Below are 55473 nucleotides of genomic sequence, written 5' to 3' on the forward strand. Positions count from 1 at the left end.
GCCGGGGACCGCCGGGGACCGCGCCCCGGCGCCGCGTCGCCGGCGTGGCCGCGGCGGACGGGGCGCCCAGGCCGACGCCGCGACCTCCACCGAGACCGACGACACCGCAGGGACGACGGAGCAGGACGACCAGGGCGATGCGTCCCAGGACCGCGATGACGAGTCCGACGGTGGCAGCGAGGGGGGTCGCCGTCGTCGCCGTCGTGGTGGCAAGGGCCGCGGCCGTGGTCGCGGTCAGGCCGACACCGACGCCGGCTCCGCAGCCTCCGAGGAGGACGACGACTCCGGCTCCGAGGGGCAGGAGGCCGAGGGCAGTGACGACCAGGGTGGCGAGGCTGACGGCCTGTCGAGCCGCCGTCGACGCCGCCGTCGCCGCAGCGGTTCCTCCGCCGAGGGGGACGACCCGCCCGGCACCGTGACCCGCGTGCGCGAGTCGCGCCGCGACGAGCCCCAGAGCGTCAAGGGGTCGACTCGCCTCGAGGCCAAGAAGCAGCGGCGCCGCGAGGGCCGCGAGGCCGGTCGTCGCCGCACCATCATCACCGAGGCCGAGTTCCTGGCCCGCCGCGAGAGCGTCGAGCGGGTGATGGTCGTTCGCGAGCGTGAGGGCCGCACCCAGATCGGGGTGCTCGAGGACAACGTGCTGGTCGAGCACTACGTGTCCCGCGAGACCAACGCCTCCATGGCCGGCAACGTCTACCTCGGGCGCGTCCAGAACGTGCTCCCGTCGATGGAGGCCGCCTTCGTCGACATCGGCAAGGGCCGCAATGCCGTCCTCTACGCCGGTGAGGTGAACTGGGACGCCGCGGGTCTGGAGAACAACCAGCCGAAGCGGATCGAGAACGCCCTGAAGTCCGGCGACACCGTCCTCGTGCAGGTCACCAAGGACCCGATCGGCCACAAGGGCGCTCGCCTGACCAGCCAGATCTCGCTCCCGGGTCGCTACCTGGTCTACGTGCCCGAGGGCTCGATGACTGGCATCTCGCGCAAGCTGCCCGACACCGAGCGGAGCCGCCTCAAGGGCATCCTCAAGGAGGTCGTGCCCGACAGCGCCGGCGTCATCGTGCGCACCGCCGCCGAGGGAGCCAGCGAGGAGGAGCTGCGCGCCGACGTCGAGCGGCTCACCAAGACCTGGGAGAAGATCAAGGCCAAGGCCGACTCCAAGAGCAAGGGCAAGGGCGGCGCCCCGTCGCTGGTCCACGGTGAGCCCGACCTGACCGTCCGGGTCATCCGCGACGTGTTCAACGAGGACTTCACCTCGCTCGTGGTGGCGGGCGACCAGGCGTGGGGCGAGGTCAGCGAGTACCTCGGTGACGTCGCTCCCGACCTCGCCGAGCGCCTGTCGAAGTGGACCTCGGAGGAGGACCTCTTCACCCACTACCGCGTGGACGAGCAGATCGCCAAGGCGATGGACCGCAAGGTGTGGCTGCCCTCGGGTGGCTCCCTCGTCATCGACCGCACCGAGGCCATGACGGTCGTCGACGTCAACACCGGCAAGTTCGTCGGCTCCGGGGGCAACCTCGAGGAGACCGTCACCAAGAACAACATCGAGGCCGCGGAGGAGATCGTCCGCCAGCTCCGGCTGCGCGACATCGGCGGGATCATCGTCATCGACTTCATCGACATGGTCCTGGAGAGCAACCGCGACCTGGTCGTGCGCCGTCTGCTCGAGTGCCTCGGTCGCGACCGCACCAAGCACCAGGTCGCCGAGGTGACCTCGCTCGGCCTGGTCCAGATGACCCGCAAGCGCGTCGGGTCGGGCCTCATCGAGGTCTTCTCCGAGAACTGTGAGCACTGTGGTGGACGCGGCATCATCGTGCACGCCGACCCGGTCGAGAAGCCGTCCGGCGGTGGCGACGGTGGGCGTGACAACGGCCGCGACGGTGGCGGCAACGGCAGTGCCTCCGGCGCCGGCGGCCAGTCCGCGCGCAGCGGTCGTGGCCGTCGCGGCCGGTCCGGCGCTTCCGGTGCCACCACCCCCGAACCGGCTCCCCAGCCCGTGCACACGGGGCCGACCCCGGCCCAGATCGCCGCAGCGGCCCATGCCGCTGCGCTGAAGTCGGCCGAGCACCACCACGACGCCCTGCACGACCACGACCTGCATGACCACGACCTGCACGACCACCTGCACGACGGGTTCGACGCGGGTCAGGACGCCCCCGTGGTCGAGGTGCACGAGGACGTGGACCAGCAGCAGCCCGAGCAGCTCGAGCAGTCCGAGCCACTCGACGGCCGTGTCGCAGCCGAGGCGCACGATGTGCCGGAGCAGGAGCGGGCCGCCGACTCCACCCCGGAGCCTGAGCCCACCCCGGAGCCCGAGCGCACTCCTGAGCCCGTGGCGGCGGCCCCCAAGCGGCGCAAGCGTGGACGGGTCGTCGCCCCCGCCGGACCGCCGCGCGCGGTCGCCGGAGACGACGACACGTCAGGCGCCGCGGAGGCGGGGTCCGACCAGTCCTGAGCCGTGCGGCATACCGGTGGGTTTGGCCCCCGGTGTGCCGCACGACCGCCGGTTTGGTCGGCAAGCCCTCCACCCGGTAATCTTGGTCCTTGGTGCGCCCACCGTCCGGCGTCCGCACAGAACCACCCCCTGGCGGGGTGGTCACGCGGGTAGCTGCCGGCCGGTCCAGACAGAGAGCGCGTGCCGCCCGAAGTAGGAAAGAGAGTTCCACGTGTACGCGATTGTTCGCGCTGGTGGTCGCCAGGAGAAGGTTTCCGTCGGCGATGTCCTCATCATCGACAAGGTCAGCGGCAAGGCTGGCGACAGCATCGACCTGGTCCCGCTCCTCGTCGTCGACGGCTCGACCGTGACCAGCGATGCCGACAAGCTCGCCAAGGTCTCCGTCAAGGCCGAGGTCGTCAAGGCCGCCAAGGGCCCCAAGATCACGATCATGAAGTACAAGAACAAGACCGGCTACCGCAAGCGTCAGGGCCACCGTCAGCACCTGACCCAGGTCAAGATCACCTCGATCGACGCCTGAGTTTCGGACCAGAGACCCAGAGAAGGCAGGTACTGACATGGCACACAAGAAGGGTGCGTCCTCGACCCGCAACGGTCGCGACTCGAACGCACAGTTCCTCGGCGTGAAGCGCTTCGGCGGCCAGCTCGTCAACGCGGGCGAGATCCTCGTCCGCCAGCGTGGCACGCACTTCCACCCCGGCGACGGCGTCGGCCGTGGCGGCGACGACACGCTGTTCGCGCTGGTCGCGGGCAACGTCCAGTTCGGCACGAAGCGTCGGCGCAAGGTCGTCAACATCGTCCCGCTGGAGACCTCGGACGCCAGCTGAACCTCCGGGCGCAGCAGGAGATCAGCAACATTCGGTATGCCGCGTGGCCCGGCCACGCGACGCACCGCACCGGAGGGGGCGGGCCCGATACGGGCCCGCCCCCTCCGCACGTCTTTACCTAGACTTCACCCTGACACCAGAGGAGCCCCCATGACCACGTTCGTCGACCGCGTCGTGCTRCACGTCGCCGCCGGCGACGGCGGACACGGAGTGGCCTCGGTCAAGCGCGAGAAGTTCAAGCCGCTCGGCGGTCCCGACGGCGGCAACGGCGGCCGGGGTGGCAACGTCATCCTCCGCGTCGACCCGAACGTCACCACGCTGCTCGACTACCACCACCACCCCCACCGCAAGGCGACCAACGGCAAGCCTGGGGCCGGTGACGAGCGCAACGGCGCCGACGGCGCCGACCTCGTGCTCACCGTGCCCGAGGGCACCGTGGTCAAGGACGGCTCCGGGGAGGTCCTGATGGACCTCGTCGGGCTCGACGGTGAGTACGTCGTCGCCAAGGGCGGCCGCGGGGGACTGGGCAACAAGGCGCTCGCCTCGGCCCGACGCAAGGCGCCCGGCTTCGCCCTGCTCGGAGAGCCGGGCGATGCGCTCGACATCGTGCTCGAGCTCAAGTCGCTCGCCGACGTCGCGCTGATCGGCTTCCCGTCCGCAGGCAAGTCCTCGCTCGTGTCGGTGCTGTCGGCCGCGCGGCCGAAGATCGCCGACTACCCGTTCACCACGCTCGTCCCGAACCTCGGCGTCGTGCAGGCCGGTGAGGGTCGGTTCACCATCGCCGACGTCCCCGGCCTGATCCCCGGAGCGAGCGAAGGCAAGGGCCTCGGCCTGGAGTTCCTGCGCCATGTCGAGCGCTGCTCGGTGCTCGTGCACGTCATCGACTGCGCGACGCTCGAGCCCGGGCGCGACCCCATGACCGACCTCGACGTGATCGAGCGGGAGCTGGCCCAGTACGTCCCCGACGCCACCCTGGGTGGCCGCCCGCTCGCCGAGCGCACCCGCATCGTCGTCCTCAACAAGGCCGACGTGCCCGACGCGCTCGAGCTCGCCCAGATGGTCAAGCCCGACCTCGAGGCGCGCGGCATCGAGGTGTTCGTCGTCTCCGCGGTGGCCCACACCGGCCTCCGGGAGCTGACCTTCGCCATGGCCCGGCACGTCGCCGAGGCCCGCGCCGAGATCGAGGCGGTCGCCGCAGCCACCCCGCAGCGGATCGTGATCCGGCCCAAGGCGGTCGACGACTCGGGCTTCAAGGTCATCCGCGAGAACACGCCCGACGGAGAGGTGTTCCGCATCGATGGCGAACGCCCGACCCGCTGGGTGCGCCAGACCGACTTCTCCAACGACGAGGCCGTGGGCTACCTCGCGGACCGGCTCGGCCGAGCCGGTGTCGAGGAGGCGCTGTTCAAGGCCGGTGCCGTGGCGGGCGCGACCGTGCTCATCGGGCCGAAGGACAACGCGGTCGTCTTCGACTGGGAGCCGACCCTCGTGGCCGGGGCCGAGCTGCTCGGCGCCCGCGGCACCGACCTGCGCCTCGAGGAGGCCGCCCGTCCGACCCGCGACGACAAGCGCGCCGACTACGCGGAGCGTCGGGTCGCCAGGACCGTCGCCCGCGACGAGCTGGCCGCAGAGCGACGAGCCGGGCACTGGGCCACGGCAAAGGACGAGGACACCGAGGAATGAGCGCCGAGGAATGAGCGCCGAGGAATGAGCGCGGCGGTATGAGTGCGGCTGACCGCCGGGGAGACGTGGCGCGCGCCCGGCGCCTCGTGGTCAAGGTCGGCTCCTCCAGCCTGACCGACGTCGGGGGAGGGGCGCTCGACGAGCAGCGGCTCATCTCCCTCGTCGACGTGCTCGCGAAGCGCCGGAACTCCGGTCACCAGGTGGTGCTGGTCTCCTCGGGGGCGATCGCCGCGGGGATCGCCCCGCTCGGCCTCACCAAGCGCCCGTGGGACCTCGCGACCCAGCAGGCAGCGGCCAGCGTGGGGCAGGGGGCCCTCGTCGCGGCCTACCAGCGCGCCTTCGGTGCCCATGGGCTCACGGTGGGCCAGGTCCTCCTCACGGCCGACGACGTCACCCGCCGCTCCCACTACACGAACGCCCGCCGCACCCTCGACCGGCTGCTCGAGCTCGGGATCGTGCCGATCGTCAACGAGAACGACACCGTGGCCACCCACGAGATCAGGTTCGGCGACAACGACCGGCTCGCCTCGCTCGTGGCGCACCTCGTGCACGCCGACGGCCTCGTCCTGCTCACCGACGTCGACGCCCTGTATGACGGGCCGCCCACCCATGCGGGCAGCAAGCGCGTCCCGACCGTGGTCGGCGGCGCCGGGCTCGAGCAGCTCGTCATCGGTGGCACCGGGTCGAGCGTCGGCAGCGGTGGCATGGTGACCAAGGTCGAAGCGGCCTCGATCGCCAACGCCGCGGGCATCACCACGGTGCTGACCAGCGCCGACCAGGTGGAGCAGGCTCTCGCGGGAGAGGACGTCGGCACGGTCTTCGTCCCGACCGGCTCCCGGCGCACCTCCCGCAAGCTCTGGCTGGCGCACGCCACCACCCCCCTGGGGCGGCTGCTGCTCGACCCCGGGGCGGTGCGGGCCGTGACCGAGCGTCGGACCTCCCTGCTCCCGGCCGGGATCACCGGCGTCGAGGGCACGTTCGTCGACGGCGACCCCGTCGACCTGTGCGCGCCCGAGGGCCGGGTGATCGGCCGGGGGCTGGTCAACTACACGTCGGCCGAGCTCCCGGCCATGCTGGGGCGCTCCACGCGTGAGCTCGCCAAGGAGCTCGGTCCCGAGTACGAACGCGAGGTCGTCCACCGCGACGACCTCGTCATCCTCTAGCGGAGGTCAGCGGGCGGGTGGCCCGATCGTGCGGGCCGAGCCCCGCACGACCTGCTGCCCGTCGGCCAGGCTCAGGACGGTGCGGTCCCCGAGCTCGCGGTGGAGGGTCACGTCGACGGTGCGCACCGCGCCGATGGCGGGGCAGGCGACGTCCTGGCGGCTGGACTCACGCGGGACCGGCACGACCGCGACGACGACTGCCCGGTCGGACTCGAAGGCCTGGCCGCGGTAGTCGGCTCCGCACGGACCCGGCTCGTCCGGGGCGCCGGTGAAGGTCAGCCTCAGGGTGCGCCCGCCCGGGACGAGGTCGAACGACTCAGGGCGCAGGCCGTCTCCGGGTGTGGGGGTCCAGTTCACCGGGGCGCGGACCAGACCCGACGCGGGGACAGCCACCCTGAGCAGCCGCACCGCGGTGCCTTCCATGGTGAACCGCCAGGCCGGCACGGTGACGCTCCCCGCCGAGGTCCGCACGTCCATCGTGGTCAGAGCTGCCCCCGTGACCCGCAGGTCCGTGCACCCGTCGCAAGGACTGCGACGAGCCGTCATCGCGGCAAGGGCGTCATCGGCCGAGATGACGGTGGTCGAGACGCCGCCCAGCGAGCCGTCGATGACCCTGCCCGGCCCGGGTGCGGCGGGCAGCGGGGCGACCGCCACGAGGTGACCGGTGAGCCACGCCAGCTTGTTGTTCTCCGCGACGCCGGGCTCCCAGTCGCCCTCCTGCTGCTCCAAGTGGTCGCCGAGGTCGACGGAGGGGGAGCCGCTGGCCTTCTGCGCGTCGGCATACCGGGCCAGCAGCTGCGCTGCTCGTTGGGCCCTGGCCTGGTCGCCGGAGCCGGCCGGTGGTGAGGCACCCGCACCGGGGTCGGCTGAACCGCAGGCAGCCAGCACCACCGCGACGAGTCCGGCGGCGACGGCGGGGGAGAGCCTCATGCCCGGTGTGACGGCAGGCCGAGGGGAATGGTTGCGTGCGGGCTCACTGGAGCCGGGTGACCTCGAACTGCAACCGCGGCTCGGCGATGGTCGCCTGCGACTGGACGAGCTGGAGCTCGCGCTCGCCCGAGCGCAGCGTGGTGTCCAACAGGTCGAAGACGCTGCTCGCCGTGCGGGCCAGCGCGACCGCGGGGTCGCCGGTCGCGAGCAGGTGGGCGGTGAACAGCGCCGCCGTGACGTCACCCGAGCCGTTGGCCTTCATCGGGAGCCGCGGCGTCTGCACGATCCACGCCCCGTCGTCGGTGACGGCCATCATCTCGATCGTGTCCGCGGGTGCGTCGGGTCGCTCGACACTGGTCACCAGGACGATCGACGGACCCATCGCCCGGGCCAGCTCGACGGACGCAAGGGTCTCCTCGATGGTGCGTGGCTCGGTGTCGGTGAGGAACCCGAGCTCGAACTGGTTGGGGGTGATGAGGTCCGCCGCCGGCACCACGCGCTCGCGGAGCAGGACCGGGATCGCCGGGTGCACGAAGCAGCCGCTCTTGGCGTTCCCCATCACCGGGTCGCACGCGTAGATGGCTGCCGGGTTGGCGGCCTTCACCTTCGCCACGGCGTCGAGGATGACGTCGCCGATGTCCTCTCCGCCCTGGTAGCCCGACAGCACCGCGTCGACCCCGGGGAACGCCCCGCGCTCCTCGACCCCTCGGATGACCGCGCGCACGTCGTCAGCGGGCAGCAGCGGCCCACGCCACTCGCCGTACCCGGTGTGGTTGGAGAAGTGCACCGTGTGCACCGGCCACACCTCCACCCCGAGGCGCTGGAGGGGGAAGACGGCGGCGCTGTTGCCGACGTGGCCGTACGCGACCGAGGACTGGATCGACAGGATGCTCACGCCAGCATTCAACCAGTGCTGCTCCAACGACAGGCCCACCGAGCCACACCCTGAGGGGCACGGCACGGCACGGCACAGCGTCGCGAGTGGGTCGGGGCCCGGCTGGTCGTCCGCGAGGTGGGAGGCCCACCACGAGCGGCGACGACGCGGCATACCCTTGGGGCATGGCTGAGATCGACCCCGCCGCCGTCGAGCAGGTGGCCACCGCGGCGCGCGCCGCGCGGGTGGCTTCGCGCCGCCTGGCTCTGCTCTCCCGCGCCGACAAGGACGCGGCGCTGCTCGCGCTCGCCGACGCCCTCGACGCTGCTACCGACCGCATCGTCGCCGCCAACGGCGAGGACCTCGAGCGCGGACGCGACTCCGGTATGCCGCAGGGCCTGCTCGACCGGCTCGCCCTCGATCCACAGCGGGTCGCCGACGCGGCGCAGGCGCTGCGCGCCGTGGCCGCCCTGCCCGATCCCGTGGGGGAGGTGGTGCGGGGCTCGACGCTCGCCAACGGCCTCCAGATCCGCCAGGTCAGGGTGCCGATGGGCGTGGTGGGCATGGTCTACGAAGCCCGTCCGAATGTCACGGTCGACGCGGCCGGTCTGGGCCTGAAGTCCGGCAACGCGGTCATCCTGCGTGGAGGCTCGGCTGCCGAGTCGACCAACCGCGCCCTCGTCGACGTGCTGCGCACCGGGCTGGAGGCGCAGGGCCTGCCGGCCGACTCCGTCACGCTGCTCGAGGGTGGGCGTGACGCGGTGCGTGCGCTCCTCACGGCTCGCGGGCTGGTCGACCTGATCATCCCCAGGGGCGGCGCCGGGCTCATCCAGACCGTCGTCACCGAGTCGACGGTGCCGGTCATCGAGACCGGCATCGGCATCGTCCACGTCTACGTCGACCGTGCCGCCGACCTCGACAAGGCGCTCGCCATCACGGTCAACGCCAAGACCCACCGGCCCAGCGTCTGCAACGCCGCCGAGTCGCTCCTCGTGCACGAGGCGGTGGCCGCGGACTTCCTGCCGAAGGTGCTCGCCGAGCTGTCCGGGGCCGGGGTCGTGCTCCACACCGACGACGCATCCGGCGCCGCAGCCGAGGCCGCCGGCGTGCCGCACCAGCCCGCGACGGAGCAGGACTACGGCACCGAGTACCTCGCGCTGGAGATGAGCGTGCGGGTCGTGCCCGACCTCGACGCCGCCCTCGAGCACATCCGCACCTACAGCTCCGGACACACCGAGGCCATCGTGACCGAGGACCGCGCGGCAGCCCGCCGGTTCACCAACGAGGTCGACGCCGCCGCCGTGATGGTCAACGCGTCCACGCGGTTCACCGACGGCGGTGAGTTCGGGTTCGGTGCCGAGATCGGCATCTCCACCCAGAAGCTGCACGCGCGGGGCCCGATGGCGCTGCCCGAGCTGACCACCACGAAGTGGATCGTCGAAGGCGACGGACAGGTGCGCGCCTGAGCCGGCCGAGCGGCATACCGGGGGGTGGTCTGGCAACGCATCGCCAACTGGCAGGATGAGCGCCCGTGGAAGGCACTGAGTAGTTTGGAAGGCGCGGAGTCGTTTGGAAGGCACTGAGGTCCGCAAGCTGGCCGCGCTCGAGGACGCCCACTGGTGGTACCGCGAGCGGCGCCACCTGCTGAGCCGCATGATCGACGGGCTGCGGCCCGGCACCGCCCTCGACATCGGCGCAGCCGGTGGCGGGAACACGCGCGTGCTGCGCCGGGCCGGCTGGTCCGTCAGCGCCCTGGAGTACGGCGCGGACGGGGCCGAGGTGGCCGCCGAACGCGGGCTGGCCGTCGTCCGCGGCGACGCCACCGCCCTGCCCGTCGACGACGACAGCCTCGACCTCGTGGTCGCCTTCGACGTCCTCGAGCACATCGTCGACCACGACACCGCCGTCTCCGAGGTGCGCCGGGCGCTGCGCCCGGACGGGATGTTCCTCATCGCCGTGCCCGCCGACCCCAAGCTGTGGTCCGAGCACGACGTCGCCGTCGACCACGTCCGTCGCTACACCCGCGACACGCTGCGCGAGGTCTTGGAGCGCAACGGGTTCGAGGTCCTGTCGATGACCTCGTGGAACGTGCTGCTCCGCCCGGTCGTCGCCCTGCGTCGGCGCAAGGCCAGCGGCTCCGACCTCGAGACGGTGCACCCGGTCGTCAACCTCGGCCTGCGCGCGATCGTCACGATCGAGCGCTACCTGCCGGTGAAGGCTAGGCCCGGGGTGACGTTGATGGTGCGGGCTCGTCCGCGGAGGTGACCGGACCCGTCAGCGAGTCGTAGGCGATGAAGTAGGTGGGGCGGGCCTGCAGGTGCGCATACATCCGACCGACGTACTCACCGAGGATCCCGACACACAGCAGTTGCACCGCCCCCACCCCGGCGACCGCGACGACCGTTGACGTCCACCCCGGGAGGGTGTGCCCCAGCGAGGCCGCGACGAGCGCGTAGGCGAGGAGCAGGAGCGCCCCGAGGCCGCCGAGCAGGCCCAGCCACGTGGCAGCGCGCAGGGGAGCGGTGGAGAAGCCCGTCACGCTGTCGAGGGACAGCCGGATCATCTTGGACAGCGGGTACTTCGAGCTGCCGGCAGCCCGCTCGTCGCGGCGGTAGGTGACCGACGTGGACGGGAAGCCGAGGGCCGGCACCACGAAGCGCAGCACCCGGTGGTGCTCGGGCAGCGAGTTGATCGCGTTGACCGTCGCCCGCGACATGAGGCGGTAGTCGCCGGCATCGACCTGGGCGTGGGTGCCCGACAGGACGCGGATGAGCCGGTAGAAGGCCTTGGCGCTGAGCCGCTTGAAGGCCGAGTCGCTGGAGCGGTCGGACCGCACGCCGTACACCACGTCGGCCCGCTCGGTGCGGGCTCGGCTGAGCATCTCGGGGATCACCTCGGGCGGGTCCTGCAGGTCGGCGTCGAGGGTGACGACATAGTCGCCCCGCGCACTCGCGAGCCCGGCCGAGATGGCGGCCTGGTGGCCTGCGTTGGCACGCAGCCGGACGACCCGCAGCTGGGGCCAGTCGCGCATCAGGCGCTGCAGGACGGCGGGCGAGAGGTCGTCGCTGCCGTCGTCGACCGTGACCACCTCGTAGGAGGTGCCGAGCGCGTCGGCGACCGTGCGCAGTCGCGCGGCGAGCAGGGGCAGCACGTCCTCCTCGTTGTACACGGGGATGACGATGCTGAGCTCCGGGGGCATACCCCAAGGTTACGGGGATCTGCCCCGTCAGCCGGGACCACGGCGCGCGGCGGGCCTCAGGGGCCGACGGCCCTGGGCACAAGGTGAGGGCCCCTCGAAGTATGAGTTCGAGGGGCCCTCGGGTGGAGATCCTCCCGGCCGCTGGCAGAACCAGCTGCTGGGTGGACCGCCGGGTGTGGAGTCCGGCACCACCGAGGTGGTGCCCTGTCCACTGCGGGACGTCCTGTCGCCGAAGCGACCTGGCTTCCCACGGGGTGCGGGTCCTGCTGTCACCGAGGTGACGGCGCTTCCCACGGGGTGCGGGTCCTGCTGTCACCGAGGTGACGGCGCTTCCCACGTGGTGCGGGTCCTGCTGTCACCGAGGTGACGGCACTTCCCACGGGGTGCGGGTCCTGCTGTCACCGAGGTGACGGCACTTCCCACGGGGTGGTGCAGATCTCGGGCCGGCGAACCGCCCCGTGGTGCTGCTCCGGTCGACCGCCCACGGCTCCCGGCGGACCGAGGGTCGTGGCCACTGCGACGGTGGCGCCCTGGTTGCTCCGGCGAACCGGCGCACCCACGGCGATGCGATCTGGTCAACGGGCCCGGCGTTCCTCCGCGGCGTCGCCCGCGAACCTGTCCACCCGAAGGTGTCGAGGACCTCGTCCGAGCGAACCCGGTCGAGGCGGTCGTCCGTTATCCGGTTGACCTGTGCTCCTGCCTCGTGGCCGTCTCGAGTTTCCTCGGTTCGACCCTCCGACCGGAGCGCGTGAGAGATTTCTAGTGGCCCGATCCGTTGTGCCGCAATAGGTTTCGCGCACCTTTTTTCGTCCACGGGTTTCCCACACCGTTGTCCACACCCACGTGTGCGCAGTGCACAGGTTGTGCACACCCCTGTGCACAACATCCGTGGACAGAGGCGGCTTGCGCCCTCGCGTGCCGATGGGCGCGGGGAGGGGGTCGGTGCCGGGTAGGCTGTGGGCCATGTCGTCGTCTGCCTTCACCCTGGTCGCTGTCGCCGAGGAGCACACCCGCGAGCTCCCGATGTCTCCCTACGCCTTCGGAGCCATCGCGTTCGCCGGCTTCCTGCTCCTCCTGGCCGTCCTGTGGTTCTTCCGCGGGGTGGCGACGAAGGTGGCGACCGGCCACGTCACCCACGGCACGGCCGCGCACCACGACGTCCACGGCGACCACCAGGGCAGCCACCACTGACCATGCGCCTCGGAGTGATGGGCGGGACGTTCGACCCGATCCACCACGGGCACCTCGTGGCCGCCTCCGAAGTCCAGACCCGGTTCGGGCTCGATGAGGTCGTCTTCGTGCCCACCGGCCAGCCCTGGCAGAAGGACGCCCGCGAGGTCAGCCCGGCCGAGCACCGCTACCTCATGACCGTGGTCGCGACGGCCTCCAACCCCCGGTTCACGGTGAGCCGCGTGGACATCGACCGAGCCGGTCCCACGTACACCATCGACACCCTGCGCGACCTGCACCACGAACGGCCCGACGCCGAGCTGTTCTTCATCACCGGCGCCGACGCGTTGGCCCAGATCCTGTCGTGGAAGGACGCCGACGAGCTGTTCGACCTCGCCCACTTCATCGGGGTGACCCGCCCGGGTTACGTCCTGTCGGAGTCCGGCCTCCCGGCCGACCGGGTCACCTTGCAGGAGGTGCCCGCGATGGCGATCAGCTCCACCGACTGCCGGGCGCGCGTCGAGCGCGCCGAACCCGTCTGGTACCTCGTGCCGGACGGCGTCGTCCAGTACGTCAACAAATACCGCCTGTATGCCGCCGGCTCACCCGCCGGGGCGCCGGCACGAACGTAGGAGAGCAGTGCCCGCCACCGATCGATCCCTTGACCTGGCCAAGACGGCCGCCAAAGCAGCAGACGACAAGCTCGCCACCACGGTGGCCGGCATCGACGTGAGCGAGCAGCTCGCCCTCACCGACGTCTTCGTGATCGTCTCGGCGAGCACCGATCGCCAGGTGGGCGCCATCGTCGACGAGGTCGAGGACCAGCTGCGCGAGAAGGGGGCCAAGCCGATTCGCCGTGAAGGTGAGCGGGACGGCCGCTGGGTGCTGCTCGACTTCGGTGACATCGTCGTCCACGTGCAGCACGACGAGGAGCGCGAGTTCTACGAGCTCGAGCGGCTCTGGAAGGACTGCCCGGAGATCGACCTCGGCGTGCCCAAGCGCCGGGACGCATGACGGCTGCCCGACGCGTCCTGCTGGTCCGCCACGGCGAGACCGACCACAACGCCGGTGGGGTCTGGCAGGGGCAGCTCGACACGCCCCTGTCCGACCTCGGGGTCGAGCAGGCCCGCGCCGCGGGCCGGGCCATCGCGGCATACCGACCCTCGCGAGTGGTCGCGTCGGACCTGGTGCGCGCGGCGGTCACTGCCCAGCACGTTGCCGAGGAGGCCGGCGTGCCGGTGACGTTGGACCCGCGCTGGCGCGAGATCCACGTCGGGCAGTGGCAGGGACTCCACACCAGTGAGGTGCGAGCCCGGTATGCCGACCTGCTGGCGCAGATGGATCGCTGCGACGTCCGTCGTGGTGTCGACGGCGAGACGCTGGCGGAGGTCGGCCGTCGTGCGGGGGAGTCGCTGCGCGAGGTCCTCGACGGGCTGGACGACGGCGAGTGCGTGGTCGTCGTGGCGCAYGGCGTCTCGACCAGGGCTGCCGTCGCCGACCTGCTGGGGCTCGACCAGCACCTGGCCACCCGCGCGCTGGCGACCATGGGCAACTGCCACTGGGCAGAGCTCAGGCAGAGCCGCACCGGCTGGCAGCTGAGCACCTGGAACGCCCACGCGTGACCCTCAGCCGGGTGGCCCACCCGCCGATTTGGTGAAACAGGTGGGTCACTGGGTAAACTTCCGCAGTCCCCTCCGGGGGACATCCCCCTCGGGAGATCCGGGGCTGTGGCGCAGTTGGTAGCGCACTTCCATGGCATGGAAGGGGTCAGGGGTTCGAATCCCCTCAGCTCCACCACCAGTGGCCGACCGATGGTCGCAAGAACGAAGCCCCACCCGGGTCACCCGGGTGGGGCTTCGTTCTTCGTCCTGCGCCACTGTCCCAGGTGCGCGGGTGCGACGCCCCAACCACGAGGGACGCTTCCCGGCGTTCCTAGAAGTCGACGCCGTGGAGGGGGAGCATGAGCGGCGCCCGCTGCGAGCTGTGCTTGGCCTCTGCCAACAGGGTCGGGACGTCACCGTTGAACCTGTTCACGCCCAACGCCATGCAGACCAGCATCATCTCGACCGACCGGACGGGCTGGGTCCACTTCAGCAACACCGGGAACGGCAACGCGTCGCGCATGGACTCGATCTGGGAGAACGTCGCGCGGTCGCCGCGAAACGAGCCCCCTTGGACCACCGCCGCCCCTGACGTCCCGACCAGGGCCGTGCACGCCGTCAGCTGGTCCTTGGTGGTGTCCGTGGTGTCAATGAGCACCCGCACCCTGCCGGCCTGGGGTGTCGCGGTCCCGACGACGGCATCCAGCTGCTCACCGATGAGGTGCAGGCAGGCGCTCTCGCTCCCGGGGGCGAGGACCAGGGCGATCTCTGAGGCGCCGGCGGACAGCAGTTCCCGTGTCTCTGCCGCAAGGTCGGAGGGGTCATGGGGCTGCGGGGCCCTGTCGTGGAAGGCGAGGGCCGTGACCGCTGCGGTGCTGCTGCCGCCCAGTCGTCTGGCGGCGGTCGGGATGTGTTCCGGCCGGCACAGGACGGCGGCCAGGCCGGCCTCGGCGGCGTAGTCGCACCCTCGCCGCAATGCCCCTTGGTCGATGTCGGGACCGTGCAGGCGGTGCTCGAGGGCGGCAGCGAGGGACTCGGGGGTGACCACGTCGCGGTCCAGCCGGACTCTGGTCCGGAGCCATGCGTTGTCCAGCGTGAGCACGCCTCATCCCTCCGTTTGGGCGACCCTCCCGGTCGGTCGCCTTACACCTTGGTATGACGTAGTTTGCTCTGAAATGTACCCCTTTGGTGCCGCCTTGAGGTGGTTACGCGTCCGGCGATGCGTGGTCGCCGCCGCTGAGCAGGGCGGCCTGCATGAGTGCCAGGTGAGTGACCCGTCGCTGTTGCGCGTCGGCATGGTTCCGGCCCTGCACCAACCTCCGGCGCAGCTCGTTGATGAGCTCCTGGTTCGTCACGAACCGCAGCACGAACGTGGGTTCGCCCTCCTGGTTCCTTGGCAGGCCACGCCGGCGGCAACCAGGCCAAGGGCTTGGTCAACCTCGTCTGGGGTCAGGGCGCATTCCACTCCGGTAGCTGCCACCACGACGTCGGCGAGCAGATCGATGTCCTCGGCGAGGGCGTCGTCGTTGAGCTCGTGGGAGGAGTTGGGGATCACCATGGCGCGGGTCGCCTCCTGCCTTGGACTTAACTGGCACCCGGGACAACGAGTGTTCCGGGACCGCGTTCCGGCTCCTGATGAAATCTCATCCGAACGGCTGAGGCTGCCAGCCATGAGCGAGGGCGACGCCCGTCAGCCGGGTGGCTCGTGGAGTGGGGTCTTGAGTGCCTCGTGGGCAAGGGCCTGGTTCATCTCGTCGAAGCCGGCGCGGGTGCGGCCGAGCGTGGTTCCGCTGAACGGGATGAATGCTCCGGAGAACGTCTCAGACCGTTGGACCAGGGTGCGTCCGCTCGCGGTGCCGGTGAGTGTGAAGCTGCTGTGCAGCAGCATCGCCCGGACGTCGTGCTCATGGACATCCGCATGCCACACCTGGACGGCATCGGCGCCACCGCCGCCTTGCGTGCCTTGGCTGCGCCACCCCAAGTCATCGTGCTGACGACGTTCCAGGCCGATGAGCAGGTTGTCGCCGCACTACCGCTGGCGCGAGCGGGTTCCTCGTCAAGGACACCCCACCGGCCGACATCATCGCCGCGGTCCGGGTGGTGGCAGCCGGCGAGGCCATCGTGTCGCCGTCCGTGACCCGAACCCTGCTGTCCCACTTCGGGGACACCGAAGCGACCGCGCGACACCAGGTAGCCGCAGAACGGCTGTCTGGGCTCACCCAGCGGGAGAGAGAAGTCGCCACACAGGTCGGTGCCGGCTCCTTCAACGCTGAGATCGCGGCGGCGTTGTTCATGAGCGAAGCGACCGTGAAGGCCCACGTGTCTCGGCTGCTCAACAAGCTGACCATCACCAACCGGGTCCAGCTCGCCATCCTCGTGCACGACGCGAGTCAAGCCTGAAGGCCACCCGCCCCCTACGGGGCGGCGGAGCATCGTCGCGCCACTCACTCACCGGCACATCCGCTGAGCACTGCCGGACGAGCATGCCGGCCGTTGGGCGGTAGTCGTGCAGGCACGAATGTCGCCGTGGCGCTGCCTCCGGGTGGGCTGTCAAGTGAGGCCGTGGTGGTAGGCATACCGCACGGCTTGGGCACGGTCGCGGGCGCCGATCTTCGCGAAGATGTGGTTGATGTGGCTCTTGATCGTGGCGTTGCTCAGGACGAGCTCGCGGGCGATCTCGGTGTTGGAGCGGCCCGCGGCGATCAGGGCGAGCACCTCTACTTCGCGGGCGGAGAGCCCATGGCGGTCTGGTTCTGTGGCAGGCACGCCTGCTCGCCCTGCGAGGGTGGCGGTCACGAGACGTTGCTGGACCTCGGGGGCAAGGTGGGTCTGGCCGTGACCCAGCGCCGACAGGGCGCGCTCGATCTCTTCAGCGTTGGCGTTCTTGGTGAGGTAACCGCGCGCGCCGGCCCGAAGTGCCGGAAAGAGGGCGTGATCGTCGGCATACGTGGTGAGGACGAGTACCTGGGTCTGCGGTAGCTCGGCACGGATCCGGGCCGTGGCCTGCGCACCGTCCAGGTTGGGCATGCGTAGGTCCATGATGACCACGTCGGGCTTGTGGAGCAGTGCTTGTTCCACGGCTTCGAGCCCGTCGGCGGCGGTGGAGACTACTTCGATTCCGTCGAGCAGGCCTATCAGCATGGCCAATCCCTCGCGAACCACGCGCTGGTCGTCCGCGACGACGACCCTCAGGGGGGCCGAGGTCACGCCGGCACCTCAAGGTCGACACGCCAGCCTGCCGGCTGTGGTCCGGCCTGAAAGGTGCCGCCGGCCTGCTCGACGCGCTCGCGCAGGCCGGTCAGTCCATGTCCGCCGCCGATGCCGAGCAGCCCGGACGACGGCGGGTCCCCGTCGACGGCCGAATCCGGGTTCGGAGTCGGGTTCTGCACCGAGAGGCGCGTGCGCCCGATCGCGTAGGTGAGCACCACTGTTGTGGGTGCACCAGGCGCATACCGAGCCGCGTTCGTCAGGGCCTCCTGCGCCCCCCGATAGATCAGCAGGCCGGTTTCTGCCGGCAGGGTGCGCGGCTCTCCCTGAATGCTGAAGGACGCCGGCACCAGCAGGTCGTGCCGGAATCCCGTCACGAGAGTCTCGAGGTCGGCGACACCGGGCAGTGGTTCTCCACGAAGCGCCCCGACGGCGGCTCGGGCGTTGGTCAGGCCGTCGTTGACCAGCTCGCTGGCCCTCTGGACAGCCTCCTGCACCTCAGCCCCGGCCTGTTCGCGCGCGACGAGAACCCGAGCTCCCTGCAGCTGGATCGCTGCGCCGGACAGGGAGTGCGCCAGCACGTCGTGGAGCTCCGCGGCGATCCGGCTACGCTCGGCCAGTGTGGCGGCCCGAGTTTGCTCGTCACGGGCATCGGCGAGCTCGGCGAGCAGCAGCTCGGTCCGGTTCTGGGCGACGCGTGAGGTACGCACCACGTAGGCAACGAGTCCGAGCAAGGCGTTGAACAAGGTGCCAGCCAGCACGGCCGCTCCCGTCGCGCCCCCGCTCAGCGCCATCGCAACCTGTCCCACTGTGATCACCCCGGCCACGCCCAGGCTCAGGGCCGGGGGCAGGCGAATCACGGCCATCCAGACCGCAGCACCAACTGCCAGGCCCGTCGCCCCGCGCGGCTGAAGGTGGACCAGGCCAAGCCCCGCCACACCCATCCCCACGATGACAGCGACCTGCACCGCCACGGCCCGGTCGACGAACCGGTCTCCGATGGTGACAGCCGTCGACGCGGCATACGCGGCAACAGCCATTGTCACCTCGCCCCGTGCACCGCGCAGCCCCGGGGTCGGCGCGGTTGTCATGGCGACACCGGCGACCACCGCGATGACGGCCCATCCCAGCGGCCTGAGCAGGTCACGCTGGTGGCGAAGCCTTTGGTGTTCCACCGCACGGGCCCGGGAGGTCCTGTCGCCGGGGAACTGTGCTCGCGTCGTCATACTCGTCACCTCGAAGGCCGAGGGTCGGTGGTGCTGGACTGCCCTAGAGCCAATGGTCCCTCCACAGGCCGTCTAAGGCGAACACGAGGGAGGGACCAGTGGCGTCGCGGGTGGATGCTTGGGTCAGGCGCCAGACATCGCCACAACGACCGGGGCGTGAGGTGCAAGTCGCTGTCCGCGGACCTGAACGCTGACCAGCCGAGCGATCACCTCGCACAGCGCCATCGAGACCAAGGCGAGTGGCCAGGCGGCTGCACTGACGTGGTGGACGACGCTGAAGTCGCGGATTGCGGGGCCGGCACCGTGATCGAGCGCGAAGACGAACACCAACCGGGCGCTGATGCCGGCCAGGAGCAGCCCTGCGGCGACCGGGCCGACCCGTGCGAACCGCGTGCCGTCGGGGCCGACCCGGACGTGTGTGGCGTAGCCGCACAGGATGCCCAAGCCCAGGCCCACGAAGGTCAGGGTGAGGGTCAGGACCAGGTCGGAGCGGTCGGTGGGGATGCTGTGCACGTAGTGCGTGGCGACGAAGACCACGAGGGCCATCGGCGCGATAGTGCTGCGGATGTCCAGGCGCCGTTCACGAGCCTGGCGCGGGACGACCAGCAGGAAGACCGCGTTGATGAGGTAGTCGGTGAGAGCCATGCCTCAAGACTCTCCACGCTTCGACGTCCCGTCATCGGAGCCAGGGTTGAAAGCAGGTTGAATCGCCCGTCACCCCAGGTTGAAGGGAGTCAAGCAATCACGAGAGTGCGCACCTGGCGACGCCACCGCGGGTTGGTCAGTGCACTCCGTTGTCGGGTCCCGTGCATCGTTGCCCGCCCAAGGACACGAACGCCGCCGGGAGAGATTGTTGGCTACGGAATGCCGCACGTTGTGGCACGAAAGTGCCAAGGTCCGTTCGTGGCTTCCGGATGGTCCATGCCCCCAGCGGACCCAGGCCATGAGTTCCGAGGTCGAGACCCTTGGAATCCGGTCCCTGCTGGCCGCGCTGCGTTCAGGCCGACGTGGCTGATGTGATGGTCCGCAGTAGTTCGACGACCTGCCGTTCGAAGTCCGCCGGGGACCCTCCTGCCTTGGTGACAAACCGGGTCTCGCCCAGGCGCAGTCGGCGTCGGTCGGTCTCGTCGAGGTTCCTGCCGGTGTAGACCACCATCGGCAGCGAGCGAAGTCGGTCGTCGTGACGCAACGCGGTGACAACGGCATACCCGTCGATGTCAGACAGTCCAAGATCGAGGACCAGAAGGTCAGGTGCCACCTCTTGGCTCATCGCGAGTGCCTGCATGCCGGTGCGGGCCACGCGGGCGTGGATCCCGTGGCCTGAGAAGAAGCCCCTGAGAAGGTCTCCCAAGTCATCGTCGTCCTCGATGACGAGCACGCTGGTGGTGGCGTCCGCGCCCAGTGCCTTGCGCAACGAGCTCATCAGGGCGCCTTGGTCGACGGGTTTGGTCAGCCAGTCTGACGCGGTGGGGACGGCGATGTCGTCGGGGGCGAGCGCGCTGAGGATGACGATGGGGATGTGGGCAGTCGAGGGGTTCGCGCCAAGCGCGGCGATGGTCTCCCAGCCCGACATGCCAGGCATTCGTAGGTCCATCAGGATCAGGCTGGGCGCGTGCTCGGCGGCGATGTCGAGGGCCTGCTGGCCGGTGTGCGCGGCCAGGGTGGTGTAGTCGTGGGCTTCGAGCATCGCGGCCAGGACCTCGACGATGTCGGGATCGTCGTCGCAGATCAGGACGGCACCAGACGGCACGCTGTCCGTCCGCGCGGTGCCCCGCTCAGCGCGGACAGCCGGCACGGTGAAGGAGAGCGTGCTGCCCGACCCAGGTTTACTGGTCGCCCAGATCCGGCCGCCGTGTTGTTCGACGATGCCGCGGCAGATGGGCAGGCCGAGACCGGTGCCCGTCTTGGCGCGGGTGTCCGAGGCATCCACCTGGGCGAACCGGTCGAAGATTGTCTCGAGCTTGTCGGCCGGGATCCCGGATCCCTGGTCGGTCACGGTGAACAGGACGAAGCCATCGCCGCCGACTTCGGCCGGCGCGGGACCCGCGGAAACCGTCACCACCCCACCCTCGCGGGAGAACTTCACCGCGTTGCTGAGCAGGTTCGTCAACGTCTGGGCCATCCGGTCGCGGTCGGCGAGCACGACGGCATCGGTATGGTTCGCGGTGAGCGTCACCCCTGCCTGCTGTGCCATCGCACGCATCTCCTCCAGGGCCGCGTCCATCAGTTCGTCGACGGACAGGGACTCCAGGTCGAGCTCGAGCTTTCCGGCGGACAGCTTCTCCACGTCGAGGATGTCGTTGACCAGACGGACCAGGCGCTGGCAGCTGTTGAGGGCGACGTCGGCCATCCTCTGCGCCTTGGGCGGCAGGGTGCCGACGGCGCCGCCGGCCATCAGCCCGAGGGCGCCGCGGATCGAGGTCAGGGGAGTGCGCAGCTCATGGCTGATGACGCCGACGAATTCGTCCTTCATCCGCTGCACTGCCCGCTGCTCGGTGATGTCCTGCACCGTGCCGACCCGGCGAACGATGATGCCGGAACCGTCGCGCACGGCCCGTCCCATCGCACGCACCTCGCGGACGGTGCCGTCGGGGCGCACGATGCGGTACTCGGAGTGGATGTCGCCAGAGGAGGTGGCGGCCTCTTCTTGGGCGCTGAGGACCTCAGCGGCGTCGTCGGGATGGACGCGGGCCGTGAACAGGTCCTGGTGGTTGCCCTGGGCGTCAGGGGCCAGGCCGAGGATGCGATAGAACTCGGCGCTCCACTGGGTCTGCCCGCTGGTGAGCTCCCATTGCCAGCTACCGATGTGCGCCAACTGTTGGGCGTCCTGGAGCTCGTCGTTGCTGACGGCCAACTGTTCGGCGTTCGCCTCCACGCGCCGCAGCAGGGCCTCGTTCCCGACACCGAGGCGGTACAACGCGGAGGCGAGTAGCAGCATCGCGCCCAAGGTTGCGGCCGCGACGATGGCGGTCAAGCGGATCGCCGCTTCCTGACGGCGGTCTGCGGTCTGGTTCGCCATGGCCGCGGATCGAGCCAGCGCGGTCGTCAGGGATGACTGCGGCTCGGCCAGGGTGTCGAACGTACGGTCGAAGGCTGGACGTTGGGCACGGGCCTGCGCCGGGGCCACGACGGCTAGATCCGTCAGCCTGACTGCTTCGGCGCCGTATGACTTCAGTCTTGCGTCCAAGGTGCGGACATCATCGGCGACTGCCGGCGGAAGCGTGCTCGCCACCAGGTTGCCCAAGTCCGCGTTCATCCGGTCCACGTGGGTGCGGGTGAGGGTGGCGAGCTCGGGGCTACTCTCGTTGTTGCCCTGGAAGGCTTCCAGCGATTCGAGCACGTCGCCGTGGATGGTGGCGAACATCAGGTTGGCATCCTGTTGGAACTGCTGGGCAGTACGCAGGTCTGTCGCCCTCGCGTGGGCGCGCTCCACCTCGGCGAAGCCCGTCAGCGCCGTGGTCACCACCAGCAACGGGAGCACCACGGCAGCTATCGCAGCGAGGAGCAGTGTCCGGACCAACGGCCGAGCGCCGAGCCGATCATCGCCGTTGAAGACGCGAGTGTTCACGACCAGCCCAGCATCGAAGACAGCGTGGCTGGCAGAAGCATCGGGTTGAACGGTTTGCCGAGGACGCCCACGATGGGCAGCGCGGTCAGGTCCGGCTGTCCCTTGGGCTGGGACTTCGCCGTGAGCAGGACAACGGGGATGTGGGCGATTGCGGGATCCTGGCTCATGGCCACCGCGGCCGTGGTGCCGTCCATGACGGGCATCATCACGTCCATGACGATGGCGTCCGGCTGCTCGGTGAGCGCCAGGTCGATGGCTTCCTGACCGTTGTTGGCCGTAGTGACGGCCCAGCCACCCACCGCCTCCAGACTCATCTGCGCTACCTCGCGGACGTCCTCGTCGTCGTCAACGAGGAGGATCCTGCGAGTGCCGGTCCCGGGTTGTCCGGCAGCGGTACCCCGCGTGGTGCTCATGTGGTGTGCTGGTGGTTGCCGGGTACTTTCGTCCTCATGCTCCCAGTGTGCCCCTTTTGGCCATGGGTTGCCGGGCGAAACGAGCTGTGGCGACGACGGCGAGGCCCTCGGCTCTGGTGGTCCCCGGAGCCTTGACGCACTCGCTCGAGAACGTCTGTGTGACCCATGCTCCGCCATCGTCCAGGAGGGCCGGACACGCGAGCGTCCGGTCCTCCTCATGCGAAGAAGGCGTGTGCGGTCTACCCGCCGCAGGACATGTGGTCGAAGCTGACCGTCACGGTGCCGTTGGCGTTGAGGGTCGCCTGGGCGTTGTCGTGGAACTGCAGGTGCGATCCGTCGGAGCCGATCCCGTTCACGTTGAACGTCGAGTGCTCGACGCCGTTGCGCAGGTTGTTCTCGTCGCCGAACCAGGTCGCGAAGTGCCCGGTGTAGGTGACCTTCGACGGGTCGTCGGGCGTGAAGGTGAACTTGCCCTCGACCGTGCCGGTGAACCAGGACCCGATCTTGTTGATGGTGCCGTGGAAGATCTGGTTCTCGACCGCGGACACGGTGCCCGGGTCGCCGGTGCACGGGTTGACGTCCTGGAAGACGTCGACCACCCCGTGCTGGGTGTCGGTGAAGGTGATCGCGCCGTTGCCGCCGGCGACGGCCGCCGACGCGCTGAGGGCCAGCGCCGGCACGCTGACCAGTGTGGCAAGGAGCAGTTTCGTTCGCGCATACATTGGTGCCTCCAAGGTTTCGGCCAGCGTGGGTCGCGCTGTCCCAACCTTCAACGTCAGCACTCGCCGGGCCCGGTGTCATCCGCCAAAATGACGACCCGCTGGCCGAGTCGCCCCCCGCGCAGGGGTTCCGTCGTCGCAGGTCAGGGCGTACCTTGACCGGATTGGCACCCGGCCGGGGGACCGCTGAGAGGGGAACCAACGATGCGTCGTTCCGTCACCACTGTCGTCACCGCGCTGGTCGCCGCGGCGGGCACCTCGGTGGCCCTGGCCCTGCCAGCGGCTGCCATCAACAGCTACAACGCCGCACCCGCGCCGGAGCGCACCGAAGTGGGTGCGTTCGTCGCGCTCTGGGACAACACCGGCGATGGCGTGCCGGACCGGTTCGACTGGGTCTGCAGCGGCACGATGGTCGACGACGACACCTACCTGACGGCAGCCCACTGCACCGATGACTGGCCGGCGGGCACGCGGTTCTTCGTCTCCCTCGAGCAGGACTTCCAGACCCTCCTCGACACGCACGTCGGCATGACCGCCTCAGCCGAGGCGGCCCTCTTCCTGACCAACGGGTGGGTCGTCGAGGGTGACACCCACCAGGACCCCGGTTACCCGGGCAACTCCGCCGACGCCCACGACATCGGCGTGATCGACTTCGCCGACCGGGCCGTGACACCCCAGGACGTCTGGGACTTCACGCCCGCGACGCTGCCCAGGGCTGACCAGCTCACCCAGCTGGGGGGCCGGGCCCTGGACGCCGCCGACTGGTGGGCGGTCGGGTACGGCACCGAGGAGGCGCTGCGCGGACCGGGCGGTCAGACGCACCCCGGTGGCGGGGTGCGGATGAAGGCCATGGAGGACTTCAACTCGCTCAACAAGACCTGGGTCCGGCTGGCGATGAACCAGTCCCGCGGCCTGGGTGGCGCCTGCTACGGCGACTCCGGCGGCCCGAACTTCGTCCAGCTCGACGGCCGGTTGGTCCTGGCCGCCACCACCATCACCGGTGACGTGCCCTGTTACGCGACGAACGTGGCCTACCGGCTCGACACGGCCGGGGCCCGCGCCTTCCTCGCGCCGTACGTCGCCCTGCCCTGATCGCCCTGCCCTGATCGCCCTGCCCTGATCGCCCTGCCCTGATCGCCCTGCCCTCGACGCCGCGGGCTGGCGCAGCGATCACCCCAGCCCGTGCGCGGCATACCGGGGTTCAGTCCTGCTGCTTCGCACCGCGCTCGTCGGGCTCGGGCGCCGTGAGTCCGAGCGCGGCATCGATCTCGGCCTCGCTCAGCGTCCGCCCGGCGGCTGTCGCAGCCGCCATCACGTCGCCGAGCAGGGCGATCTCGTCGGCGAGGACTGTGTCGACGAGAGGCTCGTCGGGGTCGGGGACCATGATCGTCGTACTCGCCCTGTTGGCTACGGGTGGGTGTCTTCCCGCCCTCACCACCGATCGTGTGCTTCGCGGTCGGCACAGGGCCATAGTCCATCGGGATCATCTGTCGACGACCGGCCGGCAGACCCGCACCGCCGTGGCGGGCTCGGCCCCGGCTGGACGCGCTAGAGCCAGGTGTGGATGCGCACCGTGGTGCCGGTCTTGCCCGAGCGGACCTGCACGAGGTCGCAGAGCTGGTGGGCCATCCACAGTCCCTGACCGAGGTCGTCCGCCGACGCCGGGGGGAGCCGCCCCTCCATGGGGTTGTTGATCCGGCCGACTCCGCGCACTTCGCAGACCAGTGCGTGGTGCTCTTCCCAGATCCGGAGCTCGCTGGCTCCGCGACCGTGCCTGACACTGTTCACGGCCACCTCGTGGACGCCCAGGACGAGGTCGTCGGTCCGCGGGCTGCCCACACCGGCCGACGAGGCGTGCGCCCTGACGTCGGCACGGACGGCGGCGTAGTCGTCGGCCCCGAAGGACCGGTGCGAGACGACCACCTGGACGTGGGTGCGGGGCAGCTCGKCCTTGAACATCTTCCGGAGGTGGTGCACGCCGCCGTAGGTGGTGCTGCCGCGGTGGGTCTCGACGTCGAGCACCACGGGGTGTGACCGGTGCGCCTCCGCGAGCACGTCCTCGGGCAACGAAGCCGTGTCATAGGGGCACATCAGCCACAGCGGGGTCTCCGTGTCGACCGCCATGTTGAGCAGTGCCTCGTGCATCTGGCACTCGGCGAGCTCGGCGAGCCGACGACCGTGCCAGATCGGCTCGCCGATGCCGCGCACCGGTCGGCCGGGGTGGTGGTCGGTGAAGGCCCGCCAGGCCGGGATGATCCGTGCCGGGTTGGCCCCCAGCCGCGCCATGTCGACGAACGTGACCCGGGCCGCATCGGCGTCCAGGGCATCGCGCAGCACGTCGAGCCGCGCGGGCGTGACCGCCACCATCACGGGTTGCTCGGCGTCGAGGCCCTCGCGGATGAACGGGACCGTCCCTGCCAGGAACTCGTCGTCGCCGTCCCAGAAGAAGGCCTCGTGCCGGTAGCCGTCATGGGTGCGGTGCTGTCCCGCGCGGGACCCCCCGACAGCATCCCGCGTCCCGGTGGGAGGTGCCCCGCCCTCGCTGCCCTGGTGTGACGTAGCCGCCCCCCTTCGAGAGGGTTCACCGCGGCGATGCGGTCAACCGGCGTGCCTGACGTCCTCACCCGAGGCTACGCCTCAAATGCGTGGTTGAACCCGTCTGGTCTCGACTTGTCGCAGGTCAGGGCCGGTGCTGCGCTCAGGGCTGCGGTTGGGGGCGAGGCAGGCCGGCGACGCGACAGACCGCTGCCAGGCCGTCGGGGGTCCCGCGCCAGTGTCGTTCCAGGGCGCCCATCCCTGAGTGCCGCACCACTGAGCGCAGGGCGAACGCCACGACGACGACGTCGTCGGCATACCCGATCACCGGGATGAAGTCGGGCACCAGGTCGATGGGCAGCGCCAGGTACGCCAGGAGGAGCCAGAGCCGCACGCGGACCCCGCGAGGCAGCGCGTCGTCGGTCGCGAGCCGGCGCAGCAGGTGGATCACGTCGGGCAGGAGCCGCAAGGCGTCCCGCAGGCCCAGCTCGTCCGGACGACCGACCCACAGGGCGACCAGCAGGGCCCCCCACACGAGCAGCAACCCGCCACCGGCACCCACCGCCATCGACCACCAGGACCAGTCCACCCGCGTCATCCTGCCACCGACGCGGCCGCCGCCGGTGCGACGGAGACCGGGAGGGGAACCGTCGTCGTCGTCGTGCGACGATGCTGCGATGAGCGTGGGGTTCGACTACGACAACACCAGCGCGAGGCCGCCGGGGGCGTTCATGACCGCCCTGTCGACGCTGTTGCCCGGGGTGGGCGCGGTCCGCTCGCAGACCGAGCCGTATGCCGCTGCGTGGCGCCGCGCCAACGCAGTGGCGCTCGCGGGCGACGGTCCGCTCTGGGTCGCGATCGGCGACTCGATGACGCAGGGGATCGGCGCCTCGGCGCCGGAGCGCGGCTGGGTCGGCCAGCTCGCAAACCACCTCGCGGCGGCAGAACGCCCGCACCGGGTCGTCAACCTGTCGGTGACCGGCGCCCGCGTGCAGGATGCGCTCGACCACCAGCTCCCGGCGTTGCGTGACCTCGCCTCGATGGGGCAGGTCCCCGACCTGGTCACCGTGGTGGTCGGCTCGAACGACGTCGTCTCGCCCCGTCTGCGGGCCGGTCTCACCGAACGGTTCACCGCGCTCCTCGACGGTCTCCCGACCGGCGCCGTGGTCGCGAACCTGCCCAACCCCCACCGGGAGGCGCGCCGGGTCGAGGCCCTGCTGCGCCAGCGCGAACGCGCCGGTCGCCTGGTCGTCGCCGACATGAGGGCGCACGGCCCACGTAGCTGGCGGGGCAAGCTCGCCGCCGACAAGTTCCATCCCAACGACGCCGGGTATGCCGCGATGGCGCGGGTCTTCGACCTCGCCCTCGGGCTGGAGGTCGCGCCGTGAGCGCCGCGGGCGGGGTGCTCGATCTCGAGGCGTACCTGGCCCGGGTCGGCGCTGTCGTGTCGTCGCCGGACCTGGCCGGGCTGCAGCGCCTGCACGAGGCGCACGTGCGCACCTTCACGTTCGACAACATCGACGTCCTGCTCGAGCAGCACCCCGGCGTCGAGCTGGCCGACGTGCAGGCCAAGTTCGTGGGGCGCGGTCGCGGTGGCTACTGCTTCGAGCACGCCACCCTCTTCGCAGCAGTGCTCGAAGCACTCGGCTACGACGTCGAGCGCATGCTGGCGCGCGTCGGCGACGTGACGGCGTCGGCCAGGACGCACTGCGTGGTGGCGGTGCGGCTCGAGGGCACCCGGTGGTTGTCGGACCCCGGGTTCGGGCTGAGCCTCCTGCACCCGATCCCGTTGCACGACGGCGCGCAGGAGGACCACGGTGGATGGGCGTACCGCGTGGTGCGGGTGGACCGGGGCGCCAGCGGCCCCACGTGGGAGCTGCAGCGCCAGCGCGACGGCGCGTGGGAGCTCATGCACACCACCGACGAGCTGCCCGTGCAGCAGGTGGACCTCCGGGCCGGCCACCACTTCACCAGCACCTACCCGACCTCGCACTTCCGTCACGGCCTGATGGTGACGCGGCACCTGCCCGATCGGCACGTGGCCGTCACGCACGAGGCCGTGACGGTGCGGCGGCCCGGTCAGCCCACCGAGCACCACGTGCTGGTCGAGGGTGAGCTCGAGGCGCTGCTGGGCGAGCTCCGCGTCGGCCTGACGGGTGACGAGACCGAGCGCTTGCTCGCCGTGGTGGGCCGACTGCGCTCCGACCGCGGGCCAGCAGACGCCTGAGCCGTCCCGGCGTCCGCGCGAGCGGAAGGTGGGGAGGTCGGCCGCTTCAGTCGCCGTAGGACTCGCGCACCGTCGAGTCCCATCGCCAGTGGGGGGCGCGGTTGGCATCGGTGCGGTGGGTCGCGGTGAGGAAGTCGTGCCAGCCGTCCCCGGTGCGGGTGGCGCCCGGGAAGAGCCGGTTGAGGACGCGCTCGCAGATGTCGTCGGCGATCCGGAAGTCGATGCCGTGGGCGGTCAGCACGTCCCACGCGTGGGCGGCCCCTTCGACGATGCCCATCGCCGCGAAGCCGGACGCATCGGAGTTGCCCGCGGGGTGGAACCCGAGGTGGCCCGGGGGAGCGGTGGCCGTCACCGCGACGAGGAGCCCTCCGGCCGCGTCGACACACCGGACGATGGCCGCCGTGCCCTTGGCCGGGTCGGGCCACACAAGGTTCGGCGGGCTGGTGGGCTGCCACTGCGGCGGGTCGACCAAGGGGATGTAGCCGTCGAGGTGGACCTCGCGACTCGACAGGTTCAGCGCATAGGCCGCGAGGTCGTCGACGAGGTGGGCGGCGGTGTCGCGGCAGTCCCACTCGAGGCCGTGGGCCGGGCGCGACCAGCCGTCGTCGGGCACCTGGGCGAAGCCGACCATGATCGCATCGACGACCGTGCGCAGGTCGTCGGGGGTGGGGACTGCGGCGCTCATGCCGGCGAGCCTAGGGTGCGGTGCCGACACCCGTGGCTCGGCGCGCGCGGAATATACCCGGTGGGGGTATCGTTGGCCACGACATGAGCGCACACCACGGCCACATGATGACGGACTCCCTCTGGCGGCAGGCGGTCAGCGCGACGCTGCACTGCCTCACCGGCTGCGCGATCGGTGAGGTGCTCGGCATGGTGATCGGCACCGCACTGGGCTGGAGCAACCTGGCGACCGTGGTCCTGTCGGTCGCCCTGGCGTTCGTCTTCGGCTACTCCCTGACCATGCGCCCGGTCCTGCGGGCCGGCCTTCCTCTGGCCGCCGCCCTGGGTGTGGCCTTCGCCTCGGACACCGTGTCGATCTCGGTGATGGAGATCGTGGACAACGCCTTCGTCGTCGCCATCCCGGGCGCCATGGACGCCGGAGTGACGTCCGGGCTGTTCTGGGGCACCCTCGCCGCGTCGCTGGCCATCGCGTTCGTCGTGACGGTGCCAGTGAACCGCTGGCTGATCTCGCGTGGTCGAGGTCACGCGGTGATGCACCAGTACCACCACTGACCGTCTGCGACGCTGGGCGCGTGTCCGACGCCGCCCTGACCAGCCTGGCCGCCGTCGCGCTGGTCGCCCCACTGAACTGGTGGGCCGTCGCGGTCAGGGGACGGCGGCGCGAGTGGGTCTCCAAGCCGCTCGTGCTGGCCCTGCTCGTCGTCACCGCGTGGCTCGGCGGCGCCACCGACACCGCGGCCGGCTGGTGGCTGCTCGCGGCCCTCGGCCTCAGCCTGGCCGGCGACGTCGCCCTCCTGTCCGACACCCCGACGCGGTTCGTGGTCGGGCTCGCCAGCTTCCTGCTGGCCCACGTCGCGTTCGTGGTCGCCTTCGCCCACCTCGGTATGCCGCGCGGCCACCTCGCCCTCGTCGGGCTCACCCTGGTGGTGGGCCTGGCGGCGGTCGTGGGGCGCCGCGTCGTCCCCGCTGCGTGGCGCGAAGGAGGTCCCGCGCTGGGAGGTGCCGTCACGGCATACATGGGTGTCATCGGGGTCATGGTGGTGGCGGCCTGGGCGACCGGGCACCCACTCGTGGCCCTGGGGGCGTCCGTGTTCATGGTGAGCGACGCGATCCTCGCGCTGCACCGGTTCGTGCACGCGCGGCGGTTCGGGGCGCTCGCAGTGATGGTGACCTACCACGTGGCGCAGGTGCTGCTCGTGGTCGGAGTGCTGGGTGTCGTCGGCACCTGACCCGGCGTTCGCGGGGGTCGGACGGCGCCCGCCGCCAGTCGGTGACAGAGTGGTCGGACACCCTCTGACCTGCAGCGAAGGACTGAACGCCCCGTGAGCACCGTGGACGCCGTCGTCATCGGAGCAGGCCCCAACGGCCTGGTCGCCGCCAACGCGCTGGCCGACGCCGGCTGGGACGTCGTGCTGGTCGAGGCCAACGACGAGGTCGGCGGTGCGGTGCGCAGCGCCGAGGTGACCGCGCCGGGCTACGTCACCGACCTGTTCAGCGCGTTCTACCCGTTGGCCGCCGCGAGCCCGATCATCCGCGACCTGCACCTCGAGGACCACGGGCTCGTCTGGCGCCGGGCCCCGCACGTGCTCGCGCACGCGCTCGACGACGGCAGTGCCGCGCTCCTCTGCTCGCGGGCCGAGGACACCGCCGCCGGGCTGGAGGCCGAGTCGCCCGGTGACGGGGAGGCCTGGCTGGAGCTGGTGCGCGGCTGGGACCGCATCCGGGACCCGCTGCTCGATGCGCTGTTCACCCCGTTCCCACCCGTCGCGTCGGCGACGCGCATGCTGCGCCGGCTGGGTGCCGCGGACACGCTCGACTTCGCGCGCCTCGCCGTCACGCCGGTCCGGCGCCTGGCCCAGGAGCGCTTCGACGGGCAGGGCGCCGGCCTGCTGCTCACCGGCAACGCCATGCACACCGACGTGCCGCCCGACGCGGCGGGCAGTGGCATGTTCGGCTGGCTCCTCTGCATGCTCGGGCAGGATGTCGGGTTCCCCGTGCCGGAAGGTGGAGCGGGCGAGCTGGCGCAGGCCCTGCGCCGGCGGGCCGAGAGCCTCGGGGTGCGCGTGCTCACCGGGTCGCCGGTCACCACGGTGACGACCGCGGGCGGGCGGGCCACCGGAGTGCGGCTGGCCGACGGGACCACCCTGCGCGCCACCCGGGCGGTCCTCGCCGACGTGCCTGCCACGACGCTCTACCGCCGCCTGCTGGCTGACCACCCCCTGCCCCCGCGGCTCGAGCGCGACCTCGACCGGTTCCAGTGGGACAACGGCACGATCAAGGTGAACTGGGCCCTCGAGCGACCCGTCCCGTGGACGGCGGACGTGGCCCGGGGTGCCGGGACTGTGCACCTCGGGGTCGACCAGGACGGCTTCGTCGACTTCGCTGCCGACCTGTCCGTCGGGCGCACACCCGAGCGACCGTTCCTGCTGTTCGGGCAGATGACGACCTCCGACCCGACGCGGTCGCCCGAGGGCACCGAGTCGGCGTGGGCCTACTCGCACGTGCCGCACGACGTCGAGTGGTCGGGGGAGCGGCTCGCGGAGCACGTGGAGCGGATGGAGGCTGCGGTGGAGCGCGTGGCGCCGGGGTTCCGCGACAGCCAGGTGGCTCGGCACGTGCAGTCCCCGGGCGACCTCGAGTCGGAGAACCCCAGCCTCGTCGGCGGTGCCATCAACGCCGGCACGGCAGGGCTCCACCAGCAGCTCGTGTTCCGTCCCACGCCCGGTCTGGGCCGGCCCGAGACGCCGGTGCCCGGCCTCTACCTCGCCGGTGCCTCGGCCCACCCGGGAGGAGGGGTGCACGGTGCCTGCGGGTGGAACGCCGCGCGCGCGGCACTTGGCGCCAACGGCCGCCTCACCGGCGGCATCCGCAGGGCGCTCGCCCGGACCGCGTGGGACCGGCTGCTCAGGCCGTGAGGGACGGGCGCGGCCCGACCTGGCACGATCGCCCGGGAGGGGCGGTCACCCGGCGCCGAGACGCTCGCGGTGCCGACCCTCGGCGAGGTAGGCCAGGCGGCGCAGCGCCTCGACGTTCCTCGGCCCGATGGCGAGCTGTCGCAAGGGCCTCGGCACGAGCGTGCCCGGGCCGCTGACCGCGTCCTCCGCCATCGCGACGCTGCACGACTCTCCGCCGGTAGGAGTGAGGGTGATCCGCACCTCCGCCTCACCGGCCGGCCAGCCCCTGGCCTTGAGCACGAGCTCGGTGGGGCCGGCGCTCCGCAGGACGTGGGTCGTGTCGCTGATGACGGCCGGCCACACGCCGAACGAGTGGTGGATCCTCGTGCCCTCTGCGGGCCACCCCTCGTCGACGCCGCGCACGCGGGAGGCGCCGACGACCCAGGTGGCGTAGAGCCACCCATCGGCCAGCACGTCCCAGACCGCCTGGGCCGGTGCGTCGACGGCCCGGGTGACCGTGACGACACCTTCGCCGAGATCGTCCATGTCAGCTCCTCTTGCCGGTGGTGCGGTGGATGGTAGCTGCAGGGGCGCCGAGGGGCGGGAACCGTGCTCCCGCCACTCGACGCCACCCTGCGGATCGTGCTGCTAGTGCGAGGCGCGCACAGCGTCTGCCGAGTCCTGTGCCTGGGACTTGACGTCCTCGGCGGTGCTCTGGCCCTCCTGGACGACGTTGTCCTTCGCCTGGGTCGCCGTCTCCTTGACGTTCTGGGCCGCCTGCCGGGCGGGCTCCTTGAGCTCCTGCGCCGTGTCCTGCGCGACGCTCTTGACCCCCTCGACGAGGGGCTGCGCCTTGTCCTTCAACGCCCCCGCCGCCTGCTTCTCCTTCTCGGTCGCGGGGAGCATGGAGCCGACGAGCCAGCCCACGCCCAGCGCGATGAGGCCAGCGGCGAGGGGGTTGCCCCGGGTCTGGGTGCGAGCCTTGGTGGCCGCGGCCCCAGGGGCGTGGCCGACGCTCGACCCGGCGTCCGAACCGGTGCTGCGCAGGTCGTCCGCGGTCCCCATCACGCGCTCCTTGACCGACGTCGCGACGCCGGCGACCTTGTCCGCCTGTCGTCGGGCGACGTTGGCAGGGCTGACCGTCTCGGTCAGCGCGTTCACGTCGTCGCTCAGTCGCCCACGGGTGTCCTCGATCTCGCGACGGATCTCGTCAGGGTTGTTCGTCATCGCTTGTCCTCGTTTCCTCTGAGTGCGTCCGGGATCTCCCGCGCAGTCTGGGTTGTCTGTGGAATTCCGTTGACCTGCTTGAGCTCTCGTCGGCCGATGCTGGCAAGGACTGCCGCGACGACAGCCCACACGACGGCCACCACGAGGGCTGACCACGCGCGACCGATCTCGTTGCCGAGGCCCCACCAGAGGGTGATCGAGAGGAAGAGCAGGACGAAGTGGCCTGCCATGGCCGCCCCGCCGAGCATGCCCGCGCCCTTGCCCGCTCGGGTGGCGGACTGCCGCAGCTCTGCCTTGGCCAGCTCGGTCTCCTGACGGATCAGGGTGGAGAGGTCACGACTGATGTCGGCGAAGAGCTCGCCGACGTTGCTGAGCGAGCGCGGCGGCGACTCGTCGAGCCGTGGTTCCTGGCTCATGCCGGGAACGCATCCGGGTCGGCGATGGTCGTCGTGCCCCCGGTGCTGTGGCTGCCGGTGTAGGTGCCACGGTCGGTCCCGCTGGAGGGACGGGCATGGCCGACGGTGGGGTCGCCTCCGTAGGTAGCAGCAGCGTCGGTGTGCTCCTCGTGGGCCGACTGCTCCTGGTGGTCTGCCACGAGTCCCCGGCTCAGCCGTCCCCCGACCAGGCCGATGGCAGCCGCGGCGACGAGGAAGGTCCCGGGACGCTGGCGAGCGAACTGCTTGACCTCGGAGACGAGGGAGCCGGGGTCGCGCTGGTCGAGCCAGCCGGCCACGCTGTCCATGCGCTGGGCAGCCTGCTGGGCGAGGTCGCTCGCGACGCCCTGCTGCTCACTGCTGCGGGCCATGCCGGTCAGCTCCTGGCTCAGGGACCGCAGACCCTCGGCCACCCGCGTCTGCTGCTGCGCGCTCTGGTCGAGCAGCTGGCCACGGGTCTGCTGCCACAGCTCCTTGGCCTGCTGCCCGGTCTCCTGCACGACGTTCATGGCCTCGTCCTTGCCGACGTCGGCGACGTGCTTGGCGCCGTCCTTGGCCTGTTGTCCAGTGGTGCGGGCCTCCTCCTTCACGACGTCCGTGGTGCTGTCGTGCCCGGATGGGCGGTCCGCGGTGGCAGTCGTGCTGCCGCTGCCGGGCCGGTTGACCGGGCTGGCGACGGGGCTGTCGGTGCCGTGGCTGTCCGTGCCGTACGCGTCGGTGCCCGACGTGGAGGAGCCCGACGTGGGGGAGGTATCCACCGAGCCGAGCTCGCGGGTGGTCTCCTGGGGTGTGCTGGTGGTTCCGTAGATCTCGCTCATGTCCATTCCTGTCTGTCAACGAGTGCTGGACGGGCGGTCCGTGCGACCGCCGGTAAGAAGGGGTTGCCCCCGCCCTGACCTGCGCAAACGTCGAAAATGTCTGCTATCTGTCGGCGGCTGCCCCGGGCCTCAGGAGCCTGAGCAGCGTGCGGGCATCGTGTGGCGCGTGGCCACGCGCGTCGTTGTCGGAGTAGACGTGGACGTCCAGCCCCTGGTCCGCCCACCCGCGCACCCGATCTGCCCAGGTCTCCAGCGCCGCGCGGGAGTACCCACTGCGGTAGAGCTCGGTGTCACCGTGCAGGCGCACGTAGACCAGGTCGGCGGTGACGACGTCGAAGGTGGGCCACGTGCCGGCGCTGTCTGACTGAACCATGGCGATCCCGTTGCGCTGCAACAGGTCTCGTGCAGCTGGTGAGGAGAAGCTCTCATGACGAGGTTCGAGTGCGTGGCGGATCGGCGCACTGACGAGGGGTGTCGTCAGGACGCGGCCCTCGGCCAGCTTGGCGTCGTGCCTCCGCGCCAGCTCGGCCGCTGCCTCGGTCGTGTCGGGGAGCAGCGTGAAGAAGTCGCTGAGGAGCCGTTCGTCGAAGGGCAGACTCGCGGGCAGCTGCCAGAGGACGGGACCCAGCTTGGCGCCGAGGGCGAGCACGCCGGAGGCGAAGAAGTTGGCCAGCGCCGGCTGCACGCCGGCGAGGCGGCGCATGTGGGTGATGAACCGGCCACCCTTGACCGCGAAGACGAAGTCGTCCGGCACCTGCTGCGCCCAGGCGGCGTAGCTGCTCGGGCGTTGCAGCGAGTAGAAGGAGCCGTTGAGCTCGACCGCGTTGAGCTCGCTTGCCAGGTGTGCGAGCTCGTCACGCTGGCGCAGGCCCGACGGGTAGAAGTCACCGCGCCACGACGGGTAGCGCCAACCGGACGTGCCGATGCGGATGTCCCCTCCAGCAGGCGCCTCGACCGGTCGCCCCGGACCAGCGTCGGGTCGGGGCATCAGCTCAGGACGGATCGCCGATGCGGCCGATCGGGCTGTGCGGAGCCGCCTCTTCCAGCGTGCCGACGAGCTCCTCCAACGACTGGAACTCCCGTGTCCTGGGGGCCAGCGACAGGTGCCACAAGAGGTGGCTCGGAGCGTGCCGTCCGATCAGGGTGGCGGCGAGGTGGTCGTGGGTCCCTGGAAAGCATCGGGGTCTCAGGTAGGTGGCCAGCTCCTCCGCCCAGCTCGAGTCCTGGTGACTGGGGGAAGCGGTGGGGATGGTCATACGGGTCTCCTGGGATCGCGTCGGGCGCAGGCGGGTCGAGGGTGCTCACCTGACTGTTCCCCCAACCGCACCCCTCCAAACGCGCACCACCGAGCGACGCGCCACCCGTCCCGCGCTGTTGGAGCCGGGTGGCGCGCCTCACGCAGCCCCTACCCCCGCAACGGGAGCGGAAACAGAAGCGGGGCGGTCGCGATCGCTGGGGGAGCCGCACGACCTCCTCAGGCCCTGACTCGCCAGTGACCCGTGGACGGGTCCAGCTCCGCGAGGTGGCGTGCCTCGAACTCGGCCAGCCATCCCTCCATCGGGAACCAGCCCCACCGGTCGTGGAAAGTGTTCGCGTTGCGCACGATCGAGTGCACGTGCTGGACCGGTGGCACCTCGCTGCCGTGGTGCTGGTGGTATGCCGCGGCGCCGCCGACCCAGAGCAGCTCGCCGTGGGCGGCGGCGAGCCGCTGTCCGAAGTCGGTGTCCTCGGCCCCGTAGCCCGAGTACGCCTCGTCGAAGCCGCCCGTCGTCGTCCAGTCGCGGGCCGTCAGTGCGAACGACAGCGACCAGAACAGGCGCAGGTCCGCGCCCACCAGGACGGTGTCGGGCTCCGGCGCGGGACGCGCGGGATGCGGTTGCGCACGGTCCGCCAGGCCTGGCGCGCGGTAGTCGGACGGGTGGGCCACCGGCGGCAGGTACCGCACCTCGCCGCACGCGACGCTCGGCGTGGACCCGGCGCGCGACGCCAGCACGGCGGCATACCGCTGCACCAGGGACGGCTCCGGGATGCAGTCCACGTCGAGGAAGACCAGGACTTCGGCCCCGGCCCGCAGGGCCGCCTCGGCGCCGGCGTTGCGGGCCTCGGCGAGGGGCAGGTTGGTGGGATCCGCGGCCAGCTCCACCACCAGCGCGCCCGGGTGCTGCTCACCTGCCACCTCGGCGATGCCGGGGTCACCCATGGCGACGACGACGTAGGCGTCGGGCTGCTGGGTCTGGTGGCTCAGCCCCCACGCCTGGCCGCGGAGGTGCTCGTGGCGGCCGTGCGCGATGGTGACGACAGCGGTGCGTGGACTCTTCATCCGCGCACCCGAACGGGGAGACCGACGGTGTGCAGGTGGGCAGCAGCGTCCGCCGCGCCGTGACCCGTCGACCATCGGGCCCAGCCGTCTCCGCCCCGCTGCAGCGCGAGGTCGAGGAGCGCCGGCCAGGCGTCGCCGGCCGGCCAGGCTTCGCGGCCCACCGCGATCGAGTGCGCCTCGACCTGGCGCGCAGTCGCGACCTGTTCGTCGAAGGGACGTGGCTGCGCGACGACGACTGCCGGGCGTCGGGCGGCCGCCACCTCCGCCACGGCGTTCTGACCGGCGTGGGTGACGACGACGTCCGCCCGCTGGAGCTGCTCCCAGAGGGGCAGGTCGGCAGGGGTGCCGGGGGACCGCTCGACCCAGGTCCACGACGGCGTCGCAGCCCTGGCTGCGTCGAGCTGGGCGACGGTCGTGGTCCGCCCACCGGCACCCCAGAGCACCAGGACCGACCCGCCGGCGGGGTGGACGAGTGGGGGTTGCGGTCGAGGCGTCAGGTGGTCGAACTTCGAGATGCCGCCGACGAACCACGCCTTGGCCGTCCAGTCGCTCGGCCACGTGGAGTCGTGCGTGCCCTTCGGCCACGGCGCCAGCAACGCGTCCGCCGTGTCGTAGGCGAGGCGGTGGGCCCGGTCGCGCCGTGCGCCCGGCAGGGCCACCACGACGGTCGGCACGCCACACAGCCGCACGAGCAGCGCGACCTCGACCGATACGTCCACCACGACCGCTCGGGGCCGGTGCTCGCTGACCCAGGCGGTGATCTGGGCCGAGCGCCGGGCGAGTCCCGCGTGCCCGACCGGCACCCAGTGCAGGACGTCATGGGCCGTCGGGTCGCCGTGCCGGGCCAGCACCTCGGGGTCCGGGTCGTCGTCCCGCGCGAGCTGCGTCCAGCCCGACTCCCAGCCCTCGGGGGCCGGCGCGGAGCTGAGACCCCAGACGGGTTCGTCCATGGCGCCGGCGATGCTCTGCAGGCGGGTGAGGTGCCCCGCGCCCTGGTGGTGGGCGTAGTAGCCGATCACGCGGCCCGTCCGATGGTCGTGGTGAGCCGTTCGTAGTGGCCGAGGTAGGCGTCGACCATCGTGTCGAGCGAGCAGTGGGTCTCGGCGTGCTCGCGGCAGCGCCGTCGGTCAAGGGCGCACACGCCGTCCAGCGCGTCCGCGGCCGAGGCCACGTCGCCCGGCTCGACCAGCACCCCACACTCGGGTGCGACGAACTCGGGCAGCCCGCCTCGGCGGTATCCCGTGACCGGTGTCCCACACGCCAGGGACTCGGCCGCGACCAGTCCGTAGGGCTCGTCCCACTCGGGTGTCACGACGAGGGCTGCGCTGGAGCCGACCAGGTCGCGCAGCGCCGGCACGTCCAGGTGTCCCAGGTACTCGACGGTGGGTCCGAGCAGTGGTTCCACGGCCCACTGGAAGTATTCGAGGTCGCCCACCGGCCCGGCCAGCCGGATCCGGCGGTCGCTCGCCAGCGCGATGCGAATCGCTTCGTGTGGCGCCTTCTCCGGCACCACCCGGCCGACCCACGCCAGGTCGTCTCCGCCGGGTCCCGGGGTCCACACCGCGGTGTCGACGCCGTTGTGCACCACGGCGGCCGTGGTCACGTGCGACCACTGCTGCGCGGTGTGGTGGCTGACGGCCACGAACCGGGTGCGGCGCTGGTCCATCAGCCGGATGGCGGGTTCCAGCCACGGGGTGGGGGGAGTGTGCAGGGTGGTGAGCATCGGAGCAGCGCACGACTGGGCGAGGGCGAGCGGCAGGAAGTGCAGGCTGTTGTTGTGGATGATGTCGACGTCGGTGCGGTCCCGGAGCTCGAGCATCACCTGGAGATAGGCGTGGTGCTCGCGCAACCACGGTTCCGGCGGCATGGAGACGTCAGCACGTGCCTGCTCRCTGAGCTCGAGCGGGCGGGCCGTGAGCTCGCGGGCGTCGAGACCGGGATCGCTGCCCTGGCCCGCGAAGAGCGTCACGTCGACACCTCGCTCGCGCAGCCCCCTCACCAGGGCCCAGGTGAGCGACTCGAGGCCGCCCGCAAAGGGCTGGCGCAGGGGGTGACGGGCGGCGGCGAGGATCACGACGTGCACGCGAGCCTCCGGTCCAGGGCCGCCGCATAGACCTCTTCGTGGGCGCGGGCGAGCCGTCGACGTTCGGTATGCCGCGTGGTCAGTGACGCCCGCGGCGCGGTCCCGCCGGCCAGCCAGTTGCGATGGGCGGTACGCACGGCGGTGACGAGGGAGGACGTGCGCTCGGGACCGTCCGCGGCATACGTCAGGCAGGGACGCTGCTCGGCGTAGAAGCCGCAGTCCGGTGCAGCCACCCAGGTGCCCAGGTCGTACCCCGCCTCCAGCCAGCCCGAGTGGGTGCCGAACTGGTAGGGGAGCACGGACACGTCGAGGCCCTGCAGGTAGCCCCACAGCTCGTCGTCGCTGAAGTAGTCGTGCACCTGCAGCTCCAGCGCGCCCCGCTCCGACAACGTGGTGAGGCGGGCGGCGAAAGCCGGCTCGTGGCGCGGGAACCCCGCTGTCATGACGTCGGTGTGGGCGTCCACGCGGAGGCGGGCACCCGGCATCCGCGGCATGGCCTGGATCAGCGCGTCGATGAGGGGGAGGGGGTCCATGTTGGCGCGCAGGCTCTTGGCGTGCAGCCCGACCACGAACTCCTCCCGCGGTCCGCGAGGTCGCTGGAGCCACTCGTCCGGGACCACCTGCGGGTGGGGCAGGACGATCGCGTCGCGACCCCACCTGGCCCGGATCGTCGCCGCCGCACCGGGCGTGAGCGTGATCAGGGCGTCAGCCGCRCCCACGAGCACGCCGAGCTGCGCGTCGTGCAGCTCGGCCCGCTCGTGGTGGGGGTTGCGCAGGTCGTGCACGGTGAGCACGAGCGGTTTGTCGTGCCGGTGCAGGGCCTGGACGACGTCCCGCAGGTCGTCGGGCGACAGGGCGTCGAAGCCGAAGTGGACGTGCAGCACGTCGAAGTCGGCCGCGTGCTCGTCGACCCAGTGAGCGGTGAGCATGCGCGGTGGCCACCACGGGGAGTCCGGGGAGCTGTCGGAGGGCGGGTCGGGGAGGCGCGCCACGGTCGTGGTGTCGGGGGAGGGCGGCGACAGGTGCCGCACGTAGACGTGGCCGGACGGGACAGAGGCGACAACGAGGCTCAAGGCTGACCTTCGGAAAGGGGCGTCGAGCGCGCCGTGCGCGACCCGACTGGGCAGCTGGCGCATGGCTTGACCGGCTCTGGACTACTCAGGCCAAGGTAACCCTCGGCACCGACAATGGCGACCCGCAGGCCCCCTGGGTGGTTCAGTGCAACGTCGCGCGGTGGCTCTCGTTGATCTTCTCGGCCAGGGCCGCGAGCTTGGTGTTGGTGCGGCTCGAGGCGCTGCGCAGGATCTGGAAGGCCTCCTCGTCATCCACCTGGTGGGCCGCCATGAGCAGCCCGACCGCCTTGCCGATCTCCCGGTTGCTCTCGAGTCCCTTGCGCAGGTTCTCGGCCGTGGCCTGCCGCTCGGCAGCTGCGAGCGCGACCGAGGTGAACGCGGCCAGCACCGCGCCGACGCCCACCGACTCCTCGGTCAGGGCGCCGGGGGTGTCGGAGAAGACGTTGAACGCCGCGCGGCTGCCGAGTCCGTCCATGAGCTGGTAGCCGATCATCCCCCGCACCGAGGTGCGGTCGAGGGTCAGCTCCTTGAGGCGGGGCCACTTCGTCCCGTCGCTGATGTCGGGGTCGTGCTGCACGGAGTCCTGCTCGATGCTGTCGAGGCAGGGTCCTTCGTGGGCCTCGGACTCGAGGCGGTCCATCAGGCGAGCGACATCGTCGCTGGCCGCCTGGGTGCGCAGCTGCTCGTCGCCGTCGAGGGTGGAGATGCAGGCGTGGTCGGCACCCGGGATCACGTCCACGGCCATCTGGCAGATCGCTGGGAGGATCTCGTCGGGGCCGGTGCCCGCGTACACGAGCTTGGCGAGGGCCGCGAAGGCCTCCGTGGCCTCGTGCGGGATGGGGGTCTGCATGGGGTCAGTATCACCCGGATCACCCCCACCGGGTAGCGCGTCCTCCACCAGGTGAACGGGCAGCGTGGGCGCGCCGGTCATGCCCCTGCCCTCGCGGTCGACTCCGTCGTGCCGGCCCACCCGTTGGCCAGCCCGACGGAGAACTGGATCGGCTTGCACACTCCGCCGTTGGACTTCTCCGCCGAGCAGGCCGTCAGCCCCACGTGCAGGTCCATCTCGGCGCGGACGACGAACCGGTCTCCTGCCACGGACGTGGGTGGGTCGATGTGGAGCTCGCCGTCGGGCTCCGGCCAGACGTTCATGAAGATGTTGAGGGTGGTGCCGATCTCGTCGGGACGCACCCCGAAGGGGGCCAACCCCGCCGACAGGTTCTCCAGGCAGCTCGGGTGGTAGGCGCCCTCGAACTCCGGGTAGAGCAGGTCGAAGGTCTCCTGGCTGCACGGGGTGAGGAGGAAGTCGTGCCTGCCGCAGGTGTCCTCGACGACGGTCAGCATCGGGCGGCTGCGGTTGCTGTAGAGGGTGTGCCCCGTCGTGAGGAAGATCGTGTTGGCGTAGTCGATCGTCCTGCCGCTGGACAGCTTCTCGTCGTGGTCGTCAGCGGCGAAGCAGAAGAGGTCGCTGACCTGTCCCCCCTGCGGGTCGACCACCGTCAGCACCTGCCCTGCCCGGAGGAGGAAGCCGGTGCCGGTCTGGGGGGCCAAGGTCGTCCGGTCGTTCACGTGGGGGTCTCCTCGTCGTCGAAGCTGGCCGGCGCCTCCCAGTCCTCGGGCACGGACCGCCCGGAGTACTGCCGGGCCTCCGAGCTACGGCCGTGGTCGGCGACCATCGGGTTGAGCGACCCCTGCAGCTGGGTGTCGCGGCGCCTGATCGTGTCACGCATCCGCTCGAACCGGTCCGAGGCGCGGAGCTCCTCGAACTGCTCGTGCAGGTTGAACACCAGCGTGGGCAACGGGGTGCGGCGAGCGATGCGCGAGGCCCCGGGATGCAGGCCGACGACGAAGAACGCGGTCCCGCCGACGCTGAACGCGAAGTGGGGGTTGTCGGGGTCGTCCGACACCCGGGGGTCCCACGGCTGACGGTCGGCCTCGTGCAGCAGCTCCAGCTGACGCCACAGGAGCCTCTCGAACTCCGGCTCGTCCGCCACGTCCGCCCCGCGAAACACCGCGACGAGGGAGGCGAACCCGGCGGTGCGGTCGGTGTGGTCCGCGAAGTCGGTCAGCGCTCGGAGCAGGGTTCGCGTGCTCGCGTCCGTGGCCAGCTGTTCCAGGACCACGACAGTCGCCCGGTCGCGGTTGAACACCGACCGCGCCCCGAGGCAGGGGTAGTCGGGGTGCAGCACCATCGCCTCCAGGCCCTGGGCGATCTCACCCGGAGGGGTCTGGGCGTCATGGGAGAGGGCGAGGTCCTCGAGCAGGTCGGGCAGCTCGGGCAGCTCGGGCAGCTCTGGGACCTCGTCGGCGGGTTGGGCCACGTCTCAGGACACGACCGCGTCGACGGCCTTCTTGAGCGCGCTGGGCTGGGCCGGGCTGCGTGGGGCCGTGCGCTTGGCCTCGAGCAACCGCGCGCCGAGGTCCTGGAGCTGGTTGCGTCCCAGCCCGTCGCGCACCTTCGGGAACCAGTCCTGCTCCTCCTCGTCCATGTGGTGCCGCACGCTCTCGATGAGGACGGTCGTCTTGGCCTCGAACCGCTCGTCACCCGGCTTCAGCGCGGCGAGCTCCATCACGAGCACGTCGGCCACGTGGTGCTCCTCGTACGACTCGAGCACGTCGTCCTCCAGCTGGGGCAGCAGGCGGCGCACCTCGGGGTACATCACCTCGTTCTCGATGTACGTGTGGACGGTGAGGAGCTCGATGACCTTCTTGACGATGGCCCCCTTGCGGGCGGGCGTGGTGCTCGCCTTCTCGAACTCGCGGAAGAGGGCGCGGACCTCTTTGTGGTCGTCGCGGAGGATGACGATGGCATCGGTGGACACAGGAGCTCCTGGCGTCGAGGGCCCGGCACGAGGGTGTTTCGCGCCGGTGTTCCTGCGTCCTACCCCGCCGTCACCGTGGCAAACCACGCCGGTCTGGTCTGGGCGACACGGGTTTCCTGAGCAGGCCCCGCCGCGATCAGGCCCCTCCGACGCCGTGGGCCTCCCCGACGGGACCCTGCGGGCCGTGTTCCAGGAGGAGCAGGTCGGCCATCGAGGCCGCCACCCCCACGAGCGCAGCGCCCATCGCCGCCTTGCCCACGAGCCCCATCTCGGCATGGCCGCGGCCGAAACCCGAGGAGTAGTAGAGCGTCAGGAGGAGCGCGAAGCCGCTCGACGCCATGATCACTCCCGGCACCCGCCGCTGGACACCCGATCGAGCGAGCGAGGCGCCGAGGAGCACGAGCCCGCAGCACACGGCCGTGTGTGACTGCAGCAGTCCCTGGAGCAGGGCGGTGACGCCCGCCCACCCGAGCCAGGCACCCGGGGCGAGGCCCTGGGCCAGCTGGTACCCGAGGACGGCCGTGCCGAGGAACACGAAGGTCGCCACGTCGAGCAGGGCGCCGACTGGCGACGGCAGGGCGATCTCACGGGCGTGCACGAACCAGTAGCCGAAGAAGCAGAGGCCTCCTACTGCGCCCGACGCCGGCGTGGCGCGTCGCAGGACGGCGAGCAGGCCGGAGCTTCCCATGGCCCGAACGTACGACGACACCTCGTCCGTGAGATCGTCCGATTTGCGTAGTCCGGGACGAGTCCCGGGGGCGTCCGGTCTCCCCGAGGGGTGACATGGCTGCTGCACCGACCGCTGCGGTACCGTGTGACCCATGGCACGGTCGCTGCTTCTTCCCGAGCCGCGTTGACGACCAGGACGCCGGTCCACGTCACCGCGGCCAACCCCTCCTGCGTGAGGGGTTCTTCTGTGTAACGGCCCAGTTCGTGCACGGCACTGTTGCGCAGGACGACCAGGGACGGCACGACCAACCGACGTGAGGATGAGATGAGCGAGACGCCGCACCGCTACACCGCAGAGCTGGCCCAGCAGATCGAGCTGGCCTGGCAGGACCGTTGKCAGGAGGAGGGCACCTTCCACGCGCCCAACCCCGCCGGTCCGTGGGCCGAGCCGGAGAAGGTTGCCGGTCGCGAGAAGCTGCTCGTCCTCGACATGTTCCCCTACCCGAGCGGCGCCGGGCTCCACGTCGGACACCCGCTGGGCTACATCGCGACCGACGTCTTCGCGCGCTACCACCGGATGACCGGCAAGAACGTGCTGCACTGCCTGGGCTACGACGCCTTCGGCCTGCCGGCCGAGCAGTATGCCGTGCAGACCGGGCAGCACCCGCGCAAGACGACCGAGGACAACATGGTCGTGATGAAGCGCCAGCTGCGCAGGCTGGGGTTGGGCCACGACGACCGGCGCACCATCGCCACCATCGACCCGGGCTACTACAAGTGGACGCAGTGGATCTTCACCCAGATCTACAACGCCTGGTACGACCCGGAGGCCGTGCGGCCCGACGGTGGCGTGGGCCGTGCCCGCCCGATCGCCGAGCTGGTCGCGCAGTTCGAGTCCGGGGCCCGGCCCACGCCCGACGGTCGCGACTGGTCTGCCCTGTCGCCGGCCGAGCGGTCCGAGGTCCTCGACGACCTGCGGCTCGCCTACACGTCACAGGCTCCGGTCAACTGGGCTCCCGGTCTGGGCACGGTGCTGTCCAACGAGGAGGTCACCAACGACGGACGCTCCGAGCGCGGCAACTTCCCGGTCTTCAAGACCAACCTGCGGCAGTGGATGATGCGCATCACCTCGTATGCCGACCGGCTGGCTGACGACCTCGACCGCGTCGACTGGCCGGAAAAGGTGAAGGCCATGCAGCGCAACTGGATCGGGCGCAGCCAGGGGGCGCGGGTCTCCTTCGCCGTGGACGGCACGGAGCAGCCGATCGAGGTCTTCACGACCCGACCCGACACGCTGTTCGGGGCCACCTTCATGGTGCTGGCGCCCGAGCACCCGCTGGTCGACGTCATCGTGCCGGAAGGCGGGTGGGCGCCCGACACCAACCCGGCGTGGACCGGTGGCGAGGCGACGCCGGGAGCCGCGGTCGCGGCATACCGGCTCGCGGCCTCGCGCAAGAGCGAGGTGGAGCGGCAGACCGAGGGCAAGGACAAGACCGGTGTGTCCACCGGCGCCTGGGCGACGAATCCCGTGAACGGACAACGAATCCCGGTGTTCATCGCCGACTACGTGCTGATGGGGTACGGCACCGGCGCCATCATGGCCGTGCCCGGTCAGGACCACCGCGACTGGGAGTTCGCCGAGCAGTTCGGGCTGCCGATCGTGCGGACGGTGCAGCCCTCCGAGGGGCACCCGGACGACGAGCCGTTCACCGGTGAGGGGCCGGCGATCAACTCCGCCAACGACGAGGTGTCGCTGGACGGGATGGGGGTGGCGGAGGCCAAGGCCGCCATCATCGAGTGGCTGTCGGACAAGGGTTTCGGCCAGCCGACGGTGAGCTACAAGCTGCGTGACTGGTTGTTCAGCCGCCAGCGCTACTGGGGCGAGCCGTTCCCCATCGTGTTCGACGAGGACGGCGTGAGCCACGCGGTGCCCGACTCGATGCTGCCCGTCGAGCTCCCCGACGTGCCGGACTACTCTCCCAAGACCTTCGAGCCCGACGACGCGAGCAGCCAGCCCGAGCCGCCGCTGGGTCGCGTCGAGGAGTGGGTCAACGTCGAGCTCGACCTGGGTGACGGCCGGGGCGTGCGCAAGTACCGCCGCGAGACCAACACGATGCCCAACTGGGCCGGGTCGTGCTGGTACTACCTGCGCTACCTGGACCCCGCCAACGACGCGGCCTTCGTCGACCCCGAGAACGAGGCCTACTGGATGGGCCCGCAGTCGACCCCGGTGGCCACCGCTCCTGAGGGGGTGGTCGACCCCGGTGGCGTCGACCTGTACATCGGTGGCGTCGAGCACGCGGTGCTGCACCTGCTCTACGCGCGCTTCTGGCACAAGGTGCTGCACGACCTGGGCCACCTGAGCAGCGACGAGCCGTTCCGCAAGTACTTCTCGCAGGGCTACATCCAGGCCGCGGCCTACCGCGACGACCGCGGCCAGCCGGTCGAGGCGTCCGAGGTCGTCGAGGTGACCGACCACGACAGCGGCGAGACCACCTACACGTGGAACGGCCAGCCGGTCACCCGTGAGTACGGCAAGATCGGCAAGTCGCTCAAGAACGTCGTCAGCCCCGACGAGATGTTCGAGCAGTACGGCGCCGACACGCTGCGGGTCTACGAGATGTCGATGGGCCCCCTGGAGCTGAGCAAGCCCTGGGAGACGCGTGCGGTCGTGGGCGCCCAGCGGTTCCTGCAGCGGTTGTGGCGCAACGTGGTCGACGAGGAGACCGGCGAGCTGCGCATCGTCGACGCGCCGCTGGACGACGCCACCGCCAGGATCCTGCACCGCACCATCGACGCGGTCTCGAAGGACTTCCCGACGCTGGGGTTCAACACCGCCATCGCCCGGCTGATCGAGCTGAACAACGCGCTGACCAAGCTCGACGCCGTGCCGCGGGAGGCCGCCGAGAAGCTGGTGGTCATGGTCGCGCCGCTGGCACCGCACATCGCCGAGGAGCTGTGGCAGCGACTGGGGCACCCCGAGTCGATCACCTTCGAGTCGTTCCCGGTGGCCGACCCGGCGCTGCTGGTGGAGGACACGGTGACCTGCGTCGTGCAGATCAAGGGCAAGGTGCGTGACCGCCTCGAGGTGCCGGCCGACATCAGCGAGGACGCCCTGCGCGAGCAGGTGCTGGCGCTGCCCAAGGTCGTCGCCGCGACCGAGGCGGGGATCCGCACCGTCATCGTGCGGGCCCCCAAGCTGGTCAACGTCGTCCCCCTCTGACGAGCTCCCTCGGCACGGCACGGCACCGATAGCCTGCGCAGGTGAGCGTCGCGATCGTCACTGACTCCACGGCATACCTGCCGGGCTCGGTCGTCGACGCCCACTCGATCCAGGTCGTGCCCTTGCACGTGGTCGTGGGCGGCACCGAGTTCAGCGAGGGCGTGGACATCACCACCGCGGAGGTCGCTGCGGCACTGCGGTCGTTCAAGCCCGTCTCCACGTCGCGGCCCTCACCGCAGGCGTTCCTCGACGCCTACGAGAAGGCCGCGGCCGGGGGAGCAGACGGGATCGTCTCGGTGCACATCTCCGCCGACATGTCGTCGACGGTCGAGTCCGCGCACCTCGCCGCGCAACAGTCGCCGGTGCCGGTCATGGTGGTCGACTCCCGTTCGCTGGGCATGGCGATGGGGTATGCCGTGCTGTCGGCTGCCGAGCTGGCCGAACGGGGCGGCTCGCTGGAAGACGTTGCAGCGCATGCTCGCTCGCGGGCCGAGGCGTCGACCGTGGTGTTCTACGTCGACACGCTCGAGCACCTGCGGCGCGGCGGACGCATCGGCTCGGCGTCGGCCTTCCTCGGCTCCGCCCTGGCCATCAAGCCCATCCTGGGGCTCGTCGACGGGCACATCAGGCCGCTGGAGAAGGTGCGCACGTCGTCGCGGGCCCTGGCCAGGCTCGAGGAGCTGGCACTGTCGGCGGTCGAGAAGGCGGGAGTGGCGGTCGACATCGCGGTCCACCACCTCGACTCGCAGTCGCGGGCTGACGACCTCGCGGCCAGGCTGACCACACGACTCGAGGCGCTCCCGCACGGCGGCGACGTGCGCGTCGTCGAGCTCGGTGCGGTCGTCGGCGCCCACGTGGGTCCGGGCACCATCGCGGTCGCCGTCTCGCCACGGCCCCAGCCATGACCGCTGTCGCGGACCTCTCGGCCGGCGACCTGGTCGAGGCGGCGCTGGCCTCAGTGGCAGCGTTCGTCATCGGGGCGGTGAACCCCGCGACGATCCTCGCGACGCTCCTCGGCAAGGACCTGCGCCATTCCGGGTCGGGCAACCCCGGTGCCACGAACGCGGGTCGGGTGCTGGGTACCCGTTGGGGAGTGGTCGTGGGGGTCCTCGACGTCCTCAAGGGGCTGGTCCCCGTGCTCGTCGCGCACCAGCTTTTCGGCACGCTGACGGCTCTGTGCGTCGGGCTGGCCGTGGTGCTCGGTCACATCTGGTCGCCCTTCCTGCGCGGGCAGGGTGGCAAGGGGGTCGCGACCTCGCTGGGCGCGATCCTCGCGGTGCAACCGTGGTTCGGGCTCGGGATGCTCGTCGTGTTCGCCGTGCTCGTCTGGCGCACCCGCTGGGTGGCGGGCGCCTCGGTGTCGGCGTGCCTCCTGCTGCTCCTCCTCGGCGTGCTCACGTGGGTGCGCTGGGTGCCCTTCGGCACGCGGGAGACCGGGGTCTGGTGCGTGCTCCTCGCCCTCGTGGTCATCTATCGGCACCGGCGCAACATCGAGCTCTGGGTCTCCGCGCGACGCGACGCCTCGTCCACAGGCTGAGGCTCCGGGTGGGGTCGTCCACAGGCCGCCGTCGACGTCCTGTCGAGGGGTGGCCGGGTTTCCTAGCGTGCCCGTATGCCGTCCCGTCGCCGATCGTCCGAGCCCTCCGCCCGCGTCCGGGCACTGCTGGAGTCCGTTGACAGCCGACGTGCTGCCGGGGCCGGTGCGGTGGTCGGTGCGGCGGGGGTCGGTGCGGCGGCCGCCTCGGCTGCGTCCGCCCCGCGGGCAGCAGGGGTGGTGCCGTGGCTGCCTGAGCGAGGCTGGGTCGAGACCCCGGCCGCGCCGAGCCGCCCGCAGCGGGGCGCCGGGGACGTGCGGCGACCTCGTCTACCGCTGGGGCGTCGAGCGGCCGGAGGCGAGTGGCGCTACGGCGAGGTGAGTCCTCCGGCCGGCGCCCCCGGGTCTCAGGGGCGTTCCCAGGGGCATTCCCAGGGGCGTGGGCAGCGGGCGGGCAGACACCGACGACCGACTCCTCCGAGGTCTCGTTTCCTCACGGTTCCTGAGTCACTGCGCGGCGCTCGGCTCAGCGGGCCACGGGCCGCGGCAGCGGGACTGGTGCTGGTGGTCCTGGTCGCCGCGCTGGCCTTCGGGGTGCGGGTCGCCTGGGCGAAGGCAGCCAGCACGCCCCAGGTGGTGGCTCCGTCGGCGACCGGGTCGGCGCTCAGCGCCCGGTCGACGGGCAGTGTCTTCGCGTCGTCGAGCACGGCGTCGGGGGGAGGCGGACCCCCCGGGGCTGCGACTGTCACCGTGCACGTGGTGGGTCAGGTCCTGCGGCCGGGAGTGTTCACCCTGCCTGCTGGTTCGAGGGTGGGCGACGTCGTGACCCGGGCCGGCGTGAAGAAGGGCGCGGACCTGGCGGCCATCAACCTCGCTCGACCGCTGGTCGACGGAGAACAGATCCACGTGCCCATGCCGGGCGAGGCGCTCGCTGGCGGGGCGGGAGGGCCCGGTTCCGCCGGGACCGGTGTAGCTGGGACCGGTGTCAGTGGGACTGTCGGCGCTGGGACTGGCGGCGCTGGAGCCGCGGGAGGGGGAGCGGGTGCCTCCGGCGGACGGGTGGACCTCAACTCGGCGACGGCAGCACAGCTCGAGGAGCTGCCGGGTGTCGGACCGGTGCTGGCGCAACGCATCATCGACTGGCGCACCGAGCACGGGCGGTTCGCCTCGGTCGACGAGCTGGGTGAGGTGAGCGGCATCGGGGAGAAGATCTTCGCGGAGCTCCAGCCCAGGGTGACGGTGTGACCCGGCGCCGGGCGGCGGACGACGACACGATCCCCGCGCACCTGCTCGACCTGCGGCTCCTGGTTCCTGCGCTCCTGGCCTGGGCTGTCTGCGCAGCCACCCTCGGGCAACGACCGTGGGTGCTGGCTTCGCTCGCCGGGTCCTGCCTCGCCGTGGCCGTGGTCGTGCTCTGGTCGGCACCACTGGCACGCTTGACGCCGTTCGACCGGGGGGACGCCCCGACGGCCCTCGTGCTGGCAGCCGTTGCGTTCGTGCTGGCCTCGTCCGCGGGCCACGGCGCGCTGCGGGAGGCCGGCCCGGTGCGGGCCCTGGCGGGCCAGCACGCCATGGTCCAGCTCACGGGGGTCGTCAGCAAGGACCCCGTCGTCGTCGGTGGTCGGCGCCTGGACGGCGCGACCGTGAGGCTGACCCTCCGGGTGCAAGAGGTCACCGGTCGGGGGAAGCGCGCCCAGGTGTCCACTCCCGTGCTCGTCATCGGCGACGCGTCATGGGAGCGGGTGCGCTGGCACGAGCGGGTCACGGTGAAGGGCACCCTGCTGGAGTCCGGGCCGGGCGACGACGTCGTGGCCGTCCTGAGGCCGCGCGGCGCACCCCGGCCCGTCTCGCCGCCGGGAGTCGTCGCCCGCGCCGCCGAGCACCTGCGCGCAGGTCTGCGTGACGCGGCAGCGACCCTGCCCCCGGATGCGAGGGGGCTGCTCCCCGCCCTGGTGATCGGGGACACCAGTCGTACCCCGCCCGACCTGACCGACGCGATGCTCGCCACCGGCATGACCCACCTCTCGGCCGTCTCGGGCAGCAACGTGGCCATCGTCCTGGCGTTCGCGCTCGGCGGATCGGCACTGTTCGGCGTCGGTCGGCGCTGGCGGCCGGTGGTCGCGGTCGTAGTCCTCGCGGGCTTCGTCGTCCTCGCCCGTCCCGAGCCGAGCGTCGTGCGGGCCGCGGCGATGGGGACCATCGGGCTGGTCGGGCTGAGCCGCTCCAGGCGGGCGGCCGGCATCCCGGTGCTCTCGGCGGCAGTGATCGTGCTCCTCGTGGTCGACCCCTGGCTGAGCCGCTCCTACGGCTTCGCGCTCTCGACCCTCGCCACGCTCGGCCTGCTGCTCTTCACTCGCACGTGGGGCGACGCAGTCGGTCGGAGGCTGCCACGACCGATCAGGTCGTGGGGGCCGTCGATCGCGATCCCCGTGGCGGCCCAGGCCATGTGCGCTCCGGTGGTAGTGCTCCTCCAGGGTTCGGTCTCCGTCGTCGGGATCCTCGCCAACCTGCTGGCAGCGCCACTGGTCGCGCCCGCCACCGTGGCGGGTGTCTCGGCGGCGGGCCTCGCACCGTTCTGGCCGTTCGGCGCCCGCCTGCTGTGCTGGGTCGGGGCGCTCCCGGCGCTCGGCATCGCCGCGGTGGCGCGCACGTGCGCGACCATCCCGGGTGGCACGGTGCCCTGGCCGGATGGCGCCTGGGGAGCGGTGCTGCTCACCCTCATCACCCTCCTGCTGCTCCTGAGCGGCCGGTGGTGGGCGGCCCGGGTGCGCCTCCACCCGGTGCTCGCGGCGGGGGTAGTTCTGCTGGCGATCGCCGCCACGGTGCCGACCTCGGCGGTCACTTGGCCGCCCGATGGGTGGCGGTTCGTGGCGTGCGACGTGGGGCAGGGAGACGCGTTGGTCCTCGCGACCACCCCGGGCCACGCGGTGCTGGTCGACGCCGGTCCCGAGCCCGCGAGCGTGAACGCCTGCCTGCGACGGCTCGGCGTGCGGGTGCTCGACGCCGTGGTCCTCAGCCATTTCCACGCCGACCACGTCGACGGGCTTCCCGGCGTCCTGTCCGGCCGCGAGGTGCACGAGATCCTCGCCACCCCGGTGCGCGAACCGGCCTACCAGTGGTCGCAGGTGCAGGCGCAGGCCCGGGCCCGCGGCATACCGATCCGTGACGTCGTCGCGGGCGACCACCTGAGCTGGCCCGGGGTGACCGCCGACGCCTGGTGGCCCGCTCGCCGCATTGCCGCGGGTTCGGTGCCCAACAACGCCAGCGTCGTCCTCGCCGTGCGTGCGGGCCCGGTCGACCTGCTCCTGCTCGGCGACGTCGAACGCGAGGCGGCTCATGCGCTGCTGCTACAGCTGCGCCGCGACCCGGCGATGGCTGCGCAGTCGGCTGGGTTCGACGTGGTCAAGGTGGCCCACCACGGGTCGGGCAACCTCGACGAGGACCTCATGGCTGAGGTGCGCGCACCCGTCGGGGTGATCAGGGTGGGGAAGGACAACGACTACGGACACCCCTCACCCAAGGCGCTGGAAGTGTTGCGCCGCAACGGGTATGCCGTGCTGCGCACCGACCAGCGCGGCGACGTGGCGGTCGTCGCCGTGGATGACGACGTCGGCGTCACCTGGCGCCGGCGCTGAGGGCGCGTCCGTGCGGAAGGCGCAGGTCCGCCGTACCGGAACACCGCGCAGGACGTGCCGGGCAGCAACGCCTAGCGGGTCAGGAGCTGGCGAGGACCCGGGGCTTGGCCTTGGCGGCCTCGACGAGCGCGTCGATGGTGGCCTGCACGGCCGGGACGCGCTGGAGGTCGGCGGTGGTGACGACGCTGACGGACCTGCGCGAGGCGGGGTTGATCGGCAGCGTGACGACGTCGTGGTGGTGGGCAGTGCGCAGGATGAGGTCGGGGATCAGGGCGACCCCGAGTCCTTCGGCCACCAGGCCGAGCACCGCGACGTAGTCCTCGGTCTCGAAGCCGACGTGGGGGGAGAAGCCGGCGTTCGCGCACATCTGGAGCAGGTGCCCGCGACAGCGGGGACACCCGGCGATCCAGTTCTCCTGGGCGAGCGCAGACAGCTCGACCATCTCCTCCGTCGCCAGCGGGTGCGCGCGGGGGAGCGCGAGGCGCACCTCGTCGTCGAGCAGCTTGTGGGTGACGAAGAGGTCCATGTCCTCCTCGCCGCGGCCGACGTCGGTGCCCTCGTAGGCGAACGCGACCGCGAGGTCGCATTCGCCGGCCTTCAGCGCGGCCAGCGACTCAGGGGGCTCGGCCTCGGTGAAGGTGACCTGCACGTCGGGGAACCGCTGCTTGACCAGCGCCAGGGCCCGGGGCACGAGCGTGGCGGAGCTCGACGGGAAGGCCATCAGCCGCACGCGCCCGGCCCGCAAGCCGGCGATCGCGGCGACCTCCTCCTCGGCCGCGTCGAGGGCCGCCAGCACCGCGACCGCGTGCCGCGCCAGCACCTGACCGGCTTCGGTGAGGCGGACGTTGCGCCCGACCCGCTCGACGAGCACGGTGCCGGTGCGCTGCTCCAGGCGGCGGACCATCTGCGAGATGGCCGGCTGGGAGTAGCCGAGGGCGAGGGCGGCGCCGGTGAAGCTGCCTTCGTCGGAGATGGCCTTCATGACACGGAGACCTGCGGCGTCGATCATGGACAAAGCATAACGGCTTGTTATCAAGATCGTTAGTTCTTGAGTGGATCGTGATGGGTGTGGCTGTCCTCGTCGCCGCACCGGTCGACGGGCAGGTGTCACCCGGCTCTGCTTTCATCGACCACGATGAAGCCCGAGCAGACCTCCACCACCCATGCCACCGAGGGCGACCCCCTCGGTCCCGACGACCCGGCTCCAGCAGGGGCACGCGTCGAGCACCCCGCGTCGGCGGCCGGACGACGTGGTGCGGCCCTGTGCCTGTCCGGTGGCGGTTACCGTGCCGCGCTCTTCCACCTCGGGGCGGTCCGACGGCTCAACGAGCTGGGCGTGCTGGCCCAGCTCGCCACCGTGAGCGGCGTCTCGGGTGGGTCGATCGTCGCCAACCTCCTCGCCGACCCCGGGCTGGAGTTCCCCACCCGTGACGGAGCACCTCGGGCAGGGGCCGGGGTCGTCGTCGGCGGTTTCGAGGAGCTCGTCGCCGCGCCGCTGGCCAGGCTGACCTCGCGCAACATCCGCACCCCGGCGCTGCTGTCGAGGGCCAAGCCGTGGAAGTGGTTCGCCCGCGACGCTGCCATCCGGGCCCTGGCCGACGAGCTCGCAGAGGTGGTGCCGTGGTGGTCGAAGCCGCTGCGCGRCAACGCCGTCGCCGGTCCCGCGGTCATCACCGGCGCCACGGAGATCGGGTACGGCGTCGACTGGGTGTTCGAGGACCCCACGGCCCACCGGCCCCACGGCCGGGTCGGCGACTACCGCCTCGGGTATGCCGCGCCCCCCACCTCCCTGCGGATGGCCGACGTCGTCGCGGCGTCGTGCGCCTTCCCACCGTTCTTCGCGCCGATGGTGCTGGACGGTGAGGCCCTGCACCTCACCGGTGGGCACCAGGGGCTGGAGTCCGACGAGGAACGTGCCTCGATCGTGCGCCGCATCCGGCTCACCGACGGTGGGGTGTACGACAACCTGGGGCTCGAACCGGTCTGGAAACGGCACGCCACCGTGCTGGTCAGCGACGGCGGCGGCGTGTTCCGGGCCCGCACCGAACGCACCGTCCTCGGCCGCACGCTGCGCATCCTCGGCATCGCCACCAACGGCGGCCAGTCGGTGCGGAGCCGGTGGCTGCAGGCGAGCTACGCCCGCGGGGTCCTGCACGGCACGTCGTGGGCGCTCGACACGGTGGTCGACGGGTGCTACCCCCGCCAGACCACCGAGCTGATCAACGCGGTCCGCACCGACCTCGACGCGTTCAGCACCGCGGAGCAGCACGTCCTCGAGCGCCACGGCTACCTCATCGCCGACGCCCAGGTGAGGACCCACTGTCCGGAGCTGGTCACCCGTGACGTCCCCCCGGATCCTCCGCACCCCGAGGTGGCCGACCCGGCGGTCGCGTCTGCCGCCCTGGCCGACTCCGCCAAGCGCCGCCTCCTGGGTCGGTCCTGACCGCTCGAGACCGGTCCGGCGCGCCGACGTACCCTTGCACCGTGAGCACGACCAGCCCCGCGAGCACGACGAGCGCCGTAACGAGGACAGCCCCGTGACCAGGACAGCCCCGTGACCAGTCCTGCCCTGCCGGGCGCCGAGCGCGATGCTGACGCCACCACGAGGCAGGACGCACGGCTCGACGCCGTGGCAGCTCTCTTCGAACGCGGCAACGTTCTTGTGCTCACCGGCGCGGGCATCTCCACCGACTCGGGGATCCCCGACTACCGCGGCCCGGACGGCACCCGCCGCGTCACGCCCATGCAGTACTCCGAGTTCCTCGGGTCGTCGCAGGCCAGACAGCGCTACTGGGCCCGCAGCTACGTCGGCTGGCAGCGCTTCAACCTGGCCAGGCCGAACGCCGGTCACGACGCCGTCGCCCGCCTCCAGCAGCGTGGCCTGGTCGGGCCGGTCATCACCCAGAACGTCGACGGCCTGCACCAACAAGCCGGCGCCACCGACGTGGAGGAGCTGCACGGCTCGCTGGCCCGGGTCGTCTGCCTGACGTGTGGCGACCGGTCCTCCCGGTGGGACCTCGACGACCGCATGCGTGCGGCCAACCCCACCTACACGGTGACCAGCGACGAGATCCGGCCCGACGGTGACATCGTCCTCAACGAGCTCGACGTCGACGCCTTCCGCACCCCGCTCTGTCTCGTCTGCGGGCACGACACCCTCAAGCCCGATGTCGTCTTCTTCGGTGAGTCGGTGCCGAAACCGTTGGTGGAGAAGTGTTTCCGGCTCACCGAGGAGGCCAGCGCGCTCGTCGTGCTGGGGTCGAGCCTCAAAGTCATGAGCGGCTACCGCTTCGTCCGGCGTGCGGCCGCCCTCGACATCCCGGTCGCGATCATCACCCGTGGGCCCACCCGTGGAGACGCAGAGGCCTCGGTGCAGGTCGACGCGCCGCTGGCCCCGACCCTCACGGCACTGCTCACCCGGTTGGCCGCCTAGCCACGAGCACGACGTCGATGGCATCGCCGTCCTCGGTGGGGCGCACGTACTCCTCGCACCGCTCGATGCCCAGGTCGCCCGCGGCCTCGCGCAGCTGGTCGGGGGTGTGCAGGAGGGCCGGGTCGGACGGGCCGCCGACGCCTTCGGTGAGGTTGCGCAGGCCGTGACCGACCACCACGAGCGCGCCACCCGGTGCCAGCCAGCCCCGGGTCCGCGAGATGACGTCGGACGGCAGGTGCAGGTAGGACACCAGCACCAGGTCGTAGAGCACGTGCGGTGCCGGGTGCCACGACCGGGCATCGGCGACGACCCAGTCGACCCGCAGGCCGCGGCGGGTCGACTCCTTCTCGCCCTTGGCGAGCCCGACCGACGAGAAGTCGACGGCCGTCACCCGCCAGCCCAGCGCGGCGAGCCACACGGCGTGGCGCCCCTCACCGGCCCCGAGGTCGAGGGCCCGACCCGGTGACCAGTCGCCCACGATCCGCTCCACCTCGGCATTCGGGGTCGCGCTCCAGACGTGCTCGTGCGCGGCATACCGCTCGTCCCAGAGGGCCTGGCGGTCCGTGGGGGTGCCGCGGTCCGGGTCCGGCAGGTCGGGCCGATCGGTCGATCCGTGCCGGTCGGAGTGCTGGTGGCCGTCGCTCATCCCCCTAGCATCGCCGATATGAGCAGCCCCGTCCCTGCCGAGCACCCCCCAACCGTCGTGCGCGACGCGGTATCGGCCGATCTGCCGGCGATGGCCGCCATCTACGACGAGCAGGTGCGCACCTCGCTGGCGACCTTCGACACCGAGCCGCGCGGCGCGGCATACCTCGGCGAGAAGCTCG

General features: G+C 71.3%; 60 protein-coding genes, 1 tRNA gene and 1 pseudogene (1 of these 62 only partly in view). 28 read left to right on the plus strand and 34 right to left on the minus strand.

All coding sequences use genetic code 11. The annotated features are described in order from the left end of the window. From AC1DX8_RS05320 to proB, 5 genes are all read left to right on the plus strand, one after another. Positions 1-2455 (plus strand): Rne/Rng family ribonuclease (locus AC1DX8_RS05320; protein WP_477628877.1); only part of this gene is annotated, 2455 nt, incomplete at its 5' end. A gap of 211 nt (positions 2456-2666) precedes the next feature. After that, positions 2667-2975 (plus strand): 50S ribosomal protein L21, encoded by a 309-nt coding sequence (rplU, locus tag AC1DX8_RS05325; RefSeq protein WP_056922631.1) that lies wholly within the window; start codon positions 2667-2669, stop codon positions 2973-2975. 37 nt (positions 2976-3012) lie between these two features. Further along, positions 3013-3282, plus strand: a complete 270-nt coding sequence (gene rpmA / locus AC1DX8_RS05330) for a 50S ribosomal protein L27 (protein WP_179420401.1) — start codon at positions 3013-3015, stop codon at positions 3280-3282. A 150-nt stretch (positions 3283-3432) separates the two neighbouring features. Continuing rightward, positions 3433-4965: a GTPase ObgE gene (gene obgE, locus AC1DX8_RS05335; protein WP_477628878.1), complete on the plus strand. Its 1533-nt coding sequence runs from the start codon at positions 3433-3435 to the stop codon at positions 4963-4965. Positions 4966-5003: 38 nt separating this feature from the next. Continuing rightward, positions 5004-6128, plus strand: a complete 1125-nt coding sequence (gene proB, locus AC1DX8_RS05340) for a glutamate 5-kinase (RefSeq protein ID WP_477628879.1) — start codon at positions 5004-5006, stop codon at positions 6126-6128. A 6-nt stretch (positions 6129-6134) separates the two neighbouring features. Here the strand turns inward: proB and AC1DX8_RS05345 are convergent, their stop codons facing one another. Continuing rightward, positions 6135-7058 (minus strand): hypothetical protein, encoded by a 924-nt coding sequence (locus AC1DX8_RS05345; protein ID WP_477628880.1) that lies wholly within the window; start codon positions 7056-7058, stop codon positions 6135-6137. A 43-nt stretch (positions 7059-7101) separates the two neighbouring features. Then, positions 7102-7953: a pyridoxal kinase PdxY gene (pdxY, locus tag AC1DX8_RS05350; RefSeq protein ID WP_477628881.1), complete on the minus strand. Its 852-nt coding sequence runs from the start codon at positions 7951-7953 to the stop codon at positions 7102-7104. Between the two features lie 164 nt (positions 7954-8117). Here pdxY and AC1DX8_RS05355 point away from each other — a divergent pair, with 164 nt between their 5' ends. Together AC1DX8_RS05355 and AC1DX8_RS05360 are read left to right on the plus strand one after the other, a co-directional pair. Further along, positions 8118-9398: a glutamate-5-semialdehyde dehydrogenase gene (locus AC1DX8_RS05355; RefSeq protein ID WP_477628882.1), complete on the plus strand. Its 1281-nt coding sequence runs from the start codon at positions 8118-8120 to the stop codon at positions 9396-9398. 103 nt (positions 9399-9501) lie between these two features. Further along, positions 9502-10197, plus strand: a complete 696-nt coding sequence (locus AC1DX8_RS05360) for a class I SAM-dependent methyltransferase (protein WP_477628883.1) — start codon at positions 9502-9504, stop codon at positions 10195-10197. On the opposite strand, the gene AC1DX8_RS05365 is transcribed toward AC1DX8_RS05360, so the two are convergent. Continuing rightward, positions 10151-11131, minus strand: a complete 981-nt coding sequence (locus tag AC1DX8_RS05365; protein ID WP_477628884.1) for a glycosyltransferase family 2 protein — start codon at positions 11129-11131, stop codon at positions 10151-10153. The genes AC1DX8_RS05360 and AC1DX8_RS05365 overlap by 47 nt on opposite strands. Before the next feature lie 963 nt (positions 11132-12094). Here AC1DX8_RS05365 and AC1DX8_RS05370 point away from each other — a divergent pair. The 5 genes from AC1DX8_RS05370 (at position 12095) to AC1DX8_RS05390 (ending at position 14098) form a co-directional block, all read left to right on the plus strand. Beyond that, positions 12095-12322 (plus strand): hypothetical protein, encoded by a 228-nt coding sequence (locus AC1DX8_RS05370; RefSeq protein ID WP_477628885.1) that lies wholly within the window; start codon positions 12095-12097, stop codon positions 12320-12322. A gap of 2 nt (positions 12323-12324) precedes the next feature. Beyond that, on the plus strand, positions 12325-12933 hold the full coding sequence (nadD, locus tag AC1DX8_RS05375; protein ID WP_477628886.1) for a nicotinate-nucleotide adenylyltransferase: 609 nt from the start codon (positions 12325-12327) through the stop codon (positions 12931-12933). Positions 12934-12940: 7 nt separating this feature from the next. Then, positions 12941-13315, plus strand: a complete 375-nt coding sequence (gene rsfS / locus AC1DX8_RS05380) for a ribosome silencing factor (RefSeq protein ID WP_477628887.1) — start codon at positions 12941-12943, stop codon at positions 13313-13315. Then, on the plus strand, positions 13312-13923 hold the full coding sequence (locus tag AC1DX8_RS05385; RefSeq protein ID WP_477628888.1) for a histidine phosphatase family protein: 612 nt from the start codon (positions 13312-13314) through the stop codon (positions 13921-13923). The genes rsfS and AC1DX8_RS05385 overlap by 4 nt, the downstream gene beginning before the upstream one ends. Before the next feature lie 99 nt (positions 13924-14022). Next, positions 14023-14098 (plus strand) — tRNA-Ala (locus tag AC1DX8_RS05390). 135 nt (positions 14099-14233) lie between these two features. Here the strand turns inward: AC1DX8_RS05390 and AC1DX8_RS05395 are convergent. The 4 genes from AC1DX8_RS05395 to AC1DX8_RS05410 form a co-directional block, all read right to left on the minus strand. After that, on the minus strand, positions 14234-15004 hold the full coding sequence (locus AC1DX8_RS05395; RefSeq protein WP_477628889.1) for a hypothetical protein: 771 nt from the start codon (positions 15002-15004) through the stop codon (positions 14234-14236). Between the two features lie 103 nt (positions 15005-15107). Further along, complete coding sequence (locus AC1DX8_RS05400) at positions 15108-15257, minus strand: hypothetical protein (RefSeq protein ID WP_477628890.1); 150 nt, start codon at positions 15255-15257, stop codon at positions 15108-15110. After that, positions 15254-15460 carry a hypothetical protein gene (locus tag AC1DX8_RS05405; protein ID WP_477628891.1) on the minus strand — a complete coding sequence of 69 codons (207 nt, stop codon included), beginning with the start codon at positions 15458-15460 and terminating at the stop codon, positions 15254-15256. The genes AC1DX8_RS05400 and AC1DX8_RS05405 overlap by 4 nt, the downstream gene beginning before the upstream one ends. Positions 15461-15592: 132 nt before the next feature. After that, positions 15593-15790 (minus strand): hypothetical protein, encoded by a 198-nt coding sequence (locus AC1DX8_RS05410; protein ID WP_477628892.1) that lies wholly within the window; start codon positions 15788-15790, stop codon positions 15593-15595. 12 nt (positions 15791-15802) lie between these two features. Here AC1DX8_RS05410 and AC1DX8_RS05415 point away from each other — a divergent pair, with 12 nt between their 5' ends. Continuing rightward, a complete protein-coding gene (locus tag AC1DX8_RS05415) occupies positions 15803-16039 on the plus strand; it encodes a response regulator (RefSeq protein ID WP_477628893.1) in 237 nt (78 codons plus the stop codon). Continuing rightward, a complete protein-coding gene (locus tag AC1DX8_RS05420) occupies positions 16036-16302 on the plus strand; it encodes a response regulator transcription factor (protein ID WP_477628894.1) in 267 nt (88 codons plus the stop codon). The genes AC1DX8_RS05415 and AC1DX8_RS05420 overlap by 4 nt, the downstream gene beginning before the upstream one ends. Positions 16303-16452: 150 nt before the next feature. On the opposite strand, the gene AC1DX8_RS05425 is transcribed toward AC1DX8_RS05420, so the two are convergent. From AC1DX8_RS05425 to AC1DX8_RS05450, 6 genes are all read right to left on the minus strand, one after another. After that, positions 16453-17109 (minus strand): response regulator transcription factor, encoded by a 657-nt coding sequence (locus tag AC1DX8_RS05425; protein ID WP_477628895.1) that lies wholly within the window; start codon positions 17107-17109, stop codon positions 16453-16455. Further along, complete coding sequence (locus tag AC1DX8_RS05430) at positions 17106-18083, minus strand: sensor histidine kinase (RefSeq protein ID WP_477628896.1); 978 nt, start codon at positions 18081-18083, stop codon at positions 17106-17108. The genes AC1DX8_RS05425 and AC1DX8_RS05430 overlap by 4 nt, the downstream gene beginning before the upstream one ends. Before the next feature lie 375 nt (positions 18084-18458). After that, entirely contained in the window at positions 18459-18980 is a 522-nt protein-coding gene (locus AC1DX8_RS05435) for a hypothetical protein (RefSeq protein WP_477628897.1), read from the minus strand. A 352-nt stretch (positions 18981-19332) separates the two neighbouring features. Continuing rightward, positions 19333-21903, minus strand: coding sequence for a response regulator (locus AC1DX8_RS05440; protein ID WP_477628898.1), 2571 nt, complete (start codon positions 21901-21903; stop codon positions 19333-19335). Next, a complete protein-coding gene (locus tag AC1DX8_RS05445; protein WP_477628899.1) occupies positions 21900-22316 on the minus strand; it encodes a response regulator in 417 nt (138 codons plus the stop codon). The genes AC1DX8_RS05440 and AC1DX8_RS05445 overlap by 4 nt, the downstream gene beginning before the upstream one ends. 239 nt (positions 22317-22555) lie before the next feature. Next, complete coding sequence (locus AC1DX8_RS05450; RefSeq protein ID WP_477628900.1) at positions 22556-22996, minus strand: hypothetical protein; 441 nt, start codon at positions 22994-22996, stop codon at positions 22556-22558. Positions 22997-23239: 243 nt separating this feature from the next. Between AC1DX8_RS05450 and AC1DX8_RS05455 the strand changes: the two genes are divergently transcribed. After that, positions 23240-24127, plus strand: coding sequence for a trypsin-like serine protease (locus tag AC1DX8_RS05455; RefSeq protein ID WP_477628901.1), 888 nt, complete (start codon positions 23240-23242; stop codon positions 24125-24127). A 109-nt stretch (positions 24128-24236) separates the two neighbouring features. Here the strand turns inward: AC1DX8_RS05455 and AC1DX8_RS05460 are convergent, their stop codons facing one another. From AC1DX8_RS05460 to AC1DX8_RS05470, 3 genes and pseudogenes are all read right to left on the minus strand, one after another. Next, a complete protein-coding gene (locus tag AC1DX8_RS05460; RefSeq protein ID WP_477628902.1) occupies positions 24237-24419 on the minus strand; it encodes a hypothetical protein in 183 nt (60 codons plus the stop codon). A 164-nt stretch (positions 24420-24583) separates the two neighbouring features. Beyond that, a pseudogene (locus AC1DX8_RS05465) lies at positions 24584-25486 on the minus strand (anti-sigma factor RsbA family regulatory protein); the annotation flags it as partial. A 247-nt stretch (positions 25487-25733) separates the two neighbouring features. Continuing rightward, positions 25734-26168 carry a YkvA family protein gene (locus tag AC1DX8_RS05470; protein ID WP_477628903.1) on the minus strand — a complete coding sequence of 145 codons (435 nt, stop codon included), beginning with the start codon at positions 26166-26168 and terminating at the stop codon, positions 25734-25736. A gap of 79 nt (positions 26169-26247) precedes the next feature. Here AC1DX8_RS05470 and AC1DX8_RS05475 point away from each other — a divergent pair, with 79 nt between their 5' ends. Together AC1DX8_RS05475 and AC1DX8_RS05480 are read left to right on the plus strand one after the other, a co-directional pair. Continuing rightward, entirely contained in the window at positions 26248-26958 is a 711-nt protein-coding gene (locus AC1DX8_RS05475; RefSeq protein WP_477628904.1) for an SGNH/GDSL hydrolase family protein, read from the plus strand. Next, positions 26955-27797, plus strand: coding sequence for an arylamine N-acetyltransferase family protein (locus AC1DX8_RS05480; RefSeq protein ID WP_477628905.1), 843 nt, complete (start codon positions 26955-26957; stop codon positions 27795-27797). Before AC1DX8_RS05475 ends, AC1DX8_RS05480 begins: the two co-directional genes overlap by 4 nt. A gap of 46 nt (positions 27798-27843) precedes the next feature. Here the strand turns inward: AC1DX8_RS05480 and AC1DX8_RS05485 are convergent, their stop codons facing one another. Next, positions 27844-28482: a DinB family protein gene (locus AC1DX8_RS05485; RefSeq protein ID WP_477628906.1), complete on the minus strand. Its 639-nt coding sequence runs from the start codon at positions 28480-28482 to the stop codon at positions 27844-27846. A gap of 83 nt (positions 28483-28565) precedes the next feature. Between AC1DX8_RS05485 and AC1DX8_RS05490 the strand changes: the two genes are divergently transcribed. From AC1DX8_RS05490 to AC1DX8_RS05500, 3 genes are all read left to right on the plus strand, one after another. Further along, a complete protein-coding gene (locus tag AC1DX8_RS05490; RefSeq protein WP_477628907.1) occupies positions 28566-29033 on the plus strand; it encodes a DUF4396 domain-containing protein in 468 nt (155 codons plus the stop codon). A gap of 20 nt (positions 29034-29053) precedes the next feature. After that, complete coding sequence (locus tag AC1DX8_RS05495) at positions 29054-29710, plus strand: lysoplasmalogenase family protein (RefSeq protein ID WP_477628908.1); 657 nt, start codon at positions 29054-29056, stop codon at positions 29708-29710. A gap of 93 nt (positions 29711-29803) precedes the next feature. After that, positions 29804-31396 (plus strand): phytoene desaturase family protein, encoded by a 1593-nt coding sequence (locus tag AC1DX8_RS05500; RefSeq protein ID WP_477628909.1) that lies wholly within the window; start codon positions 29804-29806, stop codon positions 31394-31396. 45 nt (positions 31397-31441) lie between these two features. On the opposite strand, the gene AC1DX8_RS05505 is transcribed toward AC1DX8_RS05500, so the two are convergent. The 15 genes from AC1DX8_RS05505 to AC1DX8_RS05575 all read right to left on the minus strand — a co-directional run bounded on the left by AC1DX8_RS05505 (position 31442) and on the right by AC1DX8_RS05575 (position 42840). Continuing rightward, positions 31442-31921: an SRPBCC family protein gene (locus tag AC1DX8_RS05505; protein WP_477628910.1), complete on the minus strand. Its 480-nt coding sequence runs from the start codon at positions 31919-31921 to the stop codon at positions 31442-31444. A gap of 102 nt (positions 31922-32023) precedes the next feature. Further along, positions 32024-32602 (minus strand): DUF3618 domain-containing protein, encoded by a 579-nt coding sequence (locus AC1DX8_RS05510; RefSeq protein WP_477628911.1) that lies wholly within the window; start codon positions 32600-32602, stop codon positions 32024-32026. Further along, positions 32599-33018, minus strand: coding sequence for a phage holin family protein (locus AC1DX8_RS05515; RefSeq protein WP_477628912.1), 420 nt, complete (start codon positions 33016-33018; stop codon positions 32599-32601). The genes AC1DX8_RS05510 and AC1DX8_RS05515 overlap by 4 nt, the downstream gene beginning before the upstream one ends. After that, positions 33015-33854, minus strand: coding sequence for a hypothetical protein (locus AC1DX8_RS05520; RefSeq protein WP_477628913.1), 840 nt, complete (start codon positions 33852-33854; stop codon positions 33015-33017). Before AC1DX8_RS05520 ends, AC1DX8_RS05515 begins: the two co-directional genes overlap by 4 nt. Before the next feature lie 103 nt (positions 33855-33957). Next, positions 33958-34842 (minus strand): DUF72 domain-containing protein, encoded by an 885-nt coding sequence (locus AC1DX8_RS05525; protein ID WP_477628914.1) that lies wholly within the window; start codon positions 34840-34842, stop codon positions 33958-33960. 4 nt (positions 34843-34846) lie between these two features. After that, complete coding sequence (locus AC1DX8_RS05530) at positions 34847-35110, minus strand: DUF2795 domain-containing protein (RefSeq protein WP_477628915.1); 264 nt, start codon at positions 35108-35110, stop codon at positions 34847-34849. 218 nt (positions 35111-35328) lie between these two features. After that, entirely contained in the window at positions 35329-36174 is an 846-nt protein-coding gene (locus AC1DX8_RS05535; protein WP_477628916.1) for a glycosyltransferase family 2 protein, read from the minus strand. Next, on the minus strand, positions 36171-37193 hold the full coding sequence (locus AC1DX8_RS05540; protein ID WP_477628917.1) for a glycosyltransferase: 1023 nt from the start codon (positions 37191-37193) through the stop codon (positions 36171-36173). Before AC1DX8_RS05540 ends, AC1DX8_RS05535 begins: the two co-directional genes overlap by 4 nt. Continuing rightward, positions 37190-38257 (minus strand): glycosyltransferase family 4 protein, encoded by a 1068-nt coding sequence (locus AC1DX8_RS05545; protein WP_477628918.1) that lies wholly within the window; start codon positions 38255-38257, stop codon positions 37190-37192. Before AC1DX8_RS05545 ends, AC1DX8_RS05540 begins: the two co-directional genes overlap by 4 nt. Then, positions 38245-39330 carry a glycosyltransferase gene (locus tag AC1DX8_RS05550; RefSeq protein WP_477628919.1) on the minus strand — a complete coding sequence of 362 codons (1086 nt, stop codon included), beginning with the start codon at positions 39328-39330 and terminating at the stop codon, positions 38245-38247. The genes AC1DX8_RS05545 and AC1DX8_RS05550 overlap by 13 nt, the downstream gene beginning before the upstream one ends. Positions 39331-39472: 142 nt before the next feature. Beyond that, positions 39473-40180, minus strand: a complete 708-nt coding sequence (locus AC1DX8_RS05555; RefSeq protein WP_477628920.1) for a GAF and ANTAR domain-containing protein — start codon at positions 40178-40180, stop codon at positions 39473-39475. 77 nt (positions 40181-40257) lie between these two features. Then, positions 40258-40899: a DUF1989 domain-containing protein gene (locus AC1DX8_RS05560; RefSeq protein ID WP_477628921.1), complete on the minus strand. Its 642-nt coding sequence runs from the start codon at positions 40897-40899 to the stop codon at positions 40258-40260. Next, entirely contained in the window at positions 40896-41651 is a 756-nt protein-coding gene (gene gntA / locus AC1DX8_RS05565) for a guanitoxin biosynthesis heme-dependent pre-guanitoxin N-hydroxylase GntA (RefSeq protein ID WP_477628922.1), read from the minus strand. Before gntA ends, AC1DX8_RS05560 begins: the two co-directional genes overlap by 4 nt. 3 nt (positions 41652-41654) lie before the next feature. Beyond that, positions 41655-42152, minus strand: coding sequence for a hemerythrin domain-containing protein (locus AC1DX8_RS05570; protein ID WP_477628923.1), 498 nt, complete (start codon positions 42150-42152; stop codon positions 41655-41657). Between the two features lie 136 nt (positions 42153-42288). Beyond that, on the minus strand, positions 42289-42840 hold the full coding sequence (locus AC1DX8_RS05575; RefSeq protein ID WP_477628924.1) for a hypothetical protein: 552 nt from the start codon (positions 42838-42840) through the stop codon (positions 42289-42291). A gap of 306 nt (positions 42841-43146) precedes the next feature. On the opposite strand from AC1DX8_RS05575, the gene leuS reads away from it, so the two are divergent. From leuS to AC1DX8_RS05600, 5 genes are all read left to right on the plus strand, one after another. Beyond that, on the plus strand, positions 43147-46044 hold the full coding sequence (gene leuS, locus AC1DX8_RS05580; RefSeq protein ID WP_477628925.1) for a leucine--tRNA ligase: 2898 nt from the start codon (positions 43147-43149) through the stop codon (positions 46042-46044). Positions 46045-46085: 41 nt separating this feature from the next. Next, positions 46086-46949 (plus strand): DegV family protein, encoded by an 864-nt coding sequence (locus AC1DX8_RS05585; RefSeq protein WP_477628926.1) that lies wholly within the window; start codon positions 46086-46088, stop codon positions 46947-46949. Beyond that, positions 46946-47581: a glycerol-3-phosphate 1-O-acyltransferase PlsY gene (plsY, locus tag AC1DX8_RS05590; protein ID WP_477628927.1), complete on the plus strand. Its 636-nt coding sequence runs from the start codon at positions 46946-46948 to the stop codon at positions 47579-47581. The genes AC1DX8_RS05585 and plsY overlap by 4 nt, the downstream gene beginning before the upstream one ends. A gap of 555 nt (positions 47582-48136) precedes the next feature. Next, complete coding sequence (locus tag AC1DX8_RS05595; protein WP_477628928.1) at positions 48137-48823, plus strand: ComEA family DNA-binding protein; 687 nt, start codon at positions 48137-48139, stop codon at positions 48821-48823. Further along, positions 48820-51213 (plus strand): ComEC/Rec2 family competence protein, encoded by a 2394-nt coding sequence (locus AC1DX8_RS05600; protein ID WP_477628929.1) that lies wholly within the window; start codon positions 48820-48822, stop codon positions 51211-51213. The genes AC1DX8_RS05595 and AC1DX8_RS05600 overlap by 4 nt, the downstream gene beginning before the upstream one ends. Before the next feature lie 79 nt (positions 51214-51292). Here AC1DX8_RS05600 and AC1DX8_RS05605 read toward each other — a convergent pair whose 3' ends face one another. Next, positions 51293-52222: a LysR family transcriptional regulator gene (locus AC1DX8_RS05605; RefSeq protein ID WP_477628930.1), complete on the minus strand. Its 930-nt coding sequence runs from the start codon at positions 52220-52222 to the stop codon at positions 51293-51295. A gap of 126 nt (positions 52223-52348) precedes the next feature. Here AC1DX8_RS05605 and AC1DX8_RS05610 point away from each other — a divergent pair, with 126 nt between their 5' ends. After that, positions 52349-53656, plus strand: coding sequence for a patatin-like phospholipase family protein (locus tag AC1DX8_RS05610; RefSeq protein ID WP_477628931.1), 1308 nt, complete (start codon positions 52349-52351; stop codon positions 53654-53656). 111 nt (positions 53657-53767) lie between these two features. Next, positions 53768-54646 carry an NAD-dependent protein deacetylase gene (locus AC1DX8_RS05615; RefSeq protein WP_477628932.1) on the plus strand — a complete coding sequence of 293 codons (879 nt, stop codon included), beginning with the start codon at positions 53768-53770 and terminating at the stop codon, positions 54644-54646. On the opposite strand, the gene AC1DX8_RS05620 is transcribed toward AC1DX8_RS05615, so the two are convergent. Then, positions 54627-55292 carry a class I SAM-dependent methyltransferase gene (locus AC1DX8_RS05620; RefSeq protein ID WP_477628933.1) on the minus strand — a complete coding sequence of 222 codons (666 nt, stop codon included), beginning with the start codon at positions 55290-55292 and terminating at the stop codon, positions 54627-54629. The genes AC1DX8_RS05615 and AC1DX8_RS05620 overlap by 20 nt on opposite strands. 18 nt (positions 55293-55310) lie before the next feature. On the opposite strand from AC1DX8_RS05620, the gene AC1DX8_RS05625 reads away from it, so the two are divergent. After that, on the plus strand, positions 55311-55473 hold the 5' portion of the coding sequence (locus AC1DX8_RS05625; protein ID WP_477628934.1) for an N-acetyltransferase family protein. 371 nt of this gene lie beyond the right edge of the window; the window shows 163 of its 534 coding nt (coding positions 1-163); the start codon lies at positions 55311-55313; its stop codon lies beyond the right edge, outside the window.

The sequence above is a fragment of the Pedococcus sp. P2_A3 genome, assembly GCF_056405035.1.

Bases quoted from the DNA above. Each gene is read 5' to 3' on its own strand.
- rpmA (WP_179420401.1), top strand. From the start codon at position 3,013: ATGGCACACAAGAAGGGTGCGTCCTCGACCCGCAACGGTCGCGACTCG.
- proB (WP_477628879.1), top strand. From the start codon at position 5,004: ATGAGTGCGGCTGACCGCCGGGGAGACGTGGCGCGCGCCCGGCGCCTC.
- AC1DX8_RS05345 (WP_477628880.1), bottom strand. From the start codon at position 7,058: ATGAGGCTCTCCCCCGCCGTCGCCGCCGGACTCGTCGCGGTGGTGCTG.
- AC1DX8_RS05355 (WP_477628882.1), top strand. From the start codon at position 8,118: ATGGCTGAGATCGACCCCGCCGCCGTCGAGCAGGTGGCCACCGCGGCG.
- AC1DX8_RS05365 (WP_477628884.1), bottom strand. From the start codon at position 11,131: ATGCCCCCGGAGCTCAGCATCGTCATCCCCGTGTACAACGAGGAGGAC.
- AC1DX8_RS05370 (WP_477628885.1), top strand. From the start codon at position 12,095: ATGTCGTCGTCTGCCTTCACCCTGGTCGCTGTCGCCGAGGAGCACACC.
- nadD (WP_477628886.1), top strand. From the start codon at position 12,325: ATGCGCCTCGGAGTGATGGGCGGGACGTTCGACCCGATCCACCACGGG.
- AC1DX8_RS05405 (WP_477628891.1), bottom strand. From the start codon at position 15,460: ATGGTGATCCCCAACTCCTCCCACGAGCTCAACGACGACGCCCTCGCC.
- AC1DX8_RS05410 (WP_477628892.1), bottom strand. From the start codon at position 15,790: ATGCTGCTGCACAGCAGCTTCACACTCACCGGCACCGCGAGCGGACGC.
- AC1DX8_RS05435 (WP_477628897.1), bottom strand. From the start codon at position 18,980: ATGGCTCTCACCGACTACCTCATCAACGCGGTCTTCCTGCTGGTCGTC.
- AC1DX8_RS05445 (WP_477628899.1), bottom strand. From the start codon at position 22,316: ATGAGCACCACGCGGGGTACCGCTGCCGGACAACCCGGGACCGGCACT.
- AC1DX8_RS05455 (WP_477628901.1), top strand. From the start codon at position 23,240: ATGCGTCGTTCCGTCACCACTGTCGTCACCGCGCTGGTCGCCGCGGCG.
- AC1DX8_RS05460 (WP_477628902.1), bottom strand. From the start codon at position 24,419: ATGGTCCCCGACCCCGACGAGCCTCTCGTCGACACAGTCCTCGCCGAC.
- AC1DX8_RS05470 (WP_477628903.1), bottom strand. From the start codon at position 26,168: ATGACGCGGGTGGACTGGTCCTGGTGGTCGATGGCGGTGGGTGCCGGT.
- AC1DX8_RS05475 (WP_477628904.1), top strand. From the start codon at position 26,248: ATGAGCGTGGGGTTCGACTACGACAACACCAGCGCGAGGCCGCCGGGG.
- AC1DX8_RS05485 (WP_477628906.1), bottom strand. From the start codon at position 28,482: ATGAGCGCCGCAGTCCCCACCCCCGACGACCTGCGCACGGTCGTCGAT.
- AC1DX8_RS05490 (WP_477628907.1), top strand. From the start codon at position 28,566: ATGAGCGCACACCACGGCCACATGATGACGGACTCCCTCTGGCGGCAG.
- AC1DX8_RS05505 (WP_477628910.1), bottom strand. From the start codon at position 31,921: ATGGACGATCTCGGCGAAGGTGTCGTCACGGTCACCCGGGCCGTCGAC.
- AC1DX8_RS05510 (WP_477628911.1), bottom strand. From the start codon at position 32,602: ATGACGAACAACCCTGACGAGATCCGTCGCGAGATCGAGGACACCCGT.
- AC1DX8_RS05515 (WP_477628912.1), bottom strand. From the start codon at position 33,018: ATGAGCCAGGAACCACGGCTCGACGAGTCGCCGCCGCGCTCGCTCAGC.
- AC1DX8_RS05520 (WP_477628913.1), bottom strand. From the start codon at position 33,854: ATGAGCGAGATCTACGGAACCACCAGCACACCCCAGGAGACCACCCGC.
- AC1DX8_RS05525 (WP_477628914.1), bottom strand. From the start codon at position 34,842: ATGCCCCGACCCGACGCTGGTCCGGGGCGACCGGTCGAGGCGCCTGCT.
- AC1DX8_RS05530 (WP_477628915.1), bottom strand. From the start codon at position 35,110: ATGACCATCCCCACCGCTTCCCCCAGTCACCAGGACTCGAGCTGGGCG.
- AC1DX8_RS05535 (WP_477628916.1), bottom strand. From the start codon at position 36,174: ATGAAGAGTCCACGCACCGCTGTCGTCACCATCGCGCACGGCCGCCAC.
- AC1DX8_RS05555 (WP_477628920.1), bottom strand. From the start codon at position 40,180: ATGCAGACCCCCATCCCGCACGAGGCCACGGAGGCCTTCGCGGCCCTC.
- AC1DX8_RS05575 (WP_477628924.1), bottom strand. From the start codon at position 42,840: ATGGGAAGCTCCGGCCTGCTCGCCGTCCTGCGACGCGCCACGCCGGCG.
- plsY (WP_477628927.1), top strand. From the start codon at position 46,946: ATGACCGCTGTCGCGGACCTCTCGGCCGGCGACCTGGTCGAGGCGGCG.
- AC1DX8_RS05605 (WP_477628930.1), bottom strand. From the start codon at position 52,222: ATGATCGACGCCGCAGGTCTCCGTGTCATGAAGGCCATCTCCGACGAA.
- AC1DX8_RS05620 (WP_477628933.1), bottom strand. From the start codon at position 55,292: ATGAGCGACGGCCACCAGCACTCCGACCGGCACGGATCGACCGATCGG.